The organism is Candidatus Korarchaeota archaeon NZ13-K (genome assembly GCA_003344655.1).
GTDB lineage: Archaea > Korarchaeota > Korarchaeia > Korarchaeales > Korarchaeaceae > Korarchaeum.
In genome coordinates, this window is record MAIU01000004.1 from 1 (window position 1) to 40,890 (window position 40,890).

General features: G+C 56.3%; 46 protein-coding genes and 1 tRNA gene. 22 read left to right on the forward strand and 25 right to left on the reverse strand.

What is annotated here, in order from left to right; genetic code table 11:
- The coding region (locus tag BA066_01215; protein RDD54015.1) for a hypothetical protein at positions 1-280 on the forward strand (280 nt) is incomplete at its 5' end.
- On the opposite strand, the gene endA is transcribed toward BA066_01215, so the two are convergent.
- Positions 270-1,355 (reverse strand): tRNA-intron lyase, encoded by a 1,086-nt coding sequence (gene endA / locus BA066_01220; protein ID RDD54016.1) that lies wholly within the window; start codon positions 1,353-1,355, stop codon positions 270-272. The genes BA066_01215 and endA overlap by 11 nt on opposite strands.
- Entirely contained in the window at positions 1,352-2,296 is a 945-nt protein-coding gene (locus BA066_01225) for a gfo/Idh/MocA family oxidoreductase (GenBank protein ID RDD54017.1), read from the reverse strand. The genes endA and BA066_01225 overlap by 4 nt, the downstream gene beginning before the upstream one ends.
- Before the next feature lie 29 nt (positions 2,297-2,325).
- On the opposite strand from BA066_01225, the gene BA066_01230 reads away from it, so the two are divergent.
- The gene (locus tag BA066_01230; GenBank protein ID RDD54018.1) at positions 2,326-3,195 is read left to right on the forward strand and encodes a hypothetical protein; all 870 of its coding nucleotides are present in this window, start codon (positions 2,326-2,328) and stop codon (positions 3,193-3,195) included.
- A 54-nt stretch (positions 3,196-3,249) separates the two neighbouring features.
- Here the strand turns inward: BA066_01230 and BA066_01235 are convergent, their stop codons facing one another.
- The 4 genes from BA066_01235 to BA066_01250 are packed head-to-tail and all read right to left on the reverse strand — an operon-like array spanning position 3,250 to position 7,270.
- Positions 3,250-4,041 carry a CBS domain-containing protein gene (locus tag BA066_01235; GenBank protein ID RDD54019.1) on the reverse strand — a complete coding sequence of 264 codons (792 nt, stop codon included), beginning with the start codon at positions 4,039-4,041 and terminating at the stop codon, positions 3,250-3,252.
- On the reverse strand, positions 4,031-4,858 hold the full coding sequence (locus BA066_01240) for a CBS domain-containing protein (GenBank protein RDD54020.1): 828 nt from the start codon (positions 4,856-4,858) through the stop codon (positions 4,031-4,033). The genes BA066_01235 and BA066_01240 overlap by 11 nt, the downstream gene beginning before the upstream one ends.
- 12 nt (positions 4,859-4,870) lie before the next feature.
- Positions 4,871-5,359 carry a CBS domain-containing protein gene (locus BA066_01245; GenBank protein ID RDD54021.1) on the reverse strand — a complete coding sequence of 163 codons (489 nt, stop codon included), beginning with the start codon at positions 5,357-5,359 and terminating at the stop codon, positions 4,871-4,873.
- 6 nt (positions 5,360-5,365) lie between these two features.
- Positions 5,366-7,270, reverse strand: coding sequence for a fibronectin-binding domain-containing protein (locus BA066_01250; protein ID RDD54022.1), 1,905 nt, complete (start codon positions 7,268-7,270; stop codon positions 5,366-5,368).
- A gap of 36 nt (positions 7,271-7,306) precedes the next feature.
- Between BA066_01250 and BA066_01255 the strand changes: the two genes are divergently transcribed.
- The 8 genes from BA066_01255 (at position 7,307) to BA066_01290 (ending at position 12,173) form a co-directional block, all read left to right on the forward strand.
- On the forward strand, positions 7,307-8,176 hold the full coding sequence (locus BA066_01255; protein RDD54023.1) for a hypothetical protein: 870 nt from the start codon (positions 7,307-7,309) through the stop codon (positions 8,174-8,176).
- Positions 8,177-8,179: 3 nt separating this feature from the next.
- The gene (locus tag BA066_01260; protein ID RDD54024.1) at positions 8,180-8,593 is read left to right on the forward strand and encodes an archease; all 414 of its coding nucleotides are present in this window, start codon (positions 8,180-8,182) and stop codon (positions 8,591-8,593) included.
- Positions 8,594-8,796: 203 nt separating this feature from the next.
- Entirely contained in the window at positions 8,797-9,801 is a 1,005-nt protein-coding gene (locus BA066_01265; GenBank protein ID RDD54025.1) for a 50S ribosomal protein L3, read from the forward strand.
- Between the two features lie 5 nt (positions 9,802-9,806).
- Positions 9,807-10,595, forward strand: coding sequence for a 50S ribosomal protein L4 (locus BA066_01270; GenBank protein RDD54057.1), 789 nt, complete (start codon positions 9,807-9,809; stop codon positions 10,593-10,595).
- 1 nt (position 10,596) lies between these two features.
- Entirely contained in the window at positions 10,597-10,863 is a 267-nt protein-coding gene (locus BA066_01275; GenBank protein RDD54026.1) for a 50S ribosomal protein L23, read from the forward strand.
- A gap of 4 nt (positions 10,864-10,867) precedes the next feature.
- Positions 10,868-11,605, forward strand: a complete 738-nt coding sequence (locus tag BA066_01280) for a 50S ribosomal protein L2 (protein ID RDD54027.1) — start codon at positions 10,868-10,870, stop codon at positions 11,603-11,605.
- A 32-nt stretch (positions 11,606-11,637) separates the two neighbouring features.
- On the forward strand, positions 11,638-12,036 hold the full coding sequence (locus BA066_01285; GenBank protein ID RDD54028.1) for a 30S ribosomal protein S19: 399 nt from the start codon (positions 11,638-11,640) through the stop codon (positions 12,034-12,036).
- Between the two features lie 50 nt (positions 12,037-12,086).
- A tRNA-Ser gene (locus BA066_01290) sits at positions 12,087-12,173 on the forward strand.
- Positions 12,174-12,212: 39 nt separating this feature from the next.
- Here BA066_01290 and larA read toward each other — a convergent pair.
- The 5 genes from larA to tuf are packed head-to-tail and all read right to left on the reverse strand — an operon-like array spanning position 12,213 to position 17,211.
- A complete protein-coding gene (larA, locus tag BA066_01295; protein RDD54029.1) occupies positions 12,213-13,460 on the reverse strand; it encodes a nickel-dependent lactate racemase in 1,248 nt (415 codons plus the stop codon).
- Positions 13,453-14,421 carry a 4-hydroxythreonine-4-phosphate dehydrogenase PdxA gene (gene pdxA / locus BA066_01300; protein ID RDD54030.1) on the reverse strand — a complete coding sequence of 323 codons (969 nt, stop codon included), beginning with the start codon at positions 14,419-14,421 and terminating at the stop codon, positions 13,453-13,455. The genes larA and pdxA overlap by 8 nt, the downstream gene beginning before the upstream one ends.
- A gap of 24 nt (positions 14,422-14,445) precedes the next feature.
- Entirely contained in the window at positions 14,446-15,513 is a 1,068-nt protein-coding gene (locus BA066_01305; GenBank protein RDD54031.1) for a four-carbon acid sugar kinase family protein, read from the reverse strand.
- A gap of 60 nt (positions 15,514-15,573) precedes the next feature.
- Complete coding sequence (locus BA066_01310; protein ID RDD54032.1) at positions 15,574-15,885, reverse strand: 30S ribosomal protein S10; 312 nt, start codon at positions 15,883-15,885, stop codon at positions 15,574-15,576.
- Positions 15,886-15,939: 54 nt separating this feature from the next.
- Positions 15,940-17,211 carry a translation elongation factor EF-1 subunit alpha gene (tuf, locus tag BA066_01315; protein RDD54033.1) on the reverse strand — a complete coding sequence of 424 codons (1,272 nt, stop codon included), beginning with the start codon at positions 17,209-17,211 and terminating at the stop codon, positions 15,940-15,942.
- A gap of 65 nt (positions 17,212-17,276) precedes the next feature.
- Here tuf and BA066_01320 point away from each other — a divergent pair, with 65 nt between their 5' ends.
- Both BA066_01320 and BA066_01325 read left to right on the forward strand, forming a co-directional pair.
- The gene (locus tag BA066_01320; GenBank protein ID RDD54034.1) at positions 17,277-17,462 is read left to right on the forward strand and encodes a hypothetical protein; all 186 of its coding nucleotides are present in this window, start codon (positions 17,277-17,279) and stop codon (positions 17,460-17,462) included.
- A gap of 54 nt (positions 17,463-17,516) precedes the next feature.
- The gene (locus BA066_01325; GenBank protein ID RDD54035.1) at positions 17,517-17,984 is read left to right on the forward strand and encodes a hypothetical protein; all 468 of its coding nucleotides are present in this window, start codon (positions 17,517-17,519) and stop codon (positions 17,982-17,984) included.
- A gap of 2 nt (positions 17,985-17,986) precedes the next feature.
- On the opposite strand, the gene glmM is transcribed toward BA066_01325, so the two are convergent.
- From glmM to BA066_01350, 5 genes are all read right to left on the reverse strand, one after another.
- A complete protein-coding gene (gene glmM, locus BA066_01330) occupies positions 17,987-19,327 on the reverse strand; it encodes a phosphoglucosamine mutase (GenBank protein ID RDD54036.1) in 1,341 nt (446 codons plus the stop codon).
- Positions 19,296-21,272 carry a hypothetical protein gene (locus BA066_01335; protein RDD54037.1) on the reverse strand — a complete coding sequence of 659 codons (1,977 nt, stop codon included), beginning with the start codon at positions 21,270-21,272 and terminating at the stop codon, positions 19,296-19,298. Before BA066_01335 ends, glmM begins: the two co-directional genes overlap by 32 nt.
- A gap of 13 nt (positions 21,273-21,285) precedes the next feature.
- A complete protein-coding gene (locus BA066_01340; protein ID RDD54038.1) occupies positions 21,286-22,041 on the reverse strand; it encodes a hypothetical protein in 756 nt (251 codons plus the stop codon).
- Entirely contained in the window at positions 22,038-23,246 is a 1,209-nt protein-coding gene (gene pgk, locus BA066_01345) for a phosphoglycerate kinase (protein ID RDD54039.1), read from the reverse strand. Before pgk ends, BA066_01340 begins: the two co-directional genes overlap by 4 nt.
- Before the next feature lie 95 nt (positions 23,247-23,341).
- Positions 23,342-24,154 (reverse strand): S-methyl-5'-thioinosine phosphorylase, encoded by an 813-nt coding sequence (locus BA066_01350; protein ID RDD54058.1) that lies wholly within the window; start codon positions 24,152-24,154, stop codon positions 23,342-23,344.
- 102 nt (positions 24,155-24,256) lie between these two features.
- On the opposite strand from BA066_01350, the gene BA066_01355 reads away from it, so the two are divergent.
- Genes BA066_01355 through BA066_01385 form a run of 7 tightly spaced genes read left to right on the forward strand, consistent with a single transcriptional unit; the run spans position 24,257 to position 30,269 of the window.
- The gene (locus BA066_01355) at positions 24,257-25,921 is read left to right on the forward strand and encodes a thermosome subunit (protein ID RDD54040.1); all 1,665 of its coding nucleotides are present in this window, start codon (positions 24,257-24,259) and stop codon (positions 25,919-25,921) included.
- 15 nt (positions 25,922-25,936) lie between these two features.
- Complete coding sequence (locus tag BA066_01360; GenBank protein ID RDD54041.1) at positions 25,937-26,821, forward strand: hypothetical protein; 885 nt, start codon at positions 25,937-25,939, stop codon at positions 26,819-26,821.
- 10 nt (positions 26,822-26,831) lie between these two features.
- Positions 26,832-28,133, forward strand: a complete 1,302-nt coding sequence (locus BA066_01365) for a hypothetical protein (GenBank protein ID RDD54042.1) — start codon at positions 26,832-26,834, stop codon at positions 28,131-28,133.
- Positions 27,989-29,320: a hypothetical protein gene (locus BA066_01370; protein ID RDD54043.1), complete on the forward strand. Its 1,332-nt coding sequence runs from the start codon at positions 27,989-27,991 to the stop codon at positions 29,318-29,320. Before BA066_01365 ends, BA066_01370 begins: the two co-directional genes overlap by 145 nt.
- On the forward strand, positions 29,320-29,697 hold the full coding sequence (locus BA066_01375; protein RDD54059.1) for a 30S ribosomal protein S8e: 378 nt from the start codon (positions 29,320-29,322) through the stop codon (positions 29,695-29,697). The genes BA066_01370 and BA066_01375 overlap by 1 nt, the downstream gene beginning before the upstream one ends.
- Positions 29,687-29,998 carry a signal recognition particle protein Srp19 gene (locus BA066_01380; protein ID RDD54044.1) on the forward strand — a complete coding sequence of 104 codons (312 nt, stop codon included), beginning with the start codon at positions 29,687-29,689 and terminating at the stop codon, positions 29,996-29,998. Before BA066_01375 ends, BA066_01380 begins: the two co-directional genes overlap by 11 nt.
- A complete protein-coding gene (locus BA066_01385; GenBank protein RDD54045.1) occupies positions 29,982-30,269 on the forward strand; it encodes a hypothetical protein in 288 nt (95 codons plus the stop codon). The genes BA066_01380 and BA066_01385 overlap by 17 nt, the downstream gene beginning before the upstream one ends.
- Here the strand turns inward: BA066_01385 and BA066_01390 are convergent.
- Positions 30,254-30,793, reverse strand: coding sequence for a nucleoside triphosphatase (locus BA066_01390; protein RDD54046.1), 540 nt, complete (start codon positions 30,791-30,793; stop codon positions 30,254-30,256). The genes BA066_01385 and BA066_01390 overlap by 16 nt on opposite strands.
- Between BA066_01390 and BA066_01395 the strand changes: the two genes are divergently transcribed.
- Positions 30,771-31,922 (forward strand): hypothetical protein, encoded by a 1,152-nt coding sequence (locus tag BA066_01395; protein RDD54047.1) that lies wholly within the window; start codon positions 30,771-30,773, stop codon positions 31,920-31,922. The two genes, BA066_01390 and BA066_01395, sit on opposite strands and share 23 nt — an antisense overlap.
- On the opposite strand, the gene BA066_01400 is transcribed toward BA066_01395, so the two are convergent.
- The 4 genes from BA066_01400 to BA066_01415 form a co-directional block, all read right to left on the reverse strand.
- Positions 31,909-32,592 (reverse strand): fibrillarin-like rRNA/tRNA 2'-O-methyltransferase, encoded by a 684-nt coding sequence (locus tag BA066_01400; protein ID RDD54048.1) that lies wholly within the window; start codon positions 32,590-32,592, stop codon positions 31,909-31,911. The two genes, BA066_01395 and BA066_01400, sit on opposite strands and share 14 nt — an antisense overlap.
- A complete protein-coding gene (locus BA066_01405) occupies positions 32,582-33,724 on the reverse strand; it encodes a C/D box methylation guide ribonucleoprotein complex aNOP56 subunit (GenBank protein RDD54049.1) in 1,143 nt (380 codons plus the stop codon). The genes BA066_01400 and BA066_01405 overlap by 11 nt, the downstream gene beginning before the upstream one ends.
- A 16-nt stretch (positions 33,725-33,740) precedes the next feature.
- Entirely contained in the window at positions 33,741-33,908 is a 168-nt protein-coding gene (locus tag BA066_01410) for a 30S ribosomal protein S30 (GenBank protein ID RDD54050.1), read from the reverse strand.
- 198 nt (positions 33,909-34,106) lie between these two features.
- A complete protein-coding gene (locus BA066_01415) occupies positions 34,107-36,107 on the reverse strand; it encodes a DUF460 domain-containing protein (protein ID RDD54051.1) in 2,001 nt (666 codons plus the stop codon).
- A 53-nt stretch (positions 36,108-36,160) separates the two neighbouring features.
- Between BA066_01415 and BA066_01420 the strand changes: the two genes are divergently transcribed.
- Together BA066_01420 and glmS are read left to right on the forward strand one after the other, a co-directional pair.
- On the forward strand, positions 36,161-37,471 hold the full coding sequence (locus BA066_01420) for a hypothetical protein (protein ID RDD54052.1): 1,311 nt from the start codon (positions 36,161-36,163) through the stop codon (positions 37,469-37,471).
- A 2-nt stretch (positions 37,472-37,473) separates the two neighbouring features.
- The gene (gene glmS, locus BA066_01425; protein RDD54053.1) at positions 37,474-39,270 is read left to right on the forward strand and encodes a glutamine--fructose-6-phosphate transaminase (isomerizing); all 1,797 of its coding nucleotides are present in this window, start codon (positions 37,474-37,476) and stop codon (positions 39,268-39,270) included.
- On the opposite strand, the gene BA066_01430 is transcribed toward glmS, so the two are convergent.
- The 4 genes from BA066_01430 to BA066_01445 all read right to left on the reverse strand — a co-directional run.
- Positions 39,271-39,510 carry an RNA-binding protein gene (locus BA066_01430; protein ID RDD54054.1) on the reverse strand — a complete coding sequence of 80 codons (240 nt, stop codon included), beginning with the start codon at positions 39,508-39,510 and terminating at the stop codon, positions 39,271-39,273. It lies immediately after the preceding gene.
- Positions 39,511-39,520: 10 nt separating this feature from the next.
- A complete protein-coding gene (locus BA066_01435) occupies positions 39,521-40,168 on the reverse strand; it encodes a 30S ribosomal protein S7 (protein ID RDD54060.1) in 648 nt (215 codons plus the stop codon).
- 5 nt (positions 40,169-40,173) lie between these two features.
- Positions 40,174-40,614 carry a 30S ribosomal protein S12 gene (locus tag BA066_01440; protein RDD54055.1) on the reverse strand — a complete coding sequence of 147 codons (441 nt, stop codon included), beginning with the start codon at positions 40,612-40,614 and terminating at the stop codon, positions 40,174-40,176.
- Positions 40,615-40,623: 9 nt separating this feature from the next.
- Positions 40,624-40,890: NusA-like transcription termination signal-binding factor (locus BA066_01445; protein RDD54056.1), on the reverse strand; the 267-nt coding region annotated here is incomplete at its 5' end.

Genomic DNA, 40,890 nt, shown 5'->3' on the forward strand with positions numbered 1-40,890 from the left:
CTTCAGGGGGAGGATAGCAATCATAGAGGTGAAGGTCTCCTCCAAAGAGGCCGTCTACATCCCTCCTGAGGAGATCAGGTCTATGAGATCACTCGCGGAGGTCATGGGGGCCGATCCTTGGCTGGCCGTGAAGTTCACATCGGAGAGGAGGGGTAACTTTTACATGCTGAGGCTAGAAGAGGCCAGAGAGCTCAAATCAGGATACAGAGTCGTGGACATCGATCTCGCGAGAGCTAAAGGGATGTCCGTCGAGGAGTTCGCGAGGGGACTCATGGCTTGACCCACCTCACCTTGTAATTGAGGACCTCATCCCCCGATACCAGCGAGACGACCAACTCCTTCCTGACGGATGTGGCGAGCCTTCCAGCTCTTATGAGATCGACGGGTCTTATCCTACCATCCAAAGAATCGGCTATGCAGAGATAGGGGGCGTGTTCGAGGCCGGGGCCCCTCTCGTAAACTATGTAGTCCACCCCGTACTTGGAGCCCGCCTTCGGGACGTACCCGAGATCCCTCCAGTAACTGTGCACCCTCTCCTTCATCCTGGCATTGTCCCTGACCTGTGAGAATCTATCCCTGAGCTCATCCATAGTGAGTTCATCACCCCCGGGCTCCCTAACGGTCATCCTCCCCTTAGATGCCAGGTAGAGGGCCTCAACTAGGGAGAGCTGGAGGGGGGAATCGTACACCTTGAAGGGCTCGGGCTTCGGGACCCCTATGGGGTGGCCCCAGAAACCCCTCGCGTAAAGCTCCCCTGCTCCCTCGAAGACCAGGACCCTATCCCCTATCAGTATCCCGGACTTGATTGGTATCTCACTGGGATCGATGCCCCTCCTTGGACTCGGAATGAACTTCTCGATGGCATAGTAGGTGACGTTCATCTCATCATCTACCACAGCCAATATTAGCTCCTTCCTAAGCCTCACGGCCTTCTCTAGGGAATCTAGCAGGTAAGAGTGGGGAACGGGCTGATCCTCGGATAATGGGAGGACCAGCTGCTTGGCGGGGGCCTCGCCCACGAGCGCCCCCTTGGGGTACAACCTGAGGAAATTCGTGGCCCTCTCGTAGACGACAACCCTGTTCCTCCTCCTGAGGTCACTATAAACGATATACTTGAGAAATCCCGAGGGATCGTTGAGAATCATGGTAAGTAGATCCTTCAAACTCAAAGATTTTCCCTCATGATTCAGTATCTCGATCCTCTGACTGAAGACGAGATGTGCGGCCTCCAGCGGATGCATCTCCAGCTCACCATTGACCAACTCCCCATATCCCTGCTTGTAAAGCCTCTCGAACCCCTCCTTAACGTATATCATACCATCCACGAGGAATCCCCTATGGGGGGCCTTGCTCAAGCGATCACCCTCTCCTCCTTAGCATCAAATATCGTGCTGAGGACGTCCTCAGCGAACTTGAAGCTGAATTCAGGCTCCCTTCCCTCCTTGACACTCTGGATGAAGTGGGAGAGCTCTCTGTAGAGGGGCTCCTCCCTTCTCAGCTTGGGTATGAGGACACCGTCCTCCCGATCGACCCTCAGGAACTGATCCGCATAATCCAGCGAGATGCTTCCGGAGTCACCCGTCACGGTCATCTGCCTTATGCCCGCGGTGGTCAACCAATTCGCCTCTATCACCGTGACTACGCCGTTCCCGTAGGATGATATCAGTATGGCGAGGTCCTCTCCGTCCCCCTCATTCAAGAGCCTGGCCTTGTAGGCGTGCACCTCCCTCGGTCTACTTCCCATGAGGAAGCGGTGAACGTAGACCTCGTGGATCGCGAGATCCAAGGTGACGCCTATCCTCCAACCCAGCATCTTCTTCGCGAGCCTCCCGGCTCTCCTGGAGGAGATGGAGGAGATCCTCCCTATGAGCCCAGCATCAAGAAATTCTTTTAACTTAATTACCGCTGGATTGAACAATTCTATGAATCCAGGCATGAAGATACCTCCTCTATTGACCAGGGAGGACAGGAGCGACAGTTCCGACCTGCTGGTGACTATGGGCTTCTCCGTGAGAACGGACAGGCCTGATTCCAATGCGACTCTGGTCACCTCGAACAGGTGCTGCGGGGTCACAGCCACGCTCACTGCATCCAATGACTCCTTGGACAGCATGCTCTCAACCGATGTGTAGTAGTTGATGTGATAAGTCTCGGCGAGCCTCCTGGCGGAGGCCTCATCCTTATCGGCCACAGCCACCAGCTTGGCATCGCCTATCGTCCTGTATACCCTAGCGTGAGCCGAGCCGAACCAACCGCACCCCACGACTCCTACTCTGACTTCCAACCGAGGTCCCAACGTTATATTTTTACATGAGTTAAAAAGCGTTGGAGGTAACCTTGATGGGGAAGCTCAGGGCCTATATGGAGCTCTCAAGACCCAAGAACGCGTTAATGTCGGTTCTGGGAGCTCTGACCGGATGGGTGAATTCAACCGGAGCTCTCGACTGGAGGCTCCTCCTAACGTGCGCGATCCCTCCCCTGATCCTGATGGCGGGAAACGCGGTGAACGACTACTTCGATGCTGAGGTTGATGCCATAAACAAGCCCCACAGACCCATACCGGCCGGTAAGATATCTAGGAGGGAGGCCATGAATCTCTATGTAGCCTTCTCCATGATAGGAGTGGCTCTAAGCTCACTTTTAGGCGCCCTCGAGTTCCTTATAGCGGCAATCTTCTCATCGGCCTGGTACATCTACGCTAGGTGGCTGAAGGGCACTGGGATACCTGGGAACATTCTAGTTAGCTTAGGAGTAGCCTTCACGTTGATATTCGGATCCTTGGCGGCTGGGAACCCAACAATTAAGGTGATCCTCTTCTCATCGATAGCCTTCACCTCTAACCTAGCTAGGGAATTTGTGAAGACCATCGAGGACCTACCCGGGGACAGGGCTCAAGGGATAAGGACCTTAGCGGTGAGGATAGGCGTCAGGAGGACTGGATTTCTCGCATCGATTACGCTCTCAGCTGTCATGATTCTCACGCTCATACCAGCTCTCATGGGGCTGGTGGGATTACCATACATCCTGCTCTCCGTGATATCATCCCTGCCGCCGCTGACGCTGGCCGCGATCAGGTGCTGCCAGGATGATCTGGAGAGGAGGGCCGGGAGCGTGAGTAGCCTGATAAAAGTTTCCATGTTCTTGGGACTCTTGGGAATGCTCGCGGATCCCATAGTTAACGCATGGAGGGTCTAGGTCCCTCAACGCGTTGATGGATCCGCAGGACTAAGCTATATCTCAGCCAGACCATCAAAGAAGAGATCTGAGGAGGCTCCTCCTCTCAATGACACCGATGACCTTCTCATTGGCGTCTGTGACCGGTAGGGCCGGCAGCCCGGTGTTTAAGATGACGTCCTTGATGGTCCTAATGTCATCGCTCATCGTCAGCTTGTGTGGCGATTCCATCATCACGTCCTCCACTATGATCCTCCTGGCCACGTCATCCATGTAAGTGGCCTCTACTCTATCTCTCAACTCAAAGAACGCCTTCGCCAGGATCATCTCAGTCAGTAGACCTACCAGCCTTCCGGAATCCACCACAGGAAGTATTCTGGCCATTCTCTCAAGCATCAATGTTCTGGCGTGAACTATCCTCTCATTAGGCATTATCCTTGGGTGATCCCTCCTCAGGAAAGTGGAAGGATCTCCTTGGGGATCGCCATGCCTCAGGAGATCGCTCTCCGTGATCAAACCTATGAGTCTCCCATCGTTCAGCACGGGAAGGGCGCCTATTCCCCTTTCCAGCATCAACCTGATCGCCTCAAAGGCGCTCGCATCAGGTCCCACCGTTATGGGGGGTTCCGACATCAGGGCGCTCACGTAAATCCTCCTAGCTGGGATCCTCTCGAAGCGGGAGGAGCCCAGACCATCCATGAGGTCTCTCGAACTCAGAACCCCCACTAGCCTGTCAGATGATGTGACCAGGAGGTGACTTATCCTATTCCTCTCCATGACCTCCAGCGCTCTCTCCACGGGCTCATCCTTGTCTATCGTCACAAGCTCCCTCACCATCAGATCCGAGACCCTCGCATTACGAAGCACGGGAGACACCCCTCACCACCTCCTTCTTATCCACAACCCCTAGCATCCTCTCCCCATCGAAGACAGGCACGGCGGGAAGGCCCCACTCAAGCATGAACCTGGCGGCCTTGCTGGCATCATCCTCCGGCGTCACCCTGATCCTCAGCTCCTTCATGATGCTGCTGGCGGTGCTGACCCTGGCATTGAGAACGACCCTCCTGCCCACCCTCGAGGGTATTAGCACGTACCTCCTCGCCAGCTCAGGAACCCAGAGAGCAAGCTCACCCTCGGATATAATCCCATCGTACCTTCCATCCGGTCCTGAGACGAGCACAACCCTATAACCGCTTGCTATGAGCCTGGCCACCTTCTTTATGTTTGTATCGTACCTGACGACCCCGTACCTATCGCTCAGGAGGTCCCTAGCTCTGTACAGGCCCTTCATGTTCTCCTCGAAGAACCTGGTCACATCAGTCTCTGAGATGATCCCGATCAGCCTAGAGTCCTCCACCACGGGCAGGCCACCTATGCCCCTCTCCGCCATCATCCTGGCAGCGGAGGGGATCGATTCCTCGGGTCCCACGGTCACGGGATCCCTCGTCATGAACCTCCCGACCAAGGAGCTCTCGGGATCCCTCCACCTCCAAGGGGCGCCCCTCCTGGCTAGGGCCCTCGCGATGTCCGTGGCTGTTATGACACCGACCACCCTCTCGCCCTCAACGACCACGAGCCTCCTGACCCTTCTCTCCAGCATGAGGTTCCTGGCTTTCCCTATCGTGTCTGAGGGGGAGACTGCGAGGACTTCCTCCGTCATGTAGTCCCTGACCTTATCCCCCAAAGGCGGCACCCCCTAAACGAGCCCCCACCTTCCCCTGGATTGGGCTATCCTGAGCTCCTGGAGCAGGATGAACCATATGTGCGGGGCAACCTTGAGTATGTCCCGGGAGGAGACTATGCCGACCACCTTCCCATCGTAATTCACCACGATGAGCCTCCTGATGTTGTTCTCTATCATTACCCTGGCGGCCTCATCTATGTCAGCGTTATCCCTTATCGTTATTGGATTCTCAGTCATTATCTCGGATACCCTGGCCTCCTCAGGCCTCCTCCCATCCTCCATCGCGATATACCTGGTTATGAGATCCCTCTCCGTCACTATGCCCTTTAGCTCTCCCTCTTCCATGACGACAACAGATCCTATGTTGTGCTCCTTCATCAGCTTGGCGGCCTCGTAGACAGTTCCCTCCGGCCTCATGGTTATTATGTTCCTGTTCATTATCTCGGATACCTTCATCCTTATCCTTAACTCCTCCTCCCTCTCAGGTATCAACGACCACATTCTCCATCACTCCTCTAACTCCACCCTCCCGGGGGGCATCGACCTGACTATCTCCTCCACTCCCAACTCATCGACTAGGGGTTCAGGGGAGCCGCTTATTTTAACGTTTCGCTCCAGGCAGCTCGCTAGTTTATTTTTTATCCTAATCGCGGCCTCCTCCTTGCTCATGGATCCGGGCCTTATCCTCACCGAGCAGATGAAGGGAGCGTCGGGCGGGGCTGACGTTAGCTTGAGACCGTCTGGGGTCTCCTGAAGACCGACGGCGAGCTCCAGTTTAACCCTCAGGTAGTTCCTCTCCCCGCTTATGTAGAAGCTCCCCCTAGGGAGGTACATCCCGGGAGGGGCGTGCTTGGAGACCTGACTCCCTCTCACGTAGTAGACGTCCGCGTGGGAGAACCCCTCCCTCCAGGCTCTGGAGAAGGATGCTGCAGCAACGGCCGCCTGCTCTATCGATTTTCGATCCGGTTCGGCTCCGCCTGTCTTCAGGACAACGACTGCCCCTCCCGGCATGTCGACGTGAAAGAAGAGGTCATCATCGCTCATGTACCTATTCACTATCTCCGAGTTTGTCTGAGCATCCCTGCCGCAGATCACCAACAGCTTGGAGGATGTGTAGAACCACCTGAACCTCTCGTACCATCTAACCCTCCTCCTGGGCCTCGGCTCCAACCTCAGGAGCTCCCTCTCAGCAGAGGACCTCATGGATCTGAGCCTCTCCTCGAGCTGTGATATCGCCTGATCTACCCTGGAAGCCTTTTCCCTCATCTTCTTCGCCTTATTGTAATAATCAGCGGCATTCTCTGATGCGGACCTCCTCAGGTCAAGCTCGATCTCCTCCCCATCGAATATCGCGATAACCTTGCCCGACCTCCTATCTATAGACTTGACTCCTCCGGAGGAGCCTCCGGCCCTCAAGATCGCCAAGAGATCATCTATCTCATGCAAGTGCATCATTATCAAATCCCCTATCCTCTTGAATCTCTCATAGGAGCTCAGGTATTCGCTCTTCAGGGACAGCTGCCTCTCGATCTCCCTCTCCAAGGAAGTCACCCTCCTGTCCTCGGGGAGGGATCTCTTGGATAGGTAGTAGCTCTCCACGGCATCTGAGAATGTCTCAACGCGCCTGATCTCGAGGGCCAGACTTTTTAGCGGAAAGGCCGAGTACTCGACGATTTCCCCATCCCTCAAGTAAACGGAGGGCTCGGTTTCCCTGCTGAGGAGCTCTGATATCAATCGGGCGATCGCGCCTGGACCCACGTCGGAGATCCTCGATTCGGCCCCGCAGCCCAGCATCGAGAGGGCCTCATCTAGGTAAGGCGGTCCCAAACCGAATGATATCATCACCTTGGAGACCCTCTCATCTCTCGGAAGCTGCTCTATCGCTCTTAAGATGCTATCCTCGGATAGGTCATCCAGCTCAGGACCCCTGGCGGGTGGTGGTTTGTAGGTGACTCCGGCCCTTAACTCCCTGTCCCTGTACTCGGCCCTGCGGAGCGTGGCCAGTATCACGTCACCCGAGAGCAGGATAACGTTTCCACCACCGAAGAGCTCTATCAGGAGCTTAAGGTCGTTTTTAGAGAACTCCAGGATCAGTATTCTCTCCAAACCCATCTGGGAGATCCTCTCCACCCTAGCGTTCTCCAGGTGCTTCCTGAGGACCATCGCGAAGGGGGAGGGGACCTGGGGCTTGCTCCACCTCAGCCTCGTCAGGAAGAGGGCGCCCCTGACATCTATGAGGAGCTCCCTCCTTCCCTCCCTCTCCGGATGGAACGTGAGTGAGAGCGTATTTCCGTCCATGCTGTAGAATTTCTTCACAAAAGTCTCCTCAATAAGCTTAAGTTCTCCAACCATATGCAGGAGATCCAAGCCAGTCATACCCCTCATCTTCCCTCTCCCCCAGCTCCAGGGCATCCCAACGTTTATTATATTGCGATGGGTCGCTGCCCGATGAGACCTAAGTACAAGGTCTACGGCTTCAGACTGCTGGCATCTCTCATCGTGGGACTCCTGAACGGGCTGCTGAGGGTGGATCCATCCGTGGGGCTGCTCTCCTTCATCTTCGCATACTTCCTGGTCACACCGATGTCACTGAGGATATGGAGGGAGGAGCTGAAGGGGACGGGACTTATGGATCTCTACAAGGAGGCGATTGGCGCATCCATTTTGGTTCTGATCCTGACCTGGTCCCTTGCGATGAGCTTCACCGGATACGGGGTGGCCGTTTATGTAGTCAGAGCTAAGGGTAGTGGGATATACCCTATAGAGACGCAGGATGGTAGGATTCTGCCCCCCAATAATGAGGAGCTCTTCGGCTACAATGCAGTCTCACTTAACATCTCCGGCGGCGCGCTGAGGGGAGCCAAGGTGGGTGTGTGCTTGGAGGGCGAGGGGAACATCTCCCTCAGGATGGGAGACTACGACCTATCAATCAGGGGGGAAGAACTCACGGTGAGGATGCGGCTGAATTTATCCAAGAGTGAGGAGAGGGATCTCCTAAAGAAGATCTTCGGAAACCTCACTCTCTACAGGAACGGGACGTTGGTGCTGAACGGGTCGAGCTTTCCCCCGGAAACCACTAGATACTTGGAGCTCGGTGCCTCCCACCTGAATATAACTCATAGAGGAATTTACATAGTCGAATTGGAGCTCAGGACCACCTTGAAATCCCGAATGGAGTTCCCAGCTAACCTGCTCCTGAGTGAGGTCAGGAAGGAGGGCTCTCAGCTCTGCGTATTCGACGCCAAGGAGGTGAGGGTGGGGAGGAGGAGCCTCAATGTAAGGGATAGGTACTATGTGGTGGTCCTAGCAGAGGGATAGGAGATGGGGAGGAAGTTCCTGGACCTTGAGGCTGATGTGGGCTTCGAGGTGTGGTCGGAGGATCTGAACCGTCTGTTCGAGGAGGCCGCCTTAGCCATGTACGAGATAATGGTAGACACGGATAAGGTGGATCCCAAGATTGAGAAGCGCCTTGAAGTGAACGCGCCGGATCTCGAGATGCTCCTTCATCACTGGCTCTCCGAGCTCCTCTTCATAACGGAGGTGGAGGGGCTGGTCTTCTCGAGGTTCGAGGTCTCGATAGCTGATGAGAATCGCCTGGCCGGGAGGGCCCTAGGGGAGCCCATAGATCCGGGAAAGCATGATCCTAAGACTGAGATAAAGGCTGTAACTTATCACAGGTTGAGGGTGATCAGGGAGGGGGGCCTTTGGAGGTGCACGGTCGTGCTCGACGTGTGAGATCCAAGTTCATAGCGCGGTCATGTCAACAGCTCTTAATGAAAATTTCCTGAATTGAGGTCCAGATAAAGAGATAAATCTCTCTTATCACGATTCATCGTGGAAGAAGCTTACGAGAAGGGCCCGCTGGCGGCTCGGCCGTGGCGCATGAAACATTAATAAACTGGGAGTGCGCCTCCCCCTGATCCCAAAGAGGTGCCGATATGCCTAGGAGACATGGTTCGCTTCAGTACTATCCAAGGAAGAGAGCGGCCACTCAGAAGGCCGTGTTCAGATCCTACCCCGAACTCTCGGTCGATAGGCCGACTCTAGTCGCCTTTCCTGGGTACAAAGCCGGGATGGTTCATGTTCTGATGAAGGAGGACAGACCAGGGAAGCTGAACTTAGGTCAGCAGGTCGTGCTGGCCTCTACGGTGATAGAGACACCTCCCATAGAGGTGGTGGGACTCAGGACCTACGGGGAGGATCACTATGGGTTGAAGCCGCTGGTCACAGCGGTCAAGATAGAGGGTAACGATCTGATCTCCCGGACGCTCACCGTGGGGAAGGGCGTCGACAACATGGAGGAGGCTTTATCCAAGCTCTCGAGCAGGAGGAGCCTCGTGAGGGAAGTCAGGGTACTGGCCTACACAAGGCCCGATCTAGCTGGTATCCATAAGAAGAAGCCTGAGTTCTTGGAGATACCGGTGAAGGGTGGGGAGATGGGTGATAGGATCGATCTGGCCCTCTCCCTGGTGGGCTCGCAGGTGAAGGTGACCAGCGTGTTCAAGGTGGGTCAGCTGGTAGACCTGACAGCCGTCACCAAGGGCCATGGGTGGCAGGGAGTCGTGAGGAGGTTTGGGGTGGAGCTCCTGAGGCATAAAGCCGGGAAGGGAAGATGGAGGATCGGTAGCTTGGGGTCCAGGCATCCGCCCTACGTCACCTGGAGGGTTCCGAGGGCCGGACAGACGGGCTACCACAAGAGGACGGAATACAACAAGAGGATACTCATGATCGGGGATCTCACCGATGGAGGAATGGATCTAACTCCGAAAGGGGGCTTCAGGAACTATGGGGTTCTGAGAAGCCAGTATTTACTCATATCGGGATCCGTTCCCGGACCAGCCAAACGCTTCGTGTTCATAAGGCATCCGATAAGACCAAAGTACGGGGAGCTGCCGGCGCCTGAAGTGTACTACGTGAGCTCGGTGGGCTGGCTGGCGAGGTGAGGGCGATGGAGGTTCCCGTCTACGACCTGAGGGGAGAGGTGGTGGGGAGCATAGAACTTCCCTCGGTGTTCTCCCTCGAGGTGAGACCGGACGTCATAAGAAGGGTCTACCTATCGCAGCTCACCGCCAGGATCCAGCCGCAGGGCAGGGACCCCCTGGCCGGCCTCAGGACATCGGCTGAGTCCTGGGGAGCGGGGCACGGTGTCGCCAGGGTTCCCAGGGTGAAGGGAAGGGGATACCCAGCCGCGGGCAGGGCTGCTAGGGCCGTCATGGCCGTCGGTGGGGCCAAGACGAAAGCCCCTAGGTCTTGGAAGGTTGTTTGGGAGAGGGTGAATGAGAAGGAGAGGAGGATGGCCATAGCATCAGCTATAGCTGCGACCAGGGTCCTGGATCTAGTGAGGGCCAGGCACAGGATGCCCGAGGGTTTGAAGGTCCCGATAGTCGTCGTCGATGAGGTAGAGTCCATAGGGAGGACATCAGAGCTCTACGGCCTCCTCCTGAGGCTGGGCCTGGAGGAGGAGCTGGATAGGTGCAAGAGGAGGTTCAGGAAGATAAGGGCTGGGAGAGGGAAGATGAGAGGGAGAGTTAGGCAGAGGGCCAGAGGGCCCCTCATAGTCTACCTGAATGAGGGATCCCCGCTCAAACTCGCTTCCAGGAACATACCTGGGGTGGACGCAGTCTCACTCAGGAACCTGACGGTGATGCACCTGGCCCCGGGAGGGGTTCCGGGGAGGCTGACGATATGGAGCGAATCCTCAATAAGGTCGCTGGAGGAGGTGAGGGTGCTTGCCTAAGATGTTCAACCCATTCAGAGTGCTGAAGGCCCCCATATCGACCGAGAAGGTGGTCAGGATGATAAACGAGGAGAACAAGCTGGCATTCTACGTGGACATGAGGGCGACGAAGGCTGAGATAAAGAGGGCCGTGGAGGAGGCTTTCGAGGTGAAAGTGGTGAGTGTCAGGACACTGATAACTCCAACTGGAAGGAAGAAGGCTTATGTGAAGCTATCCCCCGAGTTCAAGGCATCTGATGTCGCCTCCAGGCTGGGAGTGATAGGGTGATCTCATGGGTAAGAGGATACTCGTCCAGAGGAGGGGCAGGGGCGGCATACAGTTCAGGGCGAAGGATCATCTGAAGGTTGCGCCGGTCCGCTACCCTCAGGACGGCATGAACGAGCTCCTCAGGGGGGTGATCAAGGAGTTCTTGCACGAGCCTGGGAGGCACACGCCAATATCCTTGGTCGAGCTGGAGAACGGGCAGGAGTTCTATTACATTCCCCCAGAGGGGGTTCACGTCGGTCAGGAGATACAGATAGGCCCTGGAGCCGAGGTTAAGACTGGCAACATCCTTCCCCTATCCGATATACCGGATGGAACCCTGGTCTGCAACGTTGAGATAAGGCCCGGGGACGGGGGAAAGATAGCTAGGAGGAGCGGAACCTATGCCATAGTCTTCTCCCACGAGGGGGACAGGGTCATACTTAGGTTGCCCTCCAGGAAGGAGAAGCTCGTTGACGCAAGATGCAGGGCCACCATAGGCGTCGTGGCTGGCAGCGGGAGAATAGAGAGGCCCTTCATGAAGGCCGGCACCAAGTACTATCACGAGAGGACCCACCCGAAGAGGTGGCCAGTGGTCAGGGGAGTGGCGATGAACCCAGTGAGCCATCCGCACGGGGGAGGATCCCACAAGAGACCTGGCAAGCCCACCACAGTTGCTAGGACAGCTCCTCCCGGGCAGAAGGTCGGTCATATAGCTGCTAGAAAGACGGGAAGGGCGAAGAGGAGGGCGGTGACCAGGAAGTAAGTTAATAAGTGGTGGGGGGGAGGAATCGGCGTATGTCGTCGAGGGAGTTCACCTACCGGGGCTACACGCTCGAGCAGCTTCAGGCCATGACCTTGGATGAGCTGGCCGAGGTGATGCCAGCTAGGATAAGGAGGACGTTGAGGAGGGGCCTATCTCCGGAGAACAAGAAGCTCTTGGAGAAGATCAGGAGGTACAAGGCCATGGGAATAGATAAGGTCATAAGGACGCACAGGAGGGATATGCCGATCCTACCGGAGATGGTGGGCTCAAAGATAGCCGTCCACAACGGGAAGGACTTCGTAGAGGTGACCATAGTCCCGGAGATGATAGGGCACTACCTAGGGGAGTTCGCGATGACGAACAAGATAGTGAGGCACGGGAAGCCGGGCAAGGGAGCGACCAGGTCCAGCAAGTTCGTGCCGCTCAAGTGATCCGTCAGGAACATTTTTAATCTCTTCCCCTCGACAGCTCATCAGGGCCAGCCGGGGTGGCCGAGCCAGGACCAAGGTGCCCGCCTTGAGAGCGGGTGGCCCTCCGGGCCGCGAGGGTTCGAATCCCTCCCCCGGCGCATAACCTTTCCTCACTGGATCTCGGGGATCATGAGGGTTCAGATCTTAGGTCTCGGTAGGAGCTCCGGGGAGTTCCTCATCACACCAACCCGCGGTTTCCCATGCAATCTCCTTAACTCCCTCCTTATCGCCTCTTCCAGATCCCCATACCATTCAAAACCCATGGATCTAACTTCACGCTCATCCAAGCCCTCGGAGACTATCACAACCCTTATCCTAGACCTCACCTTCGACCAGACCATGGAGTTCGCGGCCCCTATAAGGTCCCTCACGAGACCCTCCCTGACCCTCCTATCTATCTCCTCCGGCGGCAGCCCTGCCAGCTCCACCACCTCCGGGTGTGTCTTAGAGACCCCCTCAGGGCAAGGGGTCGCGAGTATCAGGGTGCCTCCGTCCCTGAGCACGATATCTGCTGGGTAGAGAGCTTTATGGGCCTGCCAAAAGTCGATATCTGCTGGATAACTCGTTGTTATGACGAGATCTAGCTCTCCTGGGGCTTCCACCTCGTAGACCCTCCTTGATTCCCTCACGGCCTGCCTGAAGACCTCCCTGAAGCCGCCGCATCCCACCCAAGTGGGCCTGCCCGCTCCATCAACAACAAGCTCTATCAATCCCCTTAATCCGGATCTCTCAGCAACCAAGTCCATGAGATCCCTCACCTCATTGCTCTCGATTCCAAGGAAAGATCTTCTCAATCTTGCGCTCATCAAATGCATCTCACCGACGGTTCTCTCCCCGGAGACGCCCGGGAGTATTATCTTGGAGCCCCCGGAGAACCCGGAGACGTGGTGAGGTGTGACGCAACCTATGCCTATTGAGAGATCCGCCTTTGATAGCTCCCTGGCCACCTCTATAGGGGCACCGCTCGGCATGACCCCGACCCTGACCTGCCTCTCAGGATCCCTGAAGTCCGGCTGGATGACCTCGATCCTGCTCAAGGCATCACCGTACTTCAACTCGAGCTCCGACTGGGTCATCGGCCTGTGAGTCCCGAGAGCGACCAAAAGGGTTAATTGCTCATCCCTTATCCCGATCTCATTCAGGAAGTCCAGGAAGATGGGAAGTATTCGAGCGGTGGGCGTGGGTCTAGTTATATCGTCAGCCACTATGGCTATCCTCCTTCCAGGCTTCAGAAAATCGCCCAGATTTCGAAGAGAAATTCTCAGGTCATTTTCTAAATTTGTCAAAGGCTTCACGTCTTTCGGTTCTATCATATTCACTTGTAGATCGTCGGGTAGGCTGAAATGAACCCTGGAGTTCCCGTAAGGTAGGGAGAGCTCAGGCATGCTCCCGGCCGGACAGCCTGCGGGCCAAGCTTATAGCGTTTACCATGCTGCCCTCATCAGCTAGGCAGCTACCTGCTATATCATATGCGGTACCGTGATCGACGGAGGTCCTCACGTAAGGCAATCCGAGGGTCACGTTGACCGCCCTGTTGAAGCCTAAGAGCTTCACTGGGATGTGGCCCTGGTCATGGTACATCGCCACAACAGCGCGAAACTCCCCCCTGAGAGCTCTCAAGAATATCGTATCGGCTGGGATTGGGCCTTCAACATCATACCCCAATTCCCTGAGCTTCTCGACGGCCGGCCTTATTATGGATATCTCCTCATTTCCAAATAAGCCGCCTTCGCCCGCATGGGGATTGAGAGAGGCTATGCCGATCCTCCCGGACTCCCCCAACCTCTCCAGGAATGCGAAGGTCTGCTCGGCGGTGAACACTATCTCCTCCTCCGATAGGACATCGGGGACCTCCCTCAGGGATATGTGGGTGGTGACGTGGGCCACTCTGAGCTCATCCAGGTAGAGAAGCATCTTGGTCCTCCTAACACCCGCCAGCTCAGCTAGAAGCTCCGTGTGACCTCTGAAGGGTATCCCGGCCATGTTGATGGCCTCCTTGCTGACGGGTCCCGTCACCAGTGCGTCGGCCTTCCCTTGGAGGATGATCTCAGAGGCCCTCTTTATGCAGAGGTAGGAGTGAAGTCCTCCCTGCGGGGTGGGGCCGGCCCGGGGTATCTCCACGTCCCCCGGGTCGATGACGGGAAAGGAGTCCGGTAAGATCCTCGGCTCGGTGACCTCGGTGAACCTCATATCGATTCCGCAAATGTCGCAAGCTCTCCTGAGGGCTCTGATGCTTCCTATCACTGTGACTGGATGGTTGATCCTCCTCAGGGCCTTGACGGTGACCTCAGGACCAATGCCAGCCGGATCCCCTGCCGTGATCAATATCATTGGCGAGCACCCCAATGAATCCTGCGTACCTGCTGAACATCAGCCGAGTTCTTTAATGATCCTCAGGACCCTCAACAGCGTCTCTGGATCTCCGAAACCCCCAGCTTTCGATATCAGAGGAGTTCCATCGAGGGGGCCACCCACGATCCAGCCCGCTGCCACCCCGTCCTCAGGATAGCTGCCCATCCTTATCGCCGAGACCTCGAGCTGTCTGAGAACAGCCCTCAGGGTCTCTCCACCGACCACCACGAGAGCGCTAGGCCTCGAATCGATTATGAGATCCACGAGCTCACGGATCCCCTTCAAAGCCTTACCTAGATCGAAGAGCATCGCGGCATCAGCACCTTCCAAGAGCCTCCTCCTGGAGGACCTGATCCCTTCCTCATCGTAGCCGAATACGGGCACCTCCCTGGCCAGGACGGAGAACTGCTCCCTAGTTACCTCGTTCCCGGATCCGGATAGAAAGAGCACCGGGCCGTGGGCTCTGACCTCATCCCCCCTCTCGCATCCCAAGAACTCTGAGAGCTCAATAGCTAGACCGGCGCTTCCCCCCATCACCCTGAGGCCCTCATCGATTATGGTCTCCATGGCCTCCGAGAGGTCCCTCCTCTCCCTGATGTTCCTGAAGGTCCTTATCATCGCATCCCGATCCTCCCAGTAACCAACGCGGAGGTTAGTGGTGGATCTCAGGATCTCCAGAATGTTAGAGGAAGTTATCGGAAGTTCTTTGGCGTATGAGGTCTCCTCAAGGAGCTTTCCCCTCACGTAGAGAGTTCCATCTATCACGATCCTGCCCTGCTCTGGGTAGGCTGGTGTGAACGGCATCTCAGCGTTAAGGAATTCGCATATCTCGCCAAGTTCAGCTCCAACGTTCCCTCTCATGGTGGAATCCACCTTCTTATAGAGGTACTGCCAGGAGGGAAACAGATTCAGGATCTCTCTGACGCGAGACCTGGCCTCCTCCGGCCTAAGTAACCTGCTGTCCGTCGTGACTCCTACGAAGTCCGCATCCGCCTCCCCCGAGAGGAGGACGGCTGAACCCTTACCGAACCTGCACGTCGTATCCAGAGCGCCTGTAAGGTCGTCCGCTATTATGAGGACCCTCATCGGGTGTCCCTAACCGTCAACCCTCGGAGAAACGAAGCTCATGCTGTCATTAGGTGGAGCTCACATGAGCACTATGCTTATCTTCACGTCCTCCGGGAGGGAGATCCCCATTATGCTCCTTATATAGCGCTCATCCGGGTTAGGGATGTCCAGTATCCTCTTGTGGATCCTCAGCTCGTACTTATCGTACTTGTTCGTCCCCTCCCCCGAGGGGTTCCTCAGGGCGGTCACCCTCAGCCTCTTGGTCGGCAGGGGTATGGGCCCCTTCACCCTGACCCCCATCTTCTCGGCTATGTCCTTGAACATCCTGCTGACTCTCTCCAAGCTCTCAGGGTTCGTGCTGACGAGCTCTATCCTCAAGACCTCGGTCATCCGGATCACCTTCCAAATATAAGTAAAAATCTTTGTTTATTTTTGAGATAATGCTCACTTTTTCTTCCTCTCAAGCGGAACCACGTCAAGCACTATGCCTGCAGCTACCGTGATCCCCATGTCCCTGACCGCGAACCTACCGAGCGGCGGGAATTCGCTGTACTTCTCGATCACGAAGGGCTTGAGGGGCTCGAACTTCACTATGGCTGCATCCCCCCTCCTTATAAAGCTCGGTTTCTCCTCTATGACCTGACCGCTCCTCGGATCTATCTTCTTCTCTATTGAGACCATCTTGCACGCCATGTGGCCCGTGTGGGCGTGGATCACCGGCGTGTAGCCAGGTGCTATTGCCGTTGGGTGCTGGAGGACAACTATCTGGGCGGTGAACTCCTTGGCCACCGTCGGTGGGTTATTCGGGTGCCCTATCACGTCGCCCCTCTTTATCTCCTTCTTGTCTATCCCCTTTATGTTTATCCCTATGTTATCCCCTGGCTCGGCCTTATCTAGCCTCTCATGGTGCATCTCGATGCTCTTGACCTCGGCGGTCTTGCCCAGGGGCTCTATCACTATTGTATCTCCGGGCTTCAGGACCCCGGTCTCCACCCTGCCCACGACGACCGTTCCGACGCCAGTTATGGAGAACACGTCCTGTATGGGTATCCTCAATGGCTTGTCCAACGGTTTCGGTGGTGCGACGAACGTGTCCAGGACCTCATAGAGAGTTGGCCCGTTATACCAGGGCATCTTGTCGCTCCTATTGACCACGTTGTCTCCCTGAAGACCGCTGGTGGGCACGAAGTGTATCTTGGAGGGATCGTAACCCACCCTCTTGAGGAGGTCCGAGACCTGGGCCTTCAGCTCCTCATACCTCTCCTTCTTGTATCCGACGGTGGGGTCATCCATCTTGTTTATGGCCACGGCCAGCTGATTGACCCCCAGCGTCTTTATCAGGAAGACGTGCTCTATAGTCTGAGCCTGCACTCCCTCCCCGGACTTCGCGGAGACCACGAGTATAGCGGCATCAGCCTGGCTGGCGCCAGTTATCATGTTCTTAACGAAGTCCCTGTGCCCCGGGGCATCTATCACCGTGATCATCTTGTGGGGGGTCTCGACCTTCGTGTGGAAGAGGTCTATCGTCATTCCCCTCTCTCGCTCCTCCTTGAGCCTGTCCACCACCCAAGCGAACCTTGCGTCCGCGGCTAGCTCCTCAGGGGGGAGTTCCTCCACCAGTTTCAAGTCGTAGAAGAGTCTCCCGATTATTGTGGACTTCCCATGATCCACGTGGCCCACGAATATCAGGTTCACGTGCTCCTTCTCCGGCATCATATCACCCTGCCACTATCGGCACCTTCACTTCCGATGAGCCGCGCATTTTTAAATATGATTGGAGATTGCGTCGGCTTCAAGATATCCTGAAATACGTCGATGGAGGTGAGCCAACCTCAAGTGGGCTTTTCATGATCGATGCCATGGATGGAAATACCTTGCAGGTTGCGGAGCGGAATATCCGGTCATTCTGGCGATCCCGCGGGACTTCGATGGAGCTCTTAGGATCGAAGGAAGGTTCGAAGGCTTAGGCCTCGGATCCTGCGGAGAATAATATTTTTAAGATCAGGGGGGGACCTCCAACGATGCCGGAGGATGCGTTGGAGCTTAGGTATAAGGAGATCACCGCTTGGATGCTCACGCTACCACCGTTCCTAGCTCTGCTATCCTGCTACCTCTCCCTCAGCGTTCACCCGTTCGACAGGGATCTCGGTGCTAGGATAAGCATAGTGCTCATGATAACAGCTATGTTCTTATTTATAACAGCAGATAGGTATATAAGGCTATTTATTTCACCAAATGTGGAGGATAGGTCTCAGATAGTGATGCTCTACAGGAGGGCGATGGTGCTCTTGGGCGTGGTCATACCGGTGCTCGGCTTAATCTCAACGCTGGCGGTGGGCTACCCTGATGCCCCGCTGACCGCCCTCTCCTTCACAGCGATATCCCTGAGCGGACTGGGCTCCGCCTGGAAGAGGTTCTATGATAAACTGACCGGAAAGATGATACCGCCTCCCGAGGAAAAGAAGGAAAAGAAACCCGTGAGGAAGTGATCTCAGCTCAGCAACTTACTTATCTCCTCCATTAACCTCTCAGCATCCCTCCTCTCGATCCCCTCAACGAGGACCCTCACCTTATGCTCCGTCTTCGATGTCCTGACGAGGGCCCAGAGCTCCTCAGATGACATCCTGATACCGTCAGTCAAGTCCAGGTCCATGCCCTCCCTCTCAGCCATCCCGATGAGCTCCCTCTCAATCTCCTTCCACTCCTTGACGAGCGGGAAGTTCCTCCTGAGGACGTGATACTTGGGGAACTCCCCGACGATCTCGCTCAACTTGGAGCCCCTCGATGACATGAGCTCGAGTATCAGGGAGGCGGCCAGGGGACCGTCCCTGCCCAGGTGGAACTCCGGTAGTATGACGCCGCCGCAGCTCCCCTCGCCGCCGACGGTGGCCCCAACCTCCCTCATCTTGTGGGCGACGTAGGCCTCACCCACCGGGGTCCTGTAGATCTCGGCACCCCTCCTCCTCGCTATGTGGTCGAATACCCTCGAGGAGGCCACGTTAACCACGAGCTTCCCGCCTCCCCTCCTCTCCAGCACGTAATCGACGACCAGGGCTAGAGTCATGTCCTCAGGAAGGACATCTCCCCTCTCCGTGACTAGAGTGAGCCTGTCAGCATCAGTATCGTGAGCTAGGCCAAGATCCGATCCCGTGGCCACCACGATCCTGGAGAGGTCCTCCAAGGTATCGGGTCTCGGCTCCAACTCCCTCACGAATATCCCGGGAGCGGAGTTGATCGTTATGGTCCTCACTCCGAGCTCGTTGAGGAGATAGGGCGTCACGTAAGCACCTGCTCCCCCGTTAACATCCAGGCAAGCCTTCAGCCCGCTCCCTCTCACCCTATCGGCATCAACGAACCTGAGCAGGTCCTCGATGTACTCAGCGGTGACGTCGTAACTCTCCTCCCTACCCACCTCGTTCCAGGGCACGGACTCGAAGCGACCCCTCTGGAACTCATCCCTCAGAGATTCCATCTCATCCGGGTGTAGAAGCACTCCATCACTTCCAAGGAGCTTCAAAGCGTTCCATTCGGGTGGATTGTGGCTCGCTGAAATTATAACGCCCCCATCGGCGCCGTACCTGTCCGTAGCCCACCCTATGGCCGGCGTGGGCGCTATCCCTATGTTCAGCACGTTGACACCGGCGGACAGGAGACCTGCGACGACAGCCCTCTCCACGGCCTCACCGCTGGGCCTGGTGTCCCTGCCGACGACGACGAGGGATCCCTTCCCCAGCCTCCTCCCGAACACGTTGGCGAGCAGCATGGCCACATTAGCGTCGAAACCGCTGCCAAAGACACCCCTAATCCCCAGGGGCGTGAATATCAGGCTCATCCGAGACCCTCCCGGACCTCGCGTAAGCTCTAACCGCTGGGAGCATCACGGCCAGTATTATGAGGGAGCCGATCACCCATGAGAAAGATGATATAGGGCTGGCTTTGGCGATCAGGACCAAGCTGGTGCCCATCGCATTCAGGACGCCTCCCACCGCGAAACCGGCGAGGAAGGGTATAGCCCTCCTGCGCATGAAATCACCACCCCCGTACCTCTCGGCGAGGTACCTCAGCAGGCTGGTCATCATGTATAGGGCGGCGTATTGTGGCAGAAGGAGCCCCAGGAGAACCCCTATCGCGCTGACTCCGAACACCGGAAAGAGGGTTCTCAATGCGAAGGCGAGGGCGCCCACAGCGAATCCCTCCATGAAGTGATCGAGCCTCCACCCCATCATCTCACCCATCATCATGAGCAGGCCCTCCTCCGGGTACGTCGTCTCCGCCATCTCCAAGGGCCTCTTGGCGGCGCCCCAGAGGTGGAATGATGTAATCAGCAGCAGTCCCCCAGCCACGGCCCCAAAGAGCATCCCGAGGACCTGGGCCCTCAGCATGGTCTTCGCCCTCATTCCTGTATCCGATGAGAACTTGAATCCCTCAGCTGAAGCTGTCGGTTGGGCCGAGATGGAATCAGTTATCATCGCATTGGCGGCGCCAGAGAAGAAGGCATCGGCCGATGCCCTGCTGAAGATCCCGGATGAGAAGAAGGTGCTGTAAAGTAAACCCCTCACGCCCAAGTTGACGGGTACTATCCAGTTGCTCATGCCCAGGGTCCATATGTAACCCTGCCAGTACACCAGCTGAAGCACCAGTATCGCTGAGGCCAGGACGGGACTCATCCCCAGGACTGATAGCAGGAATGAGCTCCCTATGAACGTGAGGATCCATCCCAGTAGAACCCACCTCCTGGGTAGGGGCTCGTCCCTCCACTCCCTGAAGCTCCTGAGCAAGTATCTGCCTCCTAGGAGGATCGGGATGACACCAACGGCGACGTAGAGACCCGTGCTCAGGTGATACCATGGTACGGGACCGTTAAGAGCTGAGTTGGAGACGTAGAAGGAGAAATCATGACCTGCCTCATAGGGGAGCAGGCCCATCCTCACGAGGACCGGGGGTATCAGCAGGTAGGCGACGATCGCGGTCACCCAAACGGAAACCTGAACCCCTAGGGGTATGAGGAAGGACCAGGCGATGAGGTCAGGGGTTATCTGTGCAGCGCTATCCATTCCAAAGGCCCCTCCAGGGAAAGGTCCCTGGAGGTGGGGCGTGAGGTCGAACCTGAGGTCGACGGCCGGGAACTCCTCCCATATGGCCTCCAGGAGGTGACCCTTCTGGAAGAGCGCTATCGTGAAGCCCGAGAGGATGCCAAGCCAGAGGAATCTGAGCTCCCTCCCCCTCTCCCTCACTATCTTGGAGAAGCTCGCCGCCACCGTGGCCACGGGGAATACCAGCTTCTCCCTCTCTATGTAGAACCTCCTCAGGGGTATCACGTTGAAGTAGGAGAATAGTGAAAGGACTATCGCAAACAGCATAGCGTATATCAGGGGGAGGGCCCAGGCCCCCCAGTTGAGATCACCTCCAAGCAGGAGGCTCCTGAGGGCATCCTCCTCCCTCGGCACCAGGAAACTGGGAAGGATCTGCTTCAGAGGGAAATCCCTGGAGAGGGCAGCTACGGCCCAGGAGGGGAGCAGGTACTGCCAGCCTATGAACAATACTGTGATCACCTCGACGGATCCGAAGATGACGCCAATCTCACCCAGGGATAGTGGCCTCCTGCTCAGACTTGAGATGGCATAAGATACGGCTATCACCACGAGAGCGGCCTCCCCGGTCCAGCTGTAACCCCCAGCCCCCCTTATCACGCTCTGACCGAATATTATCAGGAGTCCGAAGACCATCGATAGGAGGATCGCCCTTGGAGTAAAGGATGCCTCCTGAGACTCCTCCAAAGGATCACCTGACTCAGTGAAGCAGCCCGCTTTTTATACTTAAGTGATGGTCCGTGATGGAGGAGGAGATCTCCCTGCTCACCCCTACGGACTCTCTCATGGTGTCTATAGCCTCCGGTATCGTGGAGAATATCCCATAAAGCGAGAGGAGGCTGAGAGATCTCCCGTCATCTGAGAGCTGCAGGGATCTGAGGAGGACTATCAGCGAGAAGAGGGTGTGGCTCCTGAAGAAGGGGTAGTAAATGCAGAGGTCACTCAGGTCAACCTCCTCATTCAAGGAGCTGATCCTCCTAGCTGAGAGGAGGGAATCCACGAGGAACTCGCGGCTCTCCTCCCTAGAGAGCTTCACGTCCAGCAAGGCCGGCCTGAAGAAGGGGCAGCAGTAGAGGGAGCTTGAGACCCACCTTATGGAAACCTCGGCCAGGGGGAGATCCGCCAACCTGTATGAGGTCACATCCCTGGGATCCAGCCTGACTCCAGTCCCCTCGAAGGTGAGCCTCACGCTCAAGTCTCTTGGATCGTACTCAAGCAGGAAATCCACACCCTCAAGGAGGTCCTCAAGGAAACCACTTATCCTGATTCCCTTCTCCTTGAAAAACTCGAACTGGGATCTGCTGCAGAACAGGTCACCGATGCCGGCCAACTCCCTCGAGAGGAAAGTGGGTCCGTGCGAGTAGAAGCCCACGACCTCGATGTCCGGCTGCCTCCTCAGGGCCTCAGCTATGTGCGGGGTATGGGGATCATGCCCCAGTATCCCAACCCTTATCATCTGGCCACGCTCTCCCTCAGCGCATCGACCGCGGGCAGGGGAAGACCCGCGAGCCCGTACATCACGGCGCCCCCTGCCGTGTACACCCTGCTCCCCTTTGCGCCGACCATGTCAGCGGCCGCGCTCAGGTGACCCCCGCAGAGCACCGATATCTTGGCAAATTTTTCCATGGCATTCACTATCTCTAGGGTCCCTCTCCTGGACTCCGGTCTCTCGAAGATGCCCATCGGCCCGTTCGCTATCGCTATATCGGCGCCCTTGAGCCTCTCCTTATAGAGCTCAATGGTCCCCACTCCTATGTCCACGATCTCTCCGTTCTCGGGGATGGCGTAGACGGGGTAATTCTCGAGACTGCCGTCCTCACCCTTAACTAGGAAATCGACCGGGTAGAGGACCCTGCCGGAGGCCTCGCTCAGTATCTCCCTAGCCGCTGGGATCAGTAGGTCCAGATCCTTCATTTTCCTCATTTTACCATCGAGCTTATGACCGGCAGCCACGGCTAGGAGCATGCCCACGAGTCCTCCCGTGAGCACCTCCGCGGCCTTCCCGTTCCTTATGGAGTGGACCATGACCTTCAGCTTGTCGGGGACCTTCGCCCCCCCGAGTATCAGGATCCTCCTTCCCTTGACCGAGTCCAGCTCCAGCATCTCATTCAGCATCTTCTGCATGTTCCTACCGGCGGCCGAGGGTAGGAGGTAGGGGAAGGCCACCAGCGAGGGCTGGCTCCTGTGGGCCGCCTGGAAGGCATCGTTGACGTATGCATCGAACAGCGGGGCCAACCTCTGAACCAAGTGCGTCTTTATCAGATCCCTAGGATCACCCTCAATGTTCTCCTCGGCCATGAACCTGAGGTTCTCGAGCATCAGGACATCCCCTCTCTTCATGCTCATTATCTTGGACCTAACCTCGCTTGAGAACACCCCGTCAACGTATTCGACCTCTATCCCGAGCTCCTTGGATAACTCGGCGGCGTGGGGCTCCGTTGTTATGAAATCACTGCTCCCAGGTCTACCTTGATGGGTCCCCACGACGACGGAGGCTCCTCTCTCAATCAACTCCTTTAACGTCTTCGCGGCCTGCTTTATCTTCTCATTATCCATGATCTCCCCGTTATCTCCAACGGGAACGTTCATATCTGCCCTCAAAAAGACCCTCTTGTTCTCGATGTAGAGGTCATCGAGGGTGGGTACCCTCCTGGTCTTCATGACATCACCGCGGTTGTGCCCGGCCAGGAAAAATTAAAGTTTTGTTCTGTTGGCGGTTAGGCACTCATCCAAAATGTTAAAAATTTACATCCTGGCTAGGTGAGGAACTCTGAGAGGGCATCCTTACAGGCGCATGCCCTCCGCTTAGGGATCCTCCTCACACTCTCCTCCAGGAGGACGATCAGATCATCCAATCTTCTTGAGAATATTTCTAAAACCTCCTTCTGTGTCAGCTTAACCCTCCCGCTGACACCAGCGGCGTAGTTCGTGACCAGGGAGATGCTGGCATAGCATAGGGCCAGCTCCCTGGCTAGGGAAGCCTCGGGACATCCTGTCATTCCGACGATGTCGCCTCCCAGGATCGAGAATGCCCTGATCTCGGCGGCTGTCTCGAACCTGTTGCCCTCAGTGCACACGTAGACCCCTCCATCCCTCAGGCCCAACCCGAGGCTCTCGGCGGCCTCCAGTATGGAGGACCTTATCTCAGGGCAGTACGTGTGGGGCGTCATCGAGACGTGCACAACACCGCCTATCTCCCTTCCCCTGACCCTTATCCTCGTCTTCCCGTCGAAGAAAGTGAAGTCCCTGCACTTGGTCATGTCTATCAGGTCGTGAGGTATAACTATGGTCCCGGGCTCCAGATCCGGGTTTATAGCACCGACTGCATTCGTGGCTATCACTCTCTCAACTTCCAGCATGTTCAGGGCGTACAAGTTGGCCTTGTAATTCACCTTAAACGGGGGTAGCTCGTGCGCAGCGCCGTGCCTCGGTATGAAGGCCACCTCCTCACCCGCGAACTCACCCAAGCTCACATCGCACGAACCAAATGGAGTGTCCAATCTCACTATTTTGGGATTCTTCAGAAGCTTGTAGAGGCCACTTCCTCCTATTATGGCTATTCTCACCACAATGACCACCTCCAGCGCTCCTGACCTTGGGGGTAATTTTTATAACTCATGCGCGTACGTGACCGCGCCTAGAGCAACGTTCTGCTAACGGGGGGATCCGTGATGGCCCTAGCTACAGTCGGTGGAAGACCAGTCCTGATATTGAAGGAGGGGACCACGAGGACAAGGGGTGATGAGGCGAGAAGGATAAACATAATGGCCGCCAGGGCGATAGCTGACGCCGTAAAGACGACATTAGGCCCCAAGGGAATGGACAAGATGATAGTCGACTCGCTCGGTGACATAACGGTGAGCAACGATGGAGCCACGATACTGCAGGAGATGGAGGTGGCCCATCCAGCGGCCAAGCTCATGGTGAACCTGGCCAAGGCGCAGGACAAGGAGGTTGGGGATGGGACAACCACGAGCGTCGTTCTGGCGGGAGAGCTCCTCACGGAGGCCGAGGCGCTCCTGCAGAAGGACATACATCCCACGGTGATAGTGGAGGGCTATGAGAGAGCCCTAAAGTTCGTTGAGAGTGAGTTGGAGAAGCTGGCGATAAAGGTGGATCCTGATAACGAGGAATGGCTTATCAAGGTGGCTGAAACTGCTATGAGCAGCAAGCTTGTGAGCGCTGAGAAGAAGAAGCTAGCGGAGATAGCTGTAAGAGCTGTTAAGGCCGTTGAGGAGATGAAGGGGGACAAGAGGTACGTCGACATAGATAACGTTAAGATCGTGAAGAAGAAGGGGAAGAGCCTCGCCGAGACCGAGTTCATAAAGGGGGTGATACTGGACAAGGAGGTGGTTCATGGAGACATGCCTAAGAGGGTGAAGGACGCCAAGATAGCCTTGCTGAACGTTCCTCTTGAGATAAAGAAGCCCGAGATAGACATGGAGGTTCAAATATCATCTCCGCAGGAGCTCAGGGAGTTCATAGAGCAGGAGACGAGGATCCTGAGGGAGAAGGTTGAGAAGATACACTCGGTCGGTGCCAACGTTGTGTTCTGCCAGAAGGGCATAGATGAGGTGGCTCAGCACTTCCTGGCCAAGTACGGCATAATGGCCGTAAGGAGGGTGAGCGAGAAGGACATGCAGAGGCTGGAGAAGGCCACTGGAGGTAAGATAGTGAACAATCTGGACGATCTAACTGAGAATGAGCTTGGAAAGGCTGGACTTGTCGAGGAGAGGAAGATAGGAGATGACAAGATGGTGTTCATAGAGGAGTGCGAGAACCCAAGGGCCGTAACGATCCTGCTGAGAGCTGGAGCTGATACGATACTAGATGAGGCCGAGAGAGGTCTCAAGGATGCGCTCTACGTTGTCAGAAACGTGGTGGAGGATGGGAAGATCTTCTACGGCGGAGGATCGATACAGGAGCAGCTCGCCATAAGGCTCAGGGAGTATGCGCACACCGAGAAGGGTAAGGAGCAGCTTGCCATGGAGGCCTTCGCCAACGCCCTGGAGAGCATCCCCAGGATACTGGCTGAGAACGCCGGCATGGACGCTGTGGATGCGATAGTGGAGCTGAGGAATGCCCACAAGTCTGGGAAGACCTCAGTCGGCATAGATGTGCTCAACGGCAAGGTAGGGGACATGGCCGAGATAGGCGTCGTGGACACGTATAGGGGTGTGAAGAACGCCATAGCAGCGGCCACGGAGACGGCGATACTGATAATAAAGACGGACGACATAATAGCTGCGAAGCCTTACGAGGAGAAGGGTAAGGAGAAGGGCAAGGGCGGAGAGGAAGAGGAGGGTGGCGGTGAGTTTAAATCTGAATTCGACTGAAGGCACCGGATACGGATGAAATGGATCGATAGAGAGTCAGGAAGGGTACTGGGAATAAACGCCTTCGATCTTTTTTTACTCATCATAATCTCAATTCTCGGCGGTTATTACGCCTATGAGAACCTGGTCCCTCCCCCCCAGGAGGTGAGCTCCTTCTCCGGGTTGAACATAAGGAACGCTGCTCTCGAATTTAGCAGGCTATCGGGCCTCGGCTACTTGGTTTACGCCAAGATCGATGGGACTTGGACGGTCAATGCGACGGAGTTTCACGACGATGTCCTCATAACTTGGGCTTATGAGACCAGGCTGATGGGCTGGTACAGGGGTGGCAGGATCACCATAGGGGGACCCAACGCGTACGTTGAGGATATAGCTGCAACCAAAATAACCTTCAAAACAGCCACTCCATCTGTAATAAGAATTTACATAAATCAGATTAATGGAAGCAGTTTATCAGAAATATCCGAGAAACTAGAGGATATTTGCAGGGATATTGCGGGAGGATACGGGGTCAGGAACGTGCTGATAAGGTCCTCCCTCGTCCTCAGCGTCCCCGGGTTTAAGCCCAACGCCTTCATCTACAATGCTCTAAGGAACGCGATATACAGCAGGATACCCTGGGGCTATCCCTACTTCTCATTAGGCGATTCCTACATCGTGATGATATTCGATTACACCCAGAGGAACTTCCTGACGACTGAGGACCTGAGGAAGATAGATTCCATACTCAGGGAGCTCAACATAACGTACGATTCCGCCATTCTCAACGAGGGCTACGTCTTCATAGGTACCGAGAGACCCCTGACCGGGGTCTCCGTTTACGCCGAACTACTGGATAACGCTAGGAGGTACTCCAAGCTGCTCGACCTCTCGAAGCTAACCTACACAGTCAAGCCCTAGGGGATCGGAGTTGTTGCTGTCGATTCTTCTGAGATCCGCTAGGAGTTCATTCCTGGGGAGGAGACTGGCTGGGGTTGGTCCCTCGAAGTTGATCAGGGAGAGTATCACCTACAGGTCACTTCACTCATTATACAGCATCTTGAGCTCAGCTTACGAGGACTCCCACGCAGTGAGAGCGCTCAGGGGAATCTGTGGATCTATTGGGAAGCTCCCCGTGCCCTTCAGATCTGGGAGGGGTGAGGAGGAGAATCGGATCATCAAAAGGGTGCTTGATATACTCTTCTCGCCTCTCGCGCTCCCCATAGGTTTCCTGCTTTTCTTCACGATGTCCCTTGTCAGGATCTCAGGGGCCACCCTCCTGCTGCTGATCCTAACCTTGGCCTCAATGCTGCTCGGGATCGTCCTCGCTAGGGCCGAGGATGACATGGAGGTGAGGGAAGTCAGGGGGATCGTACTTCTGCTCGGAGTCATCATGTTCCTGGTGGGTTACGCCTCCTTCGTTGTGCAGCTCGTCAACTCCGGGGGGATACCCCTGCTAGATGAGCAGGTCAGGAGGAGGCTCTCAGCGATCCTCAATTACCTCTCCTGGACCACCGTTCCGGGGGCAGCCTTCATCCTATCATCCTCCAAACTGAGGAGGTGCGATGCCATAGCCTTCTCGATAATAGGATTCATACCATCCCTCCTATTGGCCTTCAGGACGGAGATGATAGCTTACCTGCTTGCCGTGACGTTGATACTTTACAGGAGGAGGCTTATCGGTCTTGGGTTCATCTTGCCAGCTCTCATGCTCGCTGTCATAGCCTTCGTCGGTGTGGGGGCGTTCAGGTCAGTGGCAACGGGACTCGTCCAGAACCCCATCCTCTCTGTCCTCTACAGGCCCACCATAACCGTCGCGGCCCTGGACACGATGGTCAGGATCTACGGGATGAGGCCCGTGACCAACGGATACGTGCATCTCGCGGCTATCTCCTCCTTGGGGCTGATAAGCGGCCCCAGGTACGGTCCCAGGAACCTCATAGGCATCTACACCATGGGTAGAGCTGATGTCTCGACGACGGCCACCCTCATAGGAGGACCCCTCCTCGATTGGGGCCTGCCCGGGGCCCTGGTCGCGAGCCTCATCTACTCGTACATACTAGCCCTCTCGCAAAGGTTCTCCGGGAAATGCGATGCCCTCCTTGGCCCTCACGCTGTCATATATTCCTACGTGATGGTGGGTATCGAGACGGGAATACTGGACCTCAACGTCTACCTATACCTCCTGCTCTCAGCATCGATAGTGGTGCTCTCTCTGAGGCCGGGGAGATGAGGGACCTCCACAGCATCCTGCTGCATCCGTCCACCGGAATAGCTGGCTTACTCTCTCTCTTCCTCATCTTAGGCACTATTAAGTTCGGCTTCTCGATTAGCTGGTTCATCTCATCGCTCTCGGGCATCCTGGCATTCACCGCGGGATCGGCACTATCGAGGCGCCTCGAGAGCCCCCTGATCCTACTTGCATCTTCCGAGCTCATGGTTTTCCTCGTGATATTCTTCTCCTTCTACAGGATGGCGGGTCAACTTTCTCTCCTCATATCATCGGCCTGGCTGGCTGTCGCGAACGCATCCCCCCTCCTGGTCCGGCTCAAGCGAGTGAGACCCCCGGTTTACTCGATCCTCACCTTCTCCGTGGGATCCCTCATGACCGCTCACTCCTTCTTCACGATCCCCAGCGTGATAGAGCTGAGGTCCTCCTCCAGCATACCCCTCGAGGGGGCCTTCGGGATGTTCCTGATCTTCATATCCTATCCAAGCATACTCGAGTGGTTGCTGGATCTCGGTAAAAGGGCGGTCTCATCCTCCTTCTTCCTGCTCAGCGTGATCCTGATGCTGCTGCACGGGTTCAGGGCGGATGCCATACTGATACTGCTCTCCACGTTCCTCATACTCTCGAGAAGGAGCAGAAAATTGGCATATCTGACCCTGTTATCCATATTTTTCTTGTACATAGGGATAGACGTCATGAGGACGGAACTCAAGGTTTCCGCGCTGGAGAGACCTCTATTCCGCATGAGCACCACCTACTATTACTCCAAGGAGCTCGCATCATACTTCCTGAGACCTTTCCCTGTGGAGCCATTCTGGCTCACATCGATCCCCCTACACCCATCCCAAACGATAGGGAGGGGGATATTCGGCAAGGACTTCGGGATAACACCAACGATCTTCATAGGCATGCTTATGGACCTGGGTTTCATAGGCATGCTCCTCCTATCGGCTCTCCTGGGCCTGATCTCAGGATACTCCTACGGGAAGTTCATGAGAGGGGAGGAAACTTTCTCCTATCCAATTGTATGGCCCCTCCTGATAACGAGGACCGAGATAGGGTTGACTCAGCTGGACATATCCATCATATTCGGCTCGGCGCTGTTCTCCCTACTACTCAACTTTTTTAATGGCTCCTCACGAGCTACACCGGGGGTCAAACCATGCCTTACTACTACCACGGTCCCGTGATGCCGGGCGGTAGGAAGCCGACGGGTGGCAAGATAAGGGTCAGCAGGGGGAAGAGGAAGAGTGAGGCTGGAAGGGCGCCGGCCTTCACGAGGATAGGCGAGAGGAGGCTGAAGATCGTGAGGGTTAGGGGAGGAGGCCTTAAGCTGAGGCTGATAGCCGGGGATCAGATCAACGTGGCCTTGGGCGGAGGTGTCACCAGAAGGGCCAGGATCCTCGGGTTCATCGAGAACCCCTCTGACAAGGTGCTGAGCAGGAGGGGGATAATAACCAGGGGCGCTCTGGTCAGGACGGAGCTGGGTGTGGTCAGGGTGACCTCTAGGACGGGGCAGCACGGCATCCTCAACGGGGTCCTGGTGAGGGAGGAGGTTGCCTCGTAGGGGGAAGGTGATATATCCCTCCTACTTCGACTCCAGGCTCAGCAGGGGGGAGGGCAGGAGGGTACCGAAGGCCCTTTCCTTGAGGGGACCTACCCTCCAGGAAATTGTGAACGCCCTTAAATCCCTCTCAATAAGCTTTGAGGTGGAGAGGGATAAGGCCAGACCCTCCAGATGGTACAAGTTCGAGGGGAGGGTCCTAGTGCATTACGATGGGAGGAAGGAGGAGCTCCTGAGACTGCTGGCCGGGGAGATGGTGAGGCAGAGGATTGAGGTTCTTGGGAGAAGTGGTAAGGGTAACTAGATCCAGGAATTTCCTGGTGAAGCTCAAACCACCCATAAAAGGGGATCTGAAGGATCTGAAGGTCGCCCTCGATGATCTAACGGTGATAGGGGTGATCAGCGACATAATAGGGCCGGTGCATGAACCCTATGCCCTCGTGAAGGTGCTCCTCCCCTTGGATGAGGCGAGAGGGGTTGTTGGGAGAAGGGTCTACCTGGTCGAGAGGGGGGATGAGAGGCTCGTCAAGCACCCTCCGAAGGGGATTAAGACCTCAGATCAGGTTGAGAGATGAAGGCATATCTTATCGAGGAGATACCTGGCGACTTCCTCCGAATGTCCCCTCTCTATGTGGATGACCTCCGACAACCTTTTCAACTCCTCGACCTCGCTTATCCTGACCAGAGGGGCAGTTCCCACGGCGATCACATCAGAATACCATATTCTCCTAACCTGCTCGATGAACCTCCTTGAGAGAAGCTCCATCTTACCTATCTCATCTATCACGATGACTTCGCACTCCTCGGCTGCCCTGATGAGCGCCGGTATAGCCACGGACTCGAACCTCCCCAGATCGACCACGTACTTTGACACTGAGGGGCCCCCACTGAACGTCGTCGATGCGAAGAGCTCCCTCTCCCCTGTCAGTATGTCCTCAACCAGGAACCCCGTCCTTATACCGCCCTCCCTGACCTCCGGGGTCCTTATCCCTCCAACCCTCACGCCCCTCTCCCTCAGCCCCTGAATCAGCGCCGCCACGCAGGTGGACTTGCCGGAGCCCGGCCTTCCGGTTATAATGAACTTCCTCCCCCTCACCATCGTGAGCTCCAGGGTAACGCTTAGCCTGCGCTTATATAGCGAGGGGAGGGTGTCGTTCTACTCCACGGATCTGGAGGAGCTGGAGAGGAGGGGAATACCCTACACGAAAGCCCCCGTTTTCTACAACCCCAGGATGAAGCTCAACAGGGATCTCTCAGTGACCGTGTTCTCATCCCTCAACCTGAGGAGCGCCGCCGACCTGATGGCGGCCTCGGGTGTCAGGGCCCTGAGGCTGAGGCTGGAGGGCGGGGCGGACGAGGTGATCGCGTGCGACTCCAACTGCCTCTCGGTGCAGGTCATGAGGATCAATGTCAGGCTGAACAGGGCGACTGGCATCAGGGTGAGATGTTCCGATGCAAGGCTAGAGGCGGAGAGGATGGCATGGGAGGGGGAGAGGGTGGATTACCTCGATCTAGACCCATTCGGATCCCCAGCTCCCTTCATAGACTCCTCCCTCAGGGCCGTGAGGGGCGGGGGGATCCTGGGGGTGACGGCGACGGACGAGCCCCCTCTCTTCGGGATTTATCCTAAAAAACTTTTCAGATATTACGGAGTTTCAGGTAGAAAACTACCATTTTGCAAGGAATTCGGAATAAGAGCCCTGATATCCTTCGTGGTCAGGACCGCCGCCAGGCTGGATCTCGCGGCGGAGCCCCTCCTCTCCTACGGCGAGGCGCACTACATCAGGGCCTACTTCAGGATAGAGAGGGGGGCTAGCAGGGCCCAGAGATTGCTCGGGCAACTCGGCTGGCTGGCCCAGAGGGATGGGGGTTTCGAGTTGATGAGGGGGGTTGACGAGCTGCCCGGTTCCGGGGGTTGGATGGGACCGGTCTGGCTCGGTGGTCTCGTGAGCAAGGACTTCCTGGATGAGCTGAAGCCCATCAATGAGGAGGTTGAAAACTTGGTGGAGAGACTCAGGGAGGAGGCGGACGGGCCTCCCTTCTACTACAAGCTGGACGACATCTGCTCGGAGCTCAACATCAGGATCCCGAAGATCAGCATTGTAATAGAGTCCTTGAGGGAAATGGGACACTTTGCGGCAAGGTCTCATCTTGATCCCCTTGGAGTGAAGACGACAGCCAGTAAAAGTGAGCTAGAGGATCTTCTGAGGAAACTCACTTCTTCCTAAAGACTATAATTGCGTGCTTAGGATCGTAGGGCGAGAGGTCCACCGTCTCGAGGAGCTCGTATCTCCCCGTCTCCAGAACCTCCCTCTCGACCCTCTTGTAGATCTTCTTGGGAGGAAGCGTGACGTCTATGCTGCTAGCCTTGACGGCGATCATGGCGATCCCTCCGCTCTTGAGGAAGAGGTCGGAGTTCCTGAGGAGTATATCGACCTGATCGGGCTGGGCGACATCCTCATAAATGACATCGACCTCCGTCACCAGCCAGCTGTAGTTCTGGGGCCTTCTGGCGCTCTCAAGTATGGGGACTATGTTCTTCCTGAACTCGGCAACTCTCAGGAGATCCCTGATCACCCAGTGAGCTACTTCAACGCCGAATATGATGCCGCTCTCCTCTATCACGTCGCTTATATGAGAAGCGGTCGTGCCCGAGGCTATCCCGAGGTACAGCACCCTCGAACCTTTCCTGAAAGGGAAGTTCCTCAGCCCGTTGTGAATGGCCGCGGCTAACTTCGACCTTTTCGGATTCCATATCCTGTACTCTATCCCCCCTATCTCCCTCAACGTCTCGTCGTAGACCCTGATCCCCGGGGTTAGGCTCCTCGTAGCCAGCTGCTTCTTGCCGTCCACTATCCAATATACGTTCTTGAAGTTCTGATCCTCCTTAACCCTCACCGCTCATCGCCTCCGTGTACCTCTTGATCTTCTCATCTATCTCCCTCCTCAGTTGATCCCCTATGTACTTCCCCCCTCCGTAGAAATCGACTCTGGCAGCTATCGCTATCTTAGTGGCTAGGAGCCTGGCTATCTTCCCCCTCAAGCTCTTAGGAGCACTCCTGATCTCCTTCGCCTGGAAGATGACGCCGTGCTTCGGAGGCTTCGTTCCCTTGGTTAGGTGCATGAAGATGGCCTTGTGGGCCCCCAGGATCTGTATCGAGCTCGCCGGCAGGTTGGCCAGCCTCTCCAAACTGCCCGCTATCGCTATCAACCTGGCCCCCACGAGGGGATGCACCACGGCCGAGAGGTTGGGTGCCGCCCTCCTCATGAGGTCCTCTATGTAGCTCTCCATCGCCCTCCTCGCTTCGTACAGGGCTATCCAGCTGGATGCCGCGCTCTTTATGGATTGGAGGTCGACTTCACTCAAGTCCGCTCCCATAGAATTCCTCGAGGCCTCAATGATCTTGCTTATCATCTTGTCACTGAATCCCGCTCTCCTGAGCGCATCCTCCCTCATCTTGTTCCTGTCGGGCTCTATCGAGACCAGCTTGATGAAATCGTAGTGATCCTCAAGTATCTCATTAAGCTCCGGGAAGTGCACGGAGTACCACTCCCTTATGGTCGGCGCGATCATGTTCAATGCCTTGTTCGAGTGGTCGACGAAATCTACCGCCTTGATCACCTGCTGATCGAGCGAGCTGAGCTGCTCCCTCACCCTTGCCCTGGTCACTAGGATCCCTATCTCATTAAGCAGGGAGAGGTAATCCCTCTGTTTCAGATCCCCCCACAGCTGGGAGGCGTATCTGAGCGGGGATCTCCTTAGGCTGGAGAAGGGCCTCTCCCCGGGGGATAGCGAGGCGTGAACCCCCATCTCGTCGAGCAGCTCCTTGAGCCTAGCGTCATTGACCACGATCTCATCGGCGTTTATCCTACCCATCAGCTCCTTCAGGGATCTCCTGAGGAACTCCCTGTCCCTCACGAGGTTTGAGATGGCTTCCGCATCCCTCGGGAAGGGGAGGCCCTCCAGGAGCTCCCCCCTCTCATCAAGCGCGATGAGGCCGAAGGGTTGTAAGGCTATGAACGCCCTCAACGAAACCCCTGCCTACTCATATCGGATGCTGGCCCGGCTTCCTACCCAGCACGTATCTCTTGTGATACAGTGACCTGATCCTCGCTCTGGGAGGAGGGCTTCGCCTCTCCCTGGCCTCGACCTTGGGTGTCAGCGATCTCACCTTACCAGCCTTGTTCAGGGCACCGTGAGTTCCCCTAGGCATTCCACCACCCGGCTACCAGTGGGCGTGCCATTAATATATGTTAGCCTCCGGGGTGAGGTTCGCCAGATACCCTATAAGATGCCCCGCTGAGGATCCTGAGTGGGATGGGTTCCCATTCAGCGGTGCGGTGGAGAATGGAGAGACGCTCGGCTGAAGTACGCAGATGAGTAGAAGCAGGCTTTCATTGAACTCATGGCCTCAGCCCCCCTGCGCATCACACTCCCCCTGCCTTGCGAGTGACCGTCTGTAGTCGAGGATTATCCCCATCACGTCCAATCCCCTCCTCCCTACCCCAGGAGCCTCGGCCTCCTCGCTCCTAGCGAGCAGCTTCAGGGCCTCATCGAACGGGATCACTGGGGTCACACCGTTCCAGGCTATCCTGTAGTTGCTCTCGGAGTCCACGAATATACCCTCCTCGGAGGCCGCCTCCAGGAAGTCCGAGGGTGGAGGGCTCCCCCTATAGAGCAGGATTTTAACACCCAGGTTCTTCAGCCTCCTCGCGACGCTGCCGCTGGCACCCGATGCGTCGAGCACCAAGATGGCCTCGGCCCCCCCGGTCTCCGAGAGGGAGTCCACCCTCTCCTTGGATAGTGACGAGAGCACCCTCAGCCTTATCCCCGGGATCTCCTCCCTCGAATCCATCAGGCTCCTGAGCTGGGATCTCAGTATCTCGTTCTGCCACCTCTCCCTCTCCAGCTCCCTCTCCAGCTCCCTTATCCTTGAGTCCCTGATGGATATCCTCCTATCGATTTCAATCTCTAGGTTCCTCTCATCCTCCAGATACTCCAACCTCCTCCTAAGCTCAGCTATCTCCTCATCCTTCCTCCTGAGTAGTTCCTTATATCTCCTCAACTCCTCCCTGAGCTCCTCAATCTTCAGTAACAGCCTCCTGGCGTAATTGTCCGCTTTAGCCAGTTCCTTCCTCAATTCGAGATACCTGGACTCCCTGTGGGACTCCTCGTACTTCGAGGAGACCTCCTCTATGGCCACGGAGATTGGAGTTCCCCTGAGGACCTTGCTGACTATGGCATCTGAGTCCTTGGCGAGGCCAGCTTCCTCAGCCCTCGCCCTGGCCTTCGCTATCAGGTTCTTCACCCTGTAGTAGACCTTGAGGGCGGCAGCCAAAGAGTCCCTCTCGTGAGAGCTCCCGGCTCTCACACCTCTACTCTCCTCGTACTCCGCCACTATCCTCTTCTTCTCCTCGGAGCTCATATCGTACTTCGAAACCACGAGCTTTGCGTCGAACATGTTGGCTATTCTGATGACGCTCTTGGGAGGCGGATTCACATCCGTCGCTATTATTACGGGATAGCCGTGGTTCAATATCTCCTCTATGATCTCGGATCTCGAGGCCCTCCTCATCGTCCTCAATGCGAGTAGCTCTCCGTTCAGGTCTATCACAGCGAGGCCCACGGACATCCCGGGATCTATGCCAACTATGAGCGGTCTCGATCTGGGGATCGTTGAGAACTGCTCACCTGGAAACTTGACCTTGCTCCTCCAGGAGTGACTTATCTTTATCCTGAAGGGGGACCAGGAGCTGCTCTCCTTCACCACCTTCCTGACTTCCTCGGGATCCGCGTAAACTATGAACTCCGCCCTTCTCAAGCCTCCTGAAGCCCTCTCAACGTATAGATCATAGTCCAGATTGGCCCTATCAAGCTCAGTGGCTATCCTGTTCGCCTCGCTCAATATGCTGGCCTCTATGGACCTCCTCCACCTCTCGCTCCCGGAGCCTCCCTGCTTCACGCTCCTGTTCCTGGTCAACAGTATCCTCGTCTCAGGGTATATGGCGATGGCCTCCATTCCCACGCCCCTCAGAGCAAGCTGAGCCACCAGTCTGGCCGTGCTGAGCGGGTCGGAATGGGGCATGCTCAGACCCGCTTCCTTGGCCACCGAGGAGAGGGGCCTTATCCCCTGGGGCGAGCCGGTAACCTGGACCAGCTTGCACTTTGGAGGGAGGGAGTTGATGACCCTCCTCAGGTCATCGGAGTTCCGGGCTATCTCGAAAACGTTATCCGTGGCGAGGACGCTCACAGCGTACCTCCTGAGCAGCTCGAAGATCTCCTCCAGGGAGACCTCCTCAGCCTCAAATAATATCTCTCCCTCCCTCTGGATCGAGATGGAGTAAATGGGTTTCTCCTTTGACCTCGGAGATCCGGACTTTATGTCCACCCCAGCGACTATCAAATCGCTCATTCGCGCGAGTAGGGCATGAATCGTTTATTAAAGTTTCCCGAGGGTGTGACGGGATGGGTAAGAGGATTGCCCTGCTCATCCTCCTCTGCATCGCTCAAGCTTCACTGATGCCCGTCTCCTCTCAAGAGCCCGTTCAAATCCGCATAGATCCCAGGGAGCCATGCATAGCCGGATTCCCCTGTGAGCTAAACGTCTCCGTCACGAACATGGATGGCACGATACTGCTGAGCAAGCTGAGGCTCGCGACGCCCTGGGGACTATTCGTGAAGGACCTGGGCCTGAGGGAGCTGAGGGGAGGGGAGTCCCTGAGGATAGCAATCTCGGCGAACGTTAGCCTAGATTCGCTTGAGGGCCCGAACTTCGTGAGGGCCGAGCTGATATACTTCGTCAGGGGGGAGGTGGGTCTCAGGAGTGCCCTAGGGAACTCCTCATCCCTCATGGTCCAGAGGCCGAGGCTAAGCGTTAGCCTCCTGGCATCCCCCCTCAGCTACACTATTCGCTTGGGTGAGCCACTGATCCTCGAGGGGAGCTACAGGGTTGATGGGATCCCGAGGGAGTTCAGGCCAACCATGATAGTTTATGTGAACGGGATTCCAGCGGTGGAAAGTGTGATGAACTCTACCCACGGGCTTTTCTCAATTCCAGTCCCTCTGAGCGTCCCCGGCTCTCACGAGGTTAACCTGACCCTCTCCTACGGGATAGGTAAGGAGTCCAAGCTGTTCACGGTGATCGTCAGCCCGGGGCCAGCGGGCTACAGCAGGGAATACCTGTCTAGGGAACTTAACTCGACCAAGAGGGACTTTCAGTCGCTCCTAGCCCTCTACAGGAGCGCGATGGATGATCTGATACCCCTCCCGGGGGGGATCCTGTCGAACATATCGGCCATAGATTCCCTGCTGGCCGAGGCGGAGGCCAGGCTAGGCGGTGATCTGTCCTACGAGGACGCTCTTAGGATTGAGGAGCTTTTGAACAGGTCGGAGAAGCTGATCTCAACCAACCTGAAGGTGATAGTGGAGTCCTACAGGGGGAAGCTACTGTCTGAGCTCTCAGAGCTGAGGGGTGAGATCGAGGCCCTGGCAAGGGTGGACGAGGGGGCTTACCGTAACCTCAGCGCCAGGCTAGATGAGATTCAAGGAAGGGTTAGGTCGATCTCCTCCGGGGATGACGTTCCAAAAATCTACGAGGAGATATCCGGCGAGATAAATGGGTTGAGGGAGCTCGTGAGGTCGAGGAGGGAGATGGTGCTGTCCGATGCAACCACGCTGGCAGTCCTCCTGCTGAGCTTGATCACGATTTCGATCGTTTCTATAACAATACTTATCTTGAACCTCTGGAGGAGGAGCGCAGGGGAAGAGGTGTCCTAGGGATGTGCGGCATAGCCGGGATCACCAGGAGGAACGCTGGAGTGATCTCAGATCTGCTGAGAGCATTGAAGAACTTGGAGTACAGGGGATACGATTCTGCCGGGATTGCGGTATCGCTGAACGGTGAGATCCTCGTGAGGAAGGGGGTCGGGACGATAGATCAGGTGATAGGCGGTGATCCGCTGGAGGATGGTGAGGTCGGGATAGGGCACACCAGGTGGGCGACTCACGGTGGGGTGAGCGTGGAGAACGCCCATCCTCACACATCCTGCGACGGCAGGATAGCCCTGGTTCACAACGGAACATTGGACGGATTTGAGGAGCTCAGAGAGGAGCTGATGGCGAGAGGGCACTCCTTCAGATCGGATACCGATACCGAGGTGATAGTGCATCTGGTGGAGGAGGGCATCAGAGGCGGAATGGATCCCGTGAGCGCGCTGGCCAGCGCGCTAGGAAGGTTGGGGGGAAGCTACGCGGTGGCTATGATAGTGGCCGGTATGCATTCTATCTTCTTGGCCAGGTACAAGAGCCCGCTCGTCATAGGGTTGGGGAGGGGGGAGAACTACTGCGCCTCCGATGTAGCGGCGCTCCTCCACCTGACCAGGGAGTTCATATTCTTGGAGGATGGGGAGCTGGCTGAGCTGACCCCTGAGAGCATCAGGGTCTGGAGGCTGATGGAGGGAAGGCTTTTGGAGGTTGAAAAGACCGTGGAGAGGGTGGAATGGGTTCCTCAGCAGATGGACAAGGGGAGCTATGAGCACTTCATGCTGAAGGAGATATGGGAGCAGCCTCACATATTGAGGAAGATAGCCGAGACCGTTGAGTACTACAGGAAGTTCTCAGAGAAGCTGAGGCTTGCCCTAGAAGGAGGATGGCTCTCAATAGTGGCAGCTGGCACATCTCTGCACGCTGGCATGATAGGGAAGTATTACCTCTCCAGGATCTCCGGCCTTAGGTCTGAAGTGATTATAGCATCCGAGTTCCCGGACTGGTCGCACCACCTGGGCGAGGGCGACGTCGTTCTGGCCATAAGCCAGTCTGGGGAGACCGCCGACGTCTTGGAAGCCGTGAGGATCGCCAGGAGGAAGGGGGCGAGGATCTTCTCGATAGTGAACGTACCGGGGAGCACCCTAACGAGGCTCTCAGAGGATCACGTCTTCATACAGGCGGGTCCCGAGGTGGGGGTGGCCGCCACAAAGACCTTCACGGCCCAGGTGGCCACGCTGTATGTGGTATCATCCCTCATATCCGACCCCGATTCCGGTGCTGATTTGAGGAGGGACCTCGAGGAGGTCTCCAGGGTGATCTTGGACAGCATGGAGGGGCTCGTTGAGGAGGCCAAGGATCTGTCCAAGGTCATGAAGCTCAGGAGGGATGCCTTCTTCCTCGGCAGGGGGGTGAACTACCCGACGGCCCTGGAGGGCGCCCTCAAGCTGAAGGAGATAAGCTACATACACGCCGAGGGTTACGCGGCTGGGGAGTACAAGCACGGACCCCTAGCGCTCATAGAGGAGGGAGTGCCGGTCATAGCGGTGATCCCAACCGAGACGGCCCTGATGAGCAAGATAGTGTACAACCTGATGGAGGTGAGGGCCAGGGGGGCCTTCACGGTAACGATCCAACCGCCTGAGGTGAGCCTACCATCCGATAGGAGGATCTGCGTCGATGTTAAGGATGAACTCACATCGCCGATTGTCTACGCGGTCCCCCTCCAGCTCATAGCCTACTACACAGCGTTAGAACTGGGCAGGAATCCGGATAAGCCGAGGAACTTGGCCAAGAGCGTTACTGTGGAGTGATCACTCCAACGTGACGAAGAGGACGTTGTTTCCCCTTATGAAGAGCGTTCCCACGCTCCTCCTCACTTCCCCAGATATGGGATCGATCTCCCTGGCAGAGTCCAGAACCAGGTTCATCATCTCATCGTATACCACGAGCTTTCCGACTATCTGACTCCCGTTCTTCAGCCTGACCGTGACCTCCGCCCCATGGGACTTCTTGAGATGGGATAGCGGGAGGTTCCTGTTCTGACCCTCCATCCGGATCACCTCACCTGCTGCTCAGGGCTATCCTCTCTATCTCCTCCTTCCTCCTTATGGCGAAGCTCCTGTTCCTGTCGTACTCGGCCGCTGCAATTATCTCCTCAGCCAGAGCCTCGGCCAGGCTCCTGGGACTTCTGAAGGCTTTCATGGCGGCTCCCTGGGCTATGTGCCTTATGGCCAGATCCACCATCCTGCTGGGGGAGGTGTCAACGGCGTGGAAGTAGCTTATACCTCCGTACATTATCCTGGTCACCTCCTCCCTTATTATCGAGTTATCTATGGCGTCCAGGAAAACCTGTATAGGATTTTTACCTGTCCTCAGCTCTATTATCTCAAAGGCGTATTTCACGGTCCTCATGGCCTTCAGCTTCTTTCCCTGATTCTTGCTATTGACGTGATCCTTCCTGCTCCCGGCGTTGATCGCCTGTCCCATCAGCCTGTTGACCAACCTCTCCACTATGGGGATCTCCAGCTTCCCGAACCTCTTGTGCTCGTGTCTCCCTCCGGTGTGCGGCAGGTAAACCGGTTTGAGTGAGATCACGTTCCTGAGCGCTAGGTTCTCTATCCTCAGGCCCTCGTAACTCCATCTCCCGAACAGCCTTATCTCTGGTCTGGACCCGGAGGTCCCGACCTGCTGACCCCTCTCCTCACTCATGAGGATCACCTGCTTGGCTTCTCCTTCTTACCCCGGAGTATCGCCTCCAGCGACACCCCATTGACCTTTATCACCTTGAACCTGACTCCTGGGATGTCGCCCATCGACCTGCCCCTGGAGCCACCGATCCCCTCAACCACCACCTCATCGTGCTCATTTATCACATTGAGGGCGCCGTCTCCCGGGGCGAAGGCCGTGATTATCACACCATTCTTGGCCAGCTGCACCTTAACAGCCTTCCTCAGTCCTGAATGAGGCTGTCTAGCTTCAAGACCAACCTTCTCCAGCACTATGCCCCTGGCCATCGGGGCCCCCTCCAGGGGGTCGAATTTCTCCTTCAGCCTGTAGAGCCTCCTCCTTATCCTCCAGCTGTGCAGCCTCTTCTCCTTATACTTCTCCCTGAGCATCCTGGCGGCGTAGAGACCCAGCGGGGATTTCTTACCCATCCCATCACCTCAAGGGTTATCAGGTGCCCACGTCGCTATTTTAATGTTGTCTATATCATACCACCTCTTGGCGAGGAGCTTGGCCCTCTTTATCCTCCTCCCGTTCCTCCCTATGGCCACGCTCTTGTCCTCATCCAAAACGTAGGCTATGGCAGTTATCCCATCGCTCTGCTGGACTATCCTCACCTTCTTAACCCTTGCCGGGCTCAGAAGATTCATTATGAACCTCTCCGGACTGTCATCGAACTCCACCACCTCTATGTCATAATCCAGATC

What these genes read in the sequence shown, in the direction of transcription:
- BA066_01245 (RDD54021.1), bottom strand. Translation starts at nt 5,359, where the DNA reads ATGTGGTCGTTGATACCTGAGAGGGAGGAGGAGTTAAGGATAAGGATG.
- BA066_01250 (RDD54022.1), bottom strand. Translation starts at nt 7,270, where the DNA reads ATGCCCTGGAGCTGGGGGAGAGGGAAGATGAGGGGTATGACTGGCTTG.
- BA066_01255 (RDD54023.1), top strand. Translation starts at nt 7,307, where the DNA reads ATGAGACCTAAGTACAAGGTCTACGGCTTCAGACTGCTGGCATCTCTC.
- BA066_01260 (RDD54024.1), top strand. Translation starts at nt 8,180, where the DNA reads ATGGGGAGGAAGTTCCTGGACCTTGAGGCTGATGTGGGCTTCGAGGTG.
- BA066_01265 (RDD54025.1), top strand. Translation starts at nt 8,797, where the DNA reads ATGCCTAGGAGACATGGTTCGCTTCAGTACTATCCAAGGAAGAGAGCG.
- BA066_01270 (RDD54057.1), top strand. Translation starts at nt 9,807, where the DNA reads ATGGAGGTTCCCGTCTACGACCTGAGGGGAGAGGTGGTGGGGAGCATA.
- BA066_01275 (RDD54026.1), top strand. Translation starts at nt 10,597, where the DNA reads ATGTTCAACCCATTCAGAGTGCTGAAGGCCCCCATATCGACCGAGAAG.
- BA066_01280 (RDD54027.1), top strand. Translation starts at nt 10,868, where the DNA reads ATGGGTAAGAGGATACTCGTCCAGAGGAGGGGCAGGGGCGGCATACAG.
- BA066_01285 (RDD54028.1), top strand. Translation starts at nt 11,638, where the DNA reads ATGTCGTCGAGGGAGTTCACCTACCGGGGCTACACGCTCGAGCAGCTT.
- larA (RDD54029.1), bottom strand. Translation starts at nt 13,460, where the DNA reads ATGCCTGAGCTCTCCCTACCTTACGGGAACTCCAGGGTTCATTTCAGC.
- BA066_01305 (RDD54031.1), bottom strand. Translation starts at nt 15,513, where the DNA reads ATGAGGGTCCTCATAATAGCGGACGACCTTACAGGCGCTCTGGATACG.
- BA066_01310 (RDD54032.1), bottom strand. Translation starts at nt 15,885, where the DNA reads ATGACCGAGGTCTTGAGGATAGAGCTCGTCAGCACGAACCCTGAGAGC.
- tuf (RDD54033.1), bottom strand. Translation starts at nt 17,211, where the DNA reads ATGATGCCGGAGAAGGAGCACGTGAACCTGATATTCGTGGGCCACGTG.
- BA066_01325 (RDD54035.1), top strand. Translation starts at nt 17,517, where the DNA reads ATGCCGGAGGATGCGTTGGAGCTTAGGTATAAGGAGATCACCGCTTGG.
- glmM (RDD54036.1), bottom strand. Translation starts at nt 19,327, where the DNA reads ATGAGCCTGATATTCACGCCCCTGGGGATTAGGGGTGTCTTTGGCAGC.
- BA066_01340 (RDD54038.1), bottom strand. Translation starts at nt 22,041, where the DNA reads ATGATAAGGGTTGGGATACTGGGGCATGATCCCCATACCCCGCACATA.
- pgk (RDD54039.1), bottom strand. Translation starts at nt 23,246, where the DNA reads ATGAAGACCAGGAGGGTACCCACCCTCGATGACCTCTACATCGAGAAC.
- BA066_01355 (RDD54040.1), top strand. Translation starts at nt 24,257, where the DNA reads ATGGCCCTAGCTACAGTCGGTGGAAGACCAGTCCTGATATTGAAGGAG.
- BA066_01360 (RDD54041.1), top strand. Translation starts at nt 25,937, where the DNA reads ATGAAATGGATCGATAGAGAGTCAGGAAGGGTACTGGGAATAAACGCC.
- BA066_01370 (RDD54043.1), top strand. Translation starts at nt 27,989, where the DNA reads ATGCGATGCCCTCCTTGGCCCTCACGCTGTCATATATTCCTACGTGAT.
- BA066_01375 (RDD54059.1), top strand. Translation starts at nt 29,320, where the DNA reads ATGCCGGGCGGTAGGAAGCCGACGGGTGGCAAGATAAGGGTCAGCAGG.
- BA066_01395 (RDD54047.1), top strand. Translation starts at nt 30,771, where the DNA reads ATGAACTTCCTCCCCCTCACCATCGTGAGCTCCAGGGTAACGCTTAGC.
- BA066_01390 (RDD54046.1), bottom strand. Translation starts at nt 30,793, where the DNA reads ATGGTGAGGGGGAGGAAGTTCATTATAACCGGAAGGCCGGGCTCCGGC.
- BA066_01410 (RDD54050.1), bottom strand. Translation starts at nt 33,908, where the DNA reads ATGCCTAGGGGAACTCACGGTGCCCTGAACAAGGCTGGTAAGGTGAGA.
- BA066_01415 (RDD54051.1), bottom strand. Translation starts at nt 36,107, where the DNA reads ATGAGCGATTTGATAGTCGCTGGGGTGGACATAAAGTCCGGATCTCCG.
- BA066_01420 (RDD54052.1), top strand. Translation starts at nt 36,161, where the DNA reads ATGGGTAAGAGGATTGCCCTGCTCATCCTCCTCTGCATCGCTCAAGCT.
- glmS (RDD54053.1), top strand. Translation starts at nt 37,474, where the DNA reads ATGTGCGGCATAGCCGGGATCACCAGGAGGAACGCTGGAGTGATCTCA.
- BA066_01430 (RDD54054.1), bottom strand. Translation starts at nt 39,510, where the DNA reads ATGGAGGGTCAGAACAGGAACCTCCCGCTATCCCATCTCAAGAAGTCC.
- BA066_01435 (RDD54060.1), bottom strand. Translation starts at nt 40,168, where the DNA reads ATGAGTGAGGAGAGGGGTCAGCAGGTCGGGACCTCCGGGTCCAGACCA.
- BA066_01440 (RDD54055.1), bottom strand. Translation starts at nt 40,614, where the DNA reads ATGGGTAAGAAATCCCCGCTGGGTCTCTACGCCGCCAGGATGCTCAGG.